Genomic DNA, 57,671 nt, shown 5'->3' with positions numbered 1-57,671 from the left:
TGGCGGCGGCCCGGCTGCGGGACGCGGGCCGGCCGTTCGCCAAGCAGGCCGCGATGGCGAAGCTGCACTGCACCGACACCGCGATGAAGGTGACCACCGACGCCGTCCAGATCCTCGGCGGCTACGGCTACACCGCCGACTTCCCGGTCGAGCGCTATATGCGCGAGGCCAAGGTCCTGCAGATCGTCGAGGGCACCAACCAGATCCAGCGGATGGTCATCGCCCGTCACGTGGCGGGACCGGAAAGTCGCTGAACTGCCCGCGGGAGACCGTCGGGGCCGCCAGCCTGACCCACTCCGGGTCATGGCGGCCCGGCAGGGTGCGGCCCCGGTCGGCCCAGGTCCGCATCAGATCGCGGTAGATGGGCGGATCCTGCGGCGCGGGAGGCGGAGCCGATGCCGCGGGCGGGGGCACGAAGATACGGCGCTGACGGCCGAGGGCGGTGTAGGTGGTCGTCATGCCCGGCCAACGCGGGGGCGGCCGTCCTGGTCACCGATACCCCGAATCGTGCGTGAGTTCGTGGACGTCCACTCCCGGATCTGGCCTCCGCCTGTTTTCTGACGTACCGTCAGCCGGACCGTCTCCAGCCCCCGGGGAGGAGTTCCGCGTCGACCCGGCCGGCTGGACCGGCACCCGGGACCGCAGCTGGGGCGTCCGCCCGATGCCGGGGGAGGAGGGCGGGCGGCTCGCCCAGGAGAACCCGACCGAAGGCTTCCACTGGATCTGGTGCCCGGTCCGCTTCGAGGACCGCTTCCTGATGGTCATCATCCAGGAGGACGCCGACGGCTACCGCACCCTGAACGACGCCACGCTGGTCCGGCCGGCCACCGCGACCGCCAACTCGGCTGGCCACGGGCCGAGATCGGCTACCGCTCCGGCACCCGCCACCCGGAGCACGCCGTCGTCCACCTCGGCGACGCGCGGGGACCCCAGGAACTGGAGGTGGAGATCCTCGCCTCCTCGCCGCTCGCGATCGGCGCCGGCTACCCGCCGGCGGACGACTGGCAGCACGGCACCTGGCAGGGCCGCGGCTGGACGGACCGCCGTACCTACGACATGACCGCACCGCACCCCCGCGCGGCCTACGGCGTCACCGACCACTCCGCCCGCTTCCGGCTGGACGGCCGGGTCGGCCACGGCATCTTCGAGCACGGCTCGCTCGGCAGACACGATCCGAGCGGCTTCACCGGCTCCGACTCGGTGGCGCCCTGAAGGAGGAGTCCGGGATGACGACGAAACCGCGCCCGCGCACCACGACACTCCCCCCACGCTCGGCTTCGCTCGCGCGGGGGGACCCCCATCCCCCAGTACCTCACCCGCCGGTTGACCGCCTGGCTGGACGCCCGGCTCCCCGGCGCCAAGGCCGTCGGCGTCACCGTCCCCGCCTCCAATGGCATGTCCAGCGAGACCCTGCTGTTCGAGATCGAGCACCCGCACCCGCCGCTGCGCGGCTGCGCGTTGAGACTGGCGGCCGACCCCGCGGCATACGCGGTCTTCCCCTCGTACGACCTCACCCGCCAGTACCGCACCATGCGGCTGGTCGCCGAACACACGGATGTGCCGGTGCCCCGCGTCCTGTGGCTGGAGGAGGACCCCGGACCGCTGGGCGCGCCCTTCTTCGTCATGGAACGGGCCGAGGGCCGTGTCCCACCCGACGTCATGCCCTATACGTACGAGGGGAATTGGCTGCACTCGGCGAGCGATACCGATCGCGAACGACTCGAAGCGGCGTCCGTGGGGCTGTTGGCCCGACTGCACGACCAGGTACCCCTCAACGAGGCGGAGTTCCTCGCCCTCCCCGGGAACGGCGACGCCCTGCACCGGCATGTCGATTCCCAACGCGCCTACTACGACTGGGTGGTGGACGGACTCGCCCGTTCACCCCTGATCGAGGCCGCGTTCGACCGGCTTGCGGACCTGTGGTCGGACGAGCCCGGGACACCGGTCCTCAACTGGGGCGACGCGCGTATCGGGAACGTCGTCTACGACGGCTTCGACCCCGTCGCAGTCCTGGACTGGGAGATGGCGGCACCGGCCCCGCGCGAGGTGGACCTCGGCTGGACCGTCTATCTGCACCGCTTCTTCCAGGACCTCACGGCCGCCTCCGGACAGCCGGGACTGCCCGGGTTCCTGCGCCGCGACCACGTCGAGGCCCGCTACGCCCGGCTGACCGGCCACACCCCGCGCGACATGGACTTCTACACCCGGTACGCCGCCCTGCGGCACGCGATCGTCATGCTGCGCATCGCCTATCGGCAGGTGTACTTCGGTGAGGTCGCCGTCCCGGCGGATCCGGACACACTGATCCTGCACCACGGCAGTCTGCGCGCCATGGTGCAGGGCAGCTACTGGGATGCGGTGCGGTGACTCAGGCGGCCTGACGGCCGAGGGCACTGCCGCCGAGGCGCATCGCCGGTACGCGCATCGGGCGCGAGCCCGGGCCGCCGACGTGCGAGAAGGGCTGCGTCCGCCAGTCCAGACCCTGCGGGAGGGTGAGCAGGAGGGCGGTGTCCTGCTCCTGCGGCTCGACCGACTCGTCCGCGGACGGGGCCTCGGCCGCCGCACGGCCCGTGCCGGCACAGACCGTGAGACCGAACGGGTTCCACGGCGAGGCGCACAGCGCGTGCTCCGGCAGGAACTCCTCGTCCGCCAGCAGGGCGATCGGCTGCGCACAGTCCGGGCAGACCACCCGGTACATCTCGAAGGTGTCGTACGCGTCCAGTTCCTCGGCCTCGTAGAGGTCGGGTTCGACGCCCTCCGGCTCGGGCTCGACGACCAGTTGCGGGCGCTTGGACGTGGTACGACCAGGGCGCTTGAGACTCTGCATGGGTAACTCCCCCTCGGGCTGGGCCGTGACGGCGCTGCGGCCTCGACCACAGCAAGCACTTCCCGTCCGGTCTTGGCCGTAATCACGAGAACTTCACGAGGCCTGTTCGGGAGCTGTGGTGTTCGTCACATGCCGCCCGCAGGTGCCCGGTGCGGTGGATTTGTCCCTCAGCAGGCTCACAACCTGCTCTCCGTGACATCACGAACCGGCCATGACCTGGGGCGCCGAGGTATCCCGGGAGATCAGGCGCACTGTAGTTTTTGCGCCATGGAGGAGCTGGACCGTCAAATCGTGCAGCTGCTCGTCAAGGACGGGCGGATGAGCTACACCGACCTGGGCAAGGCCACGGGCCTTTCCACGTCGGCCGTGCACCAGCGGGTGCGCCGGCTGGAACAGCGCGGCGTCATCCGCGGCTATGCCGCGGTCGTCGACCCGGAGGCCATCGGGCTGCCCATGACGGCGTTCATCTCGGTGAAACCGTTCGATCCCAGTGCCCCCGACGACATCGCGGACCGGCTGGCCGGCGTCCCCGAGATCGAGGCGTGCCACAGCGTGGCCGGGGACGAGAACTACATCCTCAAGGTGCGGGTGGCGACCCCGCACGAGCTGGAGGAGCTGCTGGCCAGGCTGCGCGGCCTGGCGGGGGTGTCGACGCGGACGACGGTGGTGCTGTCCACGCCGTACGAGGCGCGGCCGCCGCGGATCTGAGCGCAGCGGACGGTGCGCCGTGGGGGCTGTCGGTGCTGTGTCGGCTGCGGGTTATTTGCGGCTCCGCCCCGCCCACGCGGCGGAGCCGCACATCGGATACCGCCCCGCGCCCCTTTGGACGTCTTGGGGCGCCCCTCGTTCAAAGTGATCGCGGTGAGGCGGGAGACTGGTCCCCATGAATGAGCACGCCCCCGAGCCCAAGACCGTCCTCCTGCGCCGAGGCGAGGTGCACAGTCCCGCCGATCCGTTCGCGACCGCGATGGTCGTGGAGCGTGGACAGGTCGCCTGGGTCGGGTCCGAAGGGGCCGCCGACGCCTTCGCGGACGGGGTCGACGAGGTCGTGGACCTGGACGGGGCTCTGGTCACCCCCGCCTTCACCGACGCCCATGTCCACACCACCTCGACGGGTCTCGCCCTGACCGGGCTCGACCTGTCCGGGGCCGGTTCCCTGGACGCGGCGCTCGCGCTGGTACGGGACTTCGCCGCCGGCCGCCCGGACGACCGGGTCCTGCTCGGGCACGGCTGGGACGCCTCCCGCTGGTCCGACGGCCGCCCGCCGACCCGCGCCGAGCTGGACGCGGCCACCGGTGGACGCCCGCTCTACCTGTCCCGGATCGACGTCCACTCGGCGGTCGTCAGCACGGCCCTGCTGGACCTGGTCCCCGGTGCGGTCTCCCGCGAGGACGCCCCGCTCGTCAGCGACGCCCACCACGCCGTACGCGCCGCCGCGTTCGCGGCCGTGACGCCCGCACAGCGTGCCGAGGCCCAGCGCACCGCCCTCGCGCACGCGGCCTCCCTCGGCATCGGCACCCTCCACGAGTGCGGCGGGCCGAAGATCTCCTCCGAGGACGACTTCACCGGCCTCCTGCGACTCGCCGCCGAGGCACCCGGACCCCGGGTCGTCGGCTACTGGGCCGAGGAGGATGTCGACAAGGCACGCGAACTGGGCGCGCTCGGTGCCGCCGGAGACCTCTTCGTCGACGGGGCCCTCGGCTCGCACACCGCCTGCCTGCACGAGCCCTACAGCGACGCAGGCCACACCAGCGGAGCCGCCTACCTGGACGCGGCCGCCGTCGCCGCCCATGTCACCGCCTGCACCGAGGCGGGTCTCCAGGCGGGCTTCCACGCCATCGGGGACGCCGCCGTGAGCGCCGTGGTGGAGGGCGTGCGCGCCGCCGCCGAGAAGGTCGGCCCGGCCCGCGTCCGCGCCGCCCGGCACCGCGTCGAGCACGCCGAGATGCTCACCGCCGAGCACATCGCCGCCTTCGCCGAGTTCGGTCTGATCGCCTCCGTGCAACCCGCCTTCGACGCGCTCTGGGGCGGCGCCGACGGCATGTACGCCCAGCGGCTCGGCGCCGAGCGGGCCCGCACCCTCAACCCCTACGCGGCGCTCCTCAAGGCCGGGGTCCCGCTCGCGTTCGGGTCCGACAGCCCGGTCACCCCGCTCGACCCCTGGGGGACCGTCCGAGCCGCCGCCTTCCATCACACGCCGGAGCACCGGGTCTCCGTACGCGCCGCGTTCACCGCGCACACGCGGGGCGGCTGGCGGGCGATCGGCCGGGACGACGCGGGCGTCCTGGTGCCGGGCGCGCCCGCCGACTACGCGGTCTGGCGCACCGAGGAACTGGTGGTGCAGGCCCCGGACGACCGGGTCGCCCGGTGGTCCACCGACCCGCGCTCCGGCACCCCCGGCCTGCCCGACCTGACCCCCGGCCGCGCGCTGCCGGTCTGTCTGCGCACCGTGGTGGGCGGCCGGACGGTGTTCGTACGACCGGGCGAGTGACCCGGCCGCATTCGTACGGCCGGGCGAGTGATCTCCCGGGGTGGCGCGGCCGTGATCGACGGCCGCCGCTCCGTCGCGCGACCTGCGCATCCTCCGCGCTGACCAGGGGTTTGATGCCGTTTGCGCAGGTCAAACGGCTGTTGACAGCCAGCGGCAGCGGGCCGGTAGGTTCGGCCGAGTCCACCACCGGACGCCCGACCGGGGAGCAGTTCGCGCACTCGTCGCAGCGCCGCTGGGTCAGGGACGGGGCCCCGCACCGGGGCAGCGTCACTGGGAGCCAGGCTCAGCGCCCGCGCCGACGAGGAACGTTCGTTCCGGCCGGTCGGGAGGTGTGACCCGGGTGGGGCCCGGACGCTCAGTAGACAACGGCTTTCGGTCGACCCGCAGCCAGCGGGTCCCAGGTCGGCCCGAAGGGCGCCGGGCCCCCATCCGTAGTCGAACGGGCTGGCGAAATCACGGATGAATGGCGCCCGAAACGGGCATCCTTACCCCGTTCTTTCGGAATCGACACCACCACACGAACGAGCTGTCACGTCAGTGCAGGCCGTGGCCACTATGGTGGTCCTCTGCGTACGACATGAAGGGGCAGCAGTGAACGACGGCGACGGGACCCTCGCGGCACAGGCCCAGGAGAGGCGGTTCGGCCCGCTCGGCACGGCCTTGGTGATCATCCCCACGTACAACGAGGCGGAGAACATCAAGTCCATCGTCGGCCGGGTACGCCAGGCCGTCCCCGAGGCGCACGTCCTGGTGGCGGACGACAACAGCCCCGACGGCACCGGCAAGCTCGCCGACGAACTGGCCGCCGAGGACGCCCATGTCCAGGTGCTGCACCGCAAGGGCAAGGAAGGCCTGGGGGCCGCCTATCTCGCGGGCTTCCGCTGGGGCATGGACCACGGCTACGGCGTGCTCATCGAGATGGACGCCGACGGTTCCCACCAGCCGGAGGAGCTGCCCCGCCTGCTGACCGCGCTGAAGAGCGCCGACCTGGTGCTCGGCTCCCGCTGGGTGCCCGGCGGCCGGGTGGTGAACTGGCCCAAGTCCCGGGAGTTCATCTCCCGGGGCGGTTCTCTCTACTCCCGCCTCGCGCTCGACCTCCCGCTGCGGGACATCACCGGCGGCTATCGCGCCTTCCGCCGCGAGACCCTGGAGGGCCTGGGGCTCGACCAGGTCGCGTCGCAGGGCTACTGCTTCCAGGTCGACCTGGCCCGCCGGGCGATCAAAGCCGGCTTCCATGTCGTCGAGGTGCCCATCACCTTCGTCGAGCGGGAGTTGGGCGACTCCAAGATGAGCCGCGACATCATGGTGGAGGCCCTGTGGCGGGTCACGTCGTGGGGTGTCACCGAGCGGCTGGGCAAGATCACCGGTAAGGGCAGGCGGTCCTAGCCGGTACAGCGGGCGTCGCTGCCACGGCGGGGGCCCGGAAACCGCACGGTTCCGGTTGATCATCCCCTTATCCCGCACTGAGCCGGGCCCAGGCACACTGGGAGCATGACGACTGGCGCGCAGATCCCTCCGCAGACCACCCGGCCCCGGCGTTCCCGGCTCGGCAGATATCTGCCGCTGGGTCTCGCCGCGTGGCTGGTGCTGGAGATCTGGCTGCTGACGGTGGTCGCGGGCGCGGCGGGCGGTGTGACCGTGTTCCTGCTGCTGGTGGCGGGCTTCGTCGCCGGCGCCGTGGTCATCAAGCGAGCCGGGCGCCGTGCCTTCCAGAACCTCAACGAGGCGATCCGGCGCGGCGGCTCACCCGAGCGCGGCGGTGGCAACGGCCTGATGATGCTGGGCGGCCTGCTCCTCATGATCCCCGGCCTGGTCTCCGACGCCCTCGGCCTGCTGCTCCTGCTGCCGCCGGTCCAGAAGGCGGTCTCCCGCCTCACCGAACGCACCCTCGACCGAAAGCTCCGCGCGTCCGCTCCCGGCACCCTGGGTGACGCCTTCCAGCAGGCCCGCATCCGCCGTCCCGACGGCAAGGTGGTCCAGGGCGAGGTGATCGTCCGGAACGACGGTCCGGGGCCGGGCGACGAGCCGACGGGGGAGCGGCCGCCGCTGACGCGGTGACGCGGTGACGCGCTGACGCTGACGCGCTCACGCGGTCGAGGCGCCGGTCGTCCCGGCCGAGACCGCGGAGCCAAAACCGAGGGCGCCGCACGTTCGGTGAACGTGCGGCGCCCTCGGTCTGTTGTGTCGCTATGCAGACTTACGGCTGTCCCTCGGATGAATCGCGATGTTCATCGCGCCGGAGCGCAGAACCGCCAGACGCTCCTCGAGGACCTCTTCGAGTTCCTCACGGGTGCGTCGCTCCATCAGCATGTCCCAGTGGGTACGCGCGGGCTTGGCCTTCTTCTCTTCAGGGCCGTCGCCGTCCACGAGGAGTGCCTGGGCCCCGCAGACCTTGCACTCCCACTCCGGCGGGATCTCCGCCTCGACCGAGAAGGGCATCTCGAACCGGTGCCCCTTCTCGCATGCGTACTCCACGGCCTGGCGCGGGGCCAGGTCGATACCGCGGTCCGTCTCGTAGCTGGTCACTACGAGGCGCGTACCGCGAAGAGCTCGCTCACTCATGAATCGTGCCTCCCGGGCTTGTCGCCCACAGGACAGGTGTCGCTGTCGTCGTCATCCGGTCAACGTCCGGTCGGCGGTAAAGATTCCCGTTCCGGGTCATGCGTCGCCGTCGTAGCCGCCCCTTGTTGTACCCACCAGCGCCCGGTTTGTCACATCTGCTAACAGATGTCACCCAGCGTTTCTGCATCTTTGACGCGCAGTAACGGTACGCCTGGCAGGCCAAACGCGTACACTACCGCTCTTCCGCGTTGAACGCTAAATCTTCCTGCTGGATCTTCCGCTAGACCTTCTGCGGAACCGGGTTGCCGGCCTCACCGATCGCCTGCCGCACCGGAACCCGCGCGAGCAGCGCGAACCCGATGACGAAGAAGACCACCAGCGAGATGATCGCCGAGCGGTAGCTTCCGGTGAGCTGGAAGGTGATCCCGAACAACAGAGGTCCCAGCCAGCTCATCCCCCGATCGCTCATCTCGTACGCCGCGAAGTACTCGGCTTCTTTGCCGGGCGGCACGAGATGCGAGAACAGGGAGCGGGACAGGGCCTGGCTGCCGCCGAGGACGAGACCTATGCCGGCCGCGAGGACGAAGAACCACACCGGCGCCCCGGCCGGCAGGAAGTACCCGGCCGCCAGCGTCACCGTCCACGCCACGAGCGAGCCGAGGATCGTGCGCTTGGCCCCGTACCGCCTCGCGAGCCGCCCCATCGTCAGGGCGCCGGCCACCGCCAGCACCTGGACCAGCAGGACGGCCCCGATGAGCGTCGACTGGCCGAGCCCGAGCTCCTCGGAGCCGTAGACGGACGCCTGGGAGATCACGGTCTGGATGCCGTCGTTGTAGACGAGGTACGCCAGCAGGAAGGAGAGCGTCAGCGGATGGCGGCGCATGTCCCGGACGGTCGCCCTGAGTTGACGCAGCCCGGGCGCCGTCGCCTCGGCCGCCCGGCCGGCCCGGTCGCGCAGCCGCCGTAGCGGTACGAGGGTGAAGACGCCCCACCACAGACCCGCCGCGGCCAGGCAGATGCGGACCGCCTCCGTCTCCGAGAGACCGAAGGAGTCGTGCGCGGAGTACAGGACCAGGTTGGCTATCAGCACCAGGGAACCGGCCGCGTAGCCGAAGGCCCAGCCCCGGGAGGAGATCGTGTCGCGTTCCTCGGGCGGGGCGATCTGCGGGAGATAGGAGTTGTAGAGCATCAGGGCGACGGACTGGGCCGCGTTCGCCACGATCAGCAGCAGCCCGCCGAGCAGATAGCGGTCGCCGTCGAGGAAGAACATGCCCGTGGTCGCCACGGCCCCGGTGTACGCGGCCGCGCCGAGCAGCCGCTTCTTGCGGCCCGTGCGGTCGGCCACGCTGCCCACCAGGGGCATCAGGACGACCGCCAGGATCACCGACAGGGAGACCGAGTAGGCGAAGAAGGAGCCCGAGCGGACCGGGATGCCGAGCGGGTGCACATAGCCGTCCGCGTCGGCCGCGTGGTCGGCGACCGACGTGAGGTACGGGCCGAGGAACACGGTGAGCACGCTCGTCGAGTAGACCGAACACGCCCAGTCGTAGAAGTACCAGCCGCGCTGTTCGCGCCGCAGCCCGGCGACCTCGTCCGAGGCCCCCGTCCGCACGGTTTCGGTGCCCACCCGTGCCCTCGCCTTTCCCGCAGCAGTGCCGTCGCGCGTCTCAGACCCAGACGCCGCGGTCCTGCATGACCTCACGCAACGTGTCGATGTGATCGGTCATGATGCCATCGACTCCCAGGTCCAGGAGCCGGTGCATCCGCTCGGGTTCGTTGATGGTCCACACGTGGACGTGCAATCCGCGCGCGTGGGCGGCGCGGACGAAGCGGCGGTCGACGACCGGCACACCCGACTGCGACTCGGGTACCTGCGCGGCGACCGCCGACCGGCGCACCGAGGCGGGCAGCCCCCAGGAGCGCAGCCGCAGCCCGACCACACCGCGGGTGCCGAACGAGGTGGCCAGCCGCGGCCCGGCGATGCGCTGCGCCCGCAGCACCCGCGCCTCCGAGAACGAGCCGACGCACACCCGGTCGTAGGAGTCCGTCCGGTCGATCAGGTCCAGCAGCGGACGCAGCGCCGGCTCCGCCTTGGCGTCCACGTTCCAGCGGACGCCGGGGAATTCCTCGAGGAGTTCCTCGAAGAGGGGGAGCGGCTCGCGGCCCGCCACGCGCGCGTGCCGTACGTCCTCCCACGGCAGGTCGCCGATCCGGCCCGCCCCGTCGGTGACCCGGTCCAGGGTGTCGTCGTGGAAGGCGACGAGCCTGCCGTCCGCCGTGGCGTGCACATCGGTCTCGATGTACCGGTAGCCGAGCTCCACGGCGCGCCGGAACTGCGCCACGGTGTTCTCCAGGCCGTCCGCGGCCCCGCCACGGTGGGCGAAGGCGATGGGGCCTGGGTGGTCCAGGTACGGGTGGCGTATCAGCGTGCTCACGGGCGAAGTATGGCCTGCTCCGATGACCCCTTGGCAACGACCGTGCTGCCTGCGGATGCCACCGGAACGGCGAACACCTTCAGGAACAGCTGGGCGAGGGGCCCGATGCACACGGCGTAGAGCAGGGTCCCGACGCCGATGGTCCCGCCGAGCACGAAACCCGTGACGACCACCGCGACCTCGATCGCCGTCCGGATCAGCCGGATCGAACGTCCGGTACGGCGGTGCAGCCCCGTCATCAGACCGTCCCGGGGACCCGGCCCGAAGCTCGCCGCGATGTACAGCCCGGTCGCCGCGCCATTGAGTACGATCCCCGCCGCCATCAGCGGAATCCGCACGGTGAACGCGTGCGCGCCGGGGACGACGGCGAGCGTGGCGTTCATGGCGAGGCCGATGACGAACACGTTGGAGACCGTGCCGAGGCCCGGGCGCTGGCGCAGGGGGATCCACAGGAGCAGCACGGCCGCGCCCACGATGATCGACACCGTGCCGATGCTCAGCCCGATGTGCTCGGCGAGCCCCTGGTGGAGCACGCCCCAGGGCTCGAGTCCGAGGCCCGCCTCGACGAGAAGCCCGGAACTCACGCCGTACAGGGTGAGCCCCGCATAGAGCTGGATCAGCCGTCGCCCGAGCCGGCCTCGCGTGGACAAGAGGTACCCCCTGCTGGTGATGGTGGACTGGTTCATGTCACTCTGTGGCTTGGGAGCAAAAGCCATCCATGGCCAATTCGGGGAAGGTGGACTGATTCTCATGGCGCAGTGGACCTCGGCGGTGGGCGCCGCACAGCTCGGCCGGCTGCTCAACTCGCAGCAGGACCGCCCGGCCGGCCCCGGCACCCGGCGCCCGCCCGCCTACCGCGCGCTCGCCGACGGCATCCGCCTGCTGGTCCTCGAAGGACGCGTCCCGGTCGCCGCCCGGCTGCCCGCCGAACGCGAACTGGCCCTCGCCCTGTCCGTCAGCCGTACGACCGTGGCGGCGGCGTACGAGGCGCTGCGCGCGGAGGGATTCCTGGAGTCCCGGCGGGGCGCCGGCAGCTGGACCGCCGTTCCGGCGGGCAACCCGCTGCCCGCCCGCGGGCTCGAACCACTGCCGCCCGAGGCGCTCGGCTCGCTGATCGACCTGGGCTGCGCCGCCCTGCCGGCACCGGAACCCTGGCTGACCCGCGCGGTCCAGGGCGCTCTGGAGGAACTCCCGCCGTACGCCCATACGCACGGCGACTACCCGGCCGGGCTCCCGGTCCTCCGCGCGATGATCGCGGAGCGCTACACCGCGCGCGGGATCCCCACGATGCCCGAGCAGATCATGGTCACCACCGGTGCGATGGGCGCGATCGACGCGATCTGCCATCTCTTCGGCGGCCGCGGCGAGCGCATCGCCGTCGAGTCGCCCTCGTACGCCAACATCCTCCAGCTGATGCGGGAGGCCGGCGCCCGGCTGGTCCCCGTGGCGATGGCGGAGGGCCTCACGGGCTGGGACATGGACCGCTGGCGCCAGGTCCTGCGGGAGGCGGCGCCCCGGATCGCGTATGTCGTCGCCGACTTCCACAACCCCACCGGGGCGCTCGCCGACGAGGACCAGCGCCGCCGGCTGGTCGACGCGGCCCGCTCGGCGGGCACGGTGCTGGTCGCCGACGAGACGATGAGCGAGCTGTGGCTGGACGAGGGGGTCGAGATGCCCCGCCCGGTCTGCGGCTTCGACCCGGCCGGTTCGACCGTGGTCACCGTGGGATCCGCCAGCAAGGCGTTCTGGGCGGGCATGCGCATCGGATGGGTGCGGGCGGCTCCGGACGTCATCCGCAGCCTGGTCGCCGCGCGGGCCTACGCCGACCTGGGGACGCCGGTGCTGGAGCAGCTGGCGGTGAACTGGCTGTTCGGCACGGGGGGCTGGGAGCATGCGGTCGAGCTGCGCCGGGTCCAGGCCCGCCAGAACCGGGACGACCTGCTGACCGCGGTACGGCGGGAGCTGCCGAACTGGGAGTTCGAGGTCCCGCGGGGCGGGCTGACGTTGTGGGTCCGGGCGGGCGGGCTGTCCGGCTCGCGGCTGGCGGAGGCGGGGGAGCGGGTCGGGGTGCGGGTGCCGTCCGGGCCGCGGTTCGGGGTCGACGGTGCCTTCGAGGGCTATGTGCGGCTTCCGTTCACCGTGGGCGGAGCGGTGGCGGAGGAGGCGGCGGCCCGACTGGCCGCGGCGGCGCGGTTGGTGGAGGCCGGTGCCTCCGGCGGGGGCGAGGCGCCGAGGACGTTTGTGGCGTAGGGGTAGGCGTAGGCGTAGGCGTAGGCGGTAGTTCGGCAGCGGGTGGGTGGGGGCTGGTCGCGCCCATGCGGCGGTAGCCGTACATCCAATACAGCCCGCGCCCCTTGCGGGGGACCCGGCAAGCGCCGGCCCACCCCCTGCCTCAGCCCTCGGCGACCGCCGCCTCCATCGGTACCGGCACCTCCGTCGGCTCACTCCGCGGCGGCAACAGGTCCAGCACCGCCTGCCGGTCCGCGTCGCTCGTCGCATCGTCGTACGGGTCCGGCGTGGCCGGCACCTGGAGCCGCAGTACCGGACCGTGGCCCAGCCGGGCATAGCCCCGGCCCGGCGGCATGTGGGCCAACGGTGTCGTGTGCGGCGGTGCCCCCAGCGCCGCCTCCAGCTCGTCCGGCAGCGCCGGCCCGAGCACGACACGTGCGCGCGTGTGCTGTCGTAGCGCCTCGCTCACCGCATCCGTGCTGTCGAGGTGCTCGGCGACCACCACGGTGACGTTCGCCGCGCGGCCGTGCCGCAGGGGGGTCTGGAGCAGGGCCTGCGGGTCCTGGTGGCCGTTCGCCGAGGCCAGGTGGACGAAGGAGCCGGGGCGGTCCAGCAGGATCCACAGCGGGCGCCGGCAGTCGTCCGGCGGCGGATGGCCGGCCTGCCGTGCGCTGTTGAGGGCGATCAGGCGCCGTTCCGTCTCGTGGGCGGCCCATTCGAGGCTGGCCAGCGCCCCGGCGAGACCGCACTCCACGGCGAGGACCCCGTCCCGGCCGGAGAGGCACGCGTACTCGCCGGTGCCGCCGCCCTCGATGATCAGGACGTCGCCGTACTGGAGTGCCTGCAGGGCGACGGAGCGCAGCAGGGTCGAGGTGCCGCTGCCGGGGCGGCCCATGACCAGCAGATGGGGTTCGGTGGAGCGGGCGCCGGTGCGCCAGACGACCGGCGGGACGTCCCGCTGCTCCTCGCCGTAGGTGAGCGGGAGCGTGCGCTGTACCTCGCTGGGGTCGGTGAAGCCCAGGACCGTCTCGCCCGGCGCGGTGACGAACCGCTGGGCCGCGATGTCGGTGGGCAGCGGGGCCAGGGCGGTCACCGTGAGCCGGTTGCCCTCCTCGTCCCACGCGAAGTGGTACTCACGGCCGCGCCCGGACTTCGCGGTGAGCAGGTACTCGATCCGGGCCCGGGCGTCGGGCTCGCCGTCCGGGAAGTACGCGGGGTAGCGGATCAGCAGCTGGCCGATCCGGTCGGCGTCGTCGAACTCGTGGGAGAGGAAGGCCTTCTCCCACTCCCCGCCGTGCGCGTACAGCGGCGCCGGGTCCTCGGCGGCCGAGAAGTACGGCACCAGGGCCTCGTACAGGGACTGGAGCCGCTGGGTCTGCGACTCGTCGGGGCCCTCCGGCGGGGGTGGGGTGCGGTCGCGGCCGTGCCAGGCGCTCGCCGCCATCAGGGTGATGACGGCGAGCAGGGGTCCGTACGGCACCAGGGCCACGACCAGGACGACCGAGGCCACCAGGAACAGCAGCGGGCCGCGCTTGTCCTTGGGTGTCTCCGCCCACCTGTGCCGTCCGGCCGAGGCCAGCCGGCCCAGTCCGCGCGTGACGGTGATGAGCGGATGGAGGACGTCGGTGGCGTTGTCGGCGGCCGTCCGGGCCAGCTCCCTGCTCCGGGCGAGCTGCGCGGTGCCGTTGCTCAGAATGCGGGGGAGAGGGCGCCGGGCCACTGCTGTCTCCTGAAGGTGCGTAGGGACGGGAGGGGCGTCGTCAGAACTTGATGCCGCCGAGCAGGCTCGCAAGGCTCTCGCCGCCTGCCTTGATGCTCGGTGCGATGGCCGTGCTGGCGAGGTAGAACCCGAAGAGCGCCGAGACCGTGGCGTGCGACGGCTTCAGTCCGTCCTTGCGGAAGAAGAGGAAGACGACGATGCCGAGCACGATGACGCCTGAGATGGAGAGGATCATTTGAGATCTCCTGGTGTCGAAGGGGGACAGTCACCATGAGTTCTTCCAGGATCACAGCAGGTATCCATACGATTAAAGGTGCAAATGAGTGAATTCCGGTAGATTTCACTCGGTCGGCGGATCATTCCTGGCCCGAGCCGGGCAGGTCGGACGCCTTCCGGGTGGGGTCCGGGTGATCGTCCGGCGGAACTGCGGTGATCTTTACCTTGGGCGGTTCCGGTCATGTGCACCCTGAAGCCAGTACGCTGACGATTCACTCGTACGGCCGCGCGGCCCGCCCGTTGCCGTACGCTCCACCCGTCCACGGAAGTCCCCGCAGCACACAGGAGAGGCGGTCCGTTCGATGAGCGAAGCCCCCGACCCCGAGGTCGTGGAGCTGGCGACCAAGATCTTCGATCTGGCCCGGCAGGGGCGGACCGAGGCGCTCGTGGCGTACCTCGACGCGGGCGTTCCGGCCAACCTCACCAACGACCGCGGCGACTCCCTCGTGATGCTCGCCGCCTACCACGGGCACGCCGACGCGGTGCGCGAGCTGCTCGCCCGCGGCGCCGAGGCGGACCGGATCAACGACAGAGGTCAGACCCCGCTCGCCGGAGCGGTCTTCAAAGGCGAGACAGAGGTCATCAAGGCGCTCATGGAGGCCGGCGCGGACCCCGCGGCGGGCACTCCGTCAGCCGTCGACACCGCGCGGATGTTCGGCAAGGCAGAACTTCTCGAATTGTTCGGCATCCACTGAACCACCCTTCCGACCAGCGAAAACACACAAAACGGGGGAGGCGGTACAGGGCCGCCGAAATTTCGGTCGCGGCAGGTCGAAGTGCCGAGTCATCATGACGTCGTGATTTACGGACGCGATGGCTGGGCAGGTGTTGCCGCACCGCGCGGGCCGTGATGCGGCCCGCATGGGCCACTGACGAGAGGCAGAGAGAGATGGTCTACAGCAAGCAAGAGACGGCGGGCGCTCCGACGTTGTGTCACGCGGCCAGGTAGTGCGTGTTCTCCGGTTGCGTCGACGCTTGATGTGAGGCTGTTTCCCATGTTCGATCCGGTCATAGCGCCCAGCGGTACGCTGCTCGGCCTGCTCCAGCGGGGCCGTGGCGACGGCACGCTGCACGCGCTCACCGCCCCGCGCGCCGAAGCGCTCGCGGCCCTGAACCACTGCGTGCTCCGCGACCCCCGCCACGACTGGCAGGTGGAGAACCGCTCCCTTTACTACGCCCGCCTCTATCTCGACCTGAACGGCGAGCTGGACGCCATCGAGGCGCATCTCTTCGACCCCGACGACGTCCTCGACACCGAGGAGTCCCGCACCGGCCTCGCGCTGGCCGTGCTCGGGCACCTCGCCTCCTACGGCAGGCGGGACGCGCTCGCACTGCTGCGCAGGTACGCCGCCACCGGCACCAACTGGGCCTGGGCCCTGGACGAGCTGGCGCTGCGCGACGACGACGCGGGCCTGTGTGCCCTGGCCGCGCCGGTGCTCGCGCGCTTCACCACGGACGCCGAGGGCGAGGCCGAGCTGGCCGCCGCCGTGCGGGACGCCTTCGAGCCACGGCCCTGGCGGCTGTGGGCCGACGATCCCCGCGAATCGATCGCCACGCGTGTGCGTGCCGCACAGGAAACCGGCTGTTTCGACCGCTGGCAGCGCCAGATGCGACCTACCGGGCCCCGTCCGGGGTGGAGCGTGCGCGCGGTCTTCGAATGGGCCCAGCAGGGCGTCGAGCGGGGTGCGGCCCTCCATGTGCCGGCCGCCCGCTGCCTGGTCGCCGTGGCCGGTCCCGAGGACCGGCCGGAGATCCTCCAGGCCGCCAAGGACGGCACCGACGGCGCCCGCTGCACCGCGTTGCGCTACCTCGCCGACAGCAACGACTCCGACGCCCTGGGCCTGATCGAGGCCGCGGTGATCGACGGCACCGCCGCCGTCGTGGAGGCCGCCGTCGACGCCTTCGAACGCATGCGCAGTATCGCCGCCGTCGACCGCGCCCGCGGCTGGGCCCGCCGGCCCGACGCCCTCGGCGCCGCCGCCGGGCGGATGCTCGCCTGCCGGGGCGGCGCCCAGGACAGCGAACTGGTCCTCGCGGCCCTGCGGGAAGCCGTCCGCGGCGAAGGCCCGGACGCGCCGACCCTGTGGACCCTCGTCGACGGCACCGGACGCCTCGGCATCGCCTGCGCCGCGCCCGTCCTGCGCCACATCTACCGCGAGACCGCCTCGTCCCATCTCCGCGGCCGCGCCGCCCGCGCCCTGGCCGCCACCGATCCCTCCTTCGCCGCCGGCTTCGCCGTCGAATGCCTCTGGGACTGCGAGGAGACCACCCGCGAGATCGCCGCCCGGCACGCCGAGACCGGTGACGCCCGGGTCGTCGAACAACTCCGCCGGCTCGCCGCCGACCCCGCCGAGGAGGACGAGGTCCAGACGGCCGTCCGCAGCCGTATCGGACCGGACACGCCCGCCGTGTGAGACATCGCCACGGGGGACCACGGCTTCAACTCGGGAACCACGGGGGATCCCGCATACGTTCCATTCGCGGCAGACTGCCCGCCAAGTGAACGACCGGTGACCGGCGGACCAGTCGGATGTGGACGCGGTCTGGCCCGCTCGGGCGTGCAGGGCAACGCTCATGGGACGTTTAACCATCGGAAAGATCCACTTTGACGCGGCCACGTCCAGCGCGGCGACAACACCGGTATGCGTGTCGTCATCGTGACCGAATCCTTTCCCCCCGATGTGAACGGCGTGGCCCACTGCGCGCTTCAGACCGCCCGACACCTCGTCGATCGCGGTCACGCTCCCCTCGTCGTCGCTCCGGCTCCCGCCCCCGGAAACAGGCTCGCCGCGGCCGCCGCGCCGTGCCCTGTCGTCCACGTCCCCTCCCTTCCGCTCCCGGGCTATCCCCAGGTCCGCGTGGCTCTCCCCAGCCGCAAGCTCGCCGCGGCGCTGATCGAGCACCGCACGGACGTCGTCCACCTGGCCAGCCCCTTCATCCTCGGCGTCCGCGGCATGGCCGCCGCCGCCCGGCTCGGCATTCCCGCCGTCGCCGTCTACCAGACCGACCTGGCCGGATACGCCCGGACCTATGTGGGCGCCGGCGAGGCGGCCGCCTGGCGGCGGATACGGTCCGTCCACGGCGCCGCCGACCGCACCCTCGCTCCGTCCACCGCCTCGATCGGCGACCTGGAGTCGCACGGGGTTCCCCGGATCCAGCTGTGGCAGCGCGGCGTGGACACCGTCCGCTTCCGCCCCGAGTTCCGCGACGAGGCGCTGCGCCGCGAGATCGCCCCGAACGGCGAGGTCATCGTCGGCTACGTCGGCCGCCTCGCCCCCGAGAAGCAGGTGGAACTCCTCGCCGGGGTCTGCGGACTGGAAGGCGTCAAGGTCGTGATCGTGGGCGACGGGCCCAGCCAGGCCCACCTCACCGAGGCGCTGCCCGGCGCGGTCTTCCTCGGCCGCCGCACCGGCCACGACCTCGCGCGGATCTTCGCCTCGTTCGACGTCTTCGCGCACACCGGCCCCTTCGAGACGTTCTGCCAGACCGTCCAGGAGGCCATGGCCAGCGGTGTCCCGGTCGTCGCGCCCGCCGCCGGCGGCCCGATCGACCTGGTCGACCACGGCCGCACCGGCTTCCTGGTCCCGCCGCGCGACGCGGGGGCCGTCCGCGAGGCCGTGGCCGCCCTGGTGGCCGACCCCGCGATGCGGGCCGGCTTCGGCGCCGCCGCCCGCGCGACCGTCGAGGGCCGCACCTGGGCCGCGGTCGGCGACCAGCTGATCCAGCACTACGAGGACGTGCTCGCGGCACGCCGACCGGTGGTGGCGGCATGAGCGTCTCGTCGTCGGCACCCCTGCGCATCGTCCGGCTGGCCAACTTCGTCGCCCCGTCTTCCGGCGGCCTGCGCACCGCCCTGCGCGAACTCGGGAAGGGCTTCGTGGCCGCCGGTCACGAATCGGTCCTGATCGTCCCCGGCGAGCGCTACTCGGACCGGGTCGAGGAGCAGGGCCGGGTCATCACCCTGCCCGGCCCGGTGCTGCCCGGTACCGGCGGCTACCGCGTCCTCGTCGACAAGACCCGCGTGCAGACCCTCCTGGAGCACCTCGCCCCGGACCGCCTGGAGGTGTCCGACCGCACCACCCTGCGCTGGACCGGCCGCTGGGCCAGGCGCGCCCGGATCCCCGCCGTGATGGTGTCCCACGAGACCGCCGACGGCGTCCTGCGCACCTGGGGCCTGTCCGAGAACATGTCCCGGCGAACCGCCGACGCCCTCAACATCCGCACGGCGCACACGTACGCGCGCGTGGTGTGCACCACCGAGTTCGCCGAGCGCGAGTTCATCCGCATCGGCGCGCGCAACGTCGTACGCGCCCCCCTGGGTGTCGACCTGACGGGCCGCCACCCCTCGATGCGCGACCTCGACCTGCGGGCGCGGTACGCGAGTCAGGACGAGGCACTGCTCGTCATGTGCTCACGGCTGTCCGTGGAGAAGCGGCCCGGCACCGCCCTGGACGCCGTGGAGGCGCTGGTCCGGCGCGGCCGCCGGGTCGTCCTGGTCGTCGCCGGCGACGGGCCGCTGCGGGCGCGTCTGGAACAGCGCGCGCGGGAGCGCAGGCTGCCGGTGACCTTCCTCGGGCACGTCTCCGACCGGGACACCCTGGGCGCGCTGCAGGCGTCCGCCGACGTGGCCATGGCGCCCGGCCCGGCCGAGACCTTCGGGCTCGCCGCCCTGGAGGCCATGGCTTGCGGGACGCCCGTGGTGGCCAGCGCCTCCTCCGCGCTGCCCGAGGTGATCGGGTCCGCGGGGGCGACCGCGGCCGACCGCGGTGACGCCTTCGCCGACGCGGTGGAGACGCTCCTGGAGCGGCCCGGCCCCGAGCGCCGGGAAGTGGCACGCGCGCGAGCGGAGTGCTTCGGCTGGGGAACGGCCGTGGAGGCCTTCCTCGCCGCGCACGACGCACCGGTGCTCTGCCGTCGCGACGAGAACGGAACGACGGCACCGGTCCGTCGTGTCGTGCCGGAGGGCGTGGCATGAGAACGGTTCGGTTCGTGGCGCTCGGGGACTCGCTGACCGAGGGCGTGGGCGACCCCGCCGGCGACGGGTGGCGCGGCTGGGCCGCGCTGCTGTCCGGCGGACTCGCCGCGAAGGACGTGGACTTCACCAACCTCGCGGTCAGCGGGGCGCAGACCCGGGACGTGCTGGAACGTCAGACCCCGGCCGCACTGGACCTGCGCCCCGACATCGTCGCCGTCGTCATCGGCGTCAACGACACCCTGCGCTGCACCTTCGACATCCACGCGGTGGCCGCCCGGCTCGACAAGGTCTACGCGGCCTTCACCGCATCGGGCGCGACGCTGCTCACGGCATGTCTGCCCGACCCCGGCTCGATGCTCGGGCTCCCGGGCGCCCTGGCCCGCCCGCTGGCCCGTCGGCAGCGTGCGGTCAACACGGTGGTGCACGCGTTGTCCGAGCGGTACGGGGCCGTCCATCTGCACGCGGCGGAGGGCGCCTGGCTGACTGACCGCGCGATGTGGAGCGCGGACCGGCTGCACCCGTGCGAGCGCGGGCACCGGCAGCTCGCCGCCCGCTTCCACGCCCTGCTCGCCCCGATGGGCAAGGCGACGGGGACGGCGCCGTCCCCCGAGCCCGAGTTCCCGGCGCCGACCAAGAAGGCGAGCCTGTTCTGGCTGGCCACGGCCGGCACCGCCTGGGTGATCAGGCGCTGCCGCGACCTGCTGCCCCAGCTGCTGCGGCTGGCTCTCGATGAGATGCGGCACCGCCGCAAGGGCACCAGCGCACGCCTGGACCTGAGCGCGTCGGCAGCCGTGTCCGCCGCACTGGCCGCCCTCCAGCCGCCGGAGCGGCCCGCCGACGCCGCGTGAGGACGATGACGTCGCACGCGGCCGAGCGCGCCGGACGCGGCGCGTGCCGCACGACGCCGGACGCGGCGCGTGGCGCGTGGCGCGTGGCGCGTGGCGTGTGGCGCACGACGCTGGGCGCGACGCGTGGAGGACGGTGCCGGATGCGGTGCGTGGGGTGCGTGGGGCGTGTGGGCGCGGTGTCGGATGCGGTGCGTGGGCGACGGTGCCGGAGGTGGGGCGTGGCGGGCGGTGCCGGAAGTGGCGCCGCGGTGCCGGATGAGACCGCCACGGCGGCTCAGCGACGGCGTACCGCCACGAAGCGGACCGGGATGCCCGGGACCGCCTGGGCCGCGGCCGGGAGGTCGGCGGCGCGGACCACCGCGATCACCGGATAGCCGCCGGTGGTCGGATGGTCGGCCAGGAACACCACCGGACAGCCGTCCGGCGGCACCTGGACGGCGCCGAGGACCATGCCCTCGCTGGGGAGTTCACCGGGACGGGCCCGCTCCAGGGCGGGCCCTTCCGTGCGCAGCCCGATGCGGTTGCTCGCCGACGACACGCGGTACGCGCGCGAGGTGAACGCCCGGACGGCCGTGGGCGTGAACCAGCCGGCGCGCGGACCGAGCGTCACCCGCAGCACGAGCTCCGTGGGCGGGGACGGCTGCGGTACGACGTCCACGCGCGCGTGCGGAAATGCCGGAGGGCCCAGCGGGAGCACCGTGCCGTCCGCCAGCGGAGCCGGCCCGAGCCCGGAGAGCAGATCCGTGGCCCGGCTGCCCAGCACCGGCTCGACCGCGATGCCACCGGAGACGGCCACATAACTCCGTACGCCGGACCGGGCCGTTCCCACCTCCAGCAGTTCCCCGGCCGGAACCACCACGGGCGCGCCCCACGCGGCCGGGCGCCCGCCCACCGTGACCGGACCCGGCGCACCCCCGACCGCGACCACCACCGTCGAACGCGGTCGTACGGCACACCCGTTGAGGGTCGTCTCCAGAACGGCCGCATCCGGGGAGTTGCCGACCAGCCGGTTGACGAGCGCCGCGGCGGGCGCGTCCAGAGCCCCCGAGCGCGGCACCCCGAGATGCGCGTACCCAGGGCGTCCGCGGTCCTGCACGGTGGTCAGCGCCCCGGCCCGTACGACGACGAGCGCACGGTCGGTCATGCGCCCCCCACCGGCACGAACCGCACCCGCGTACCCGGAGCCAGCAGCGCGGCCGGCACACGCGCGTGGTCCCACAGCACCGCCTCCGCCGTTCCGATCAACTGCCAGCCGCCCGGTGATGCGCGCGGGTACACGCCCGTGTACGGCCCGGCCAGTGCCACCGCTCCCGCGGGCACCGCCGTGCGCGGGGTGGCACGGCGCGGCACGTCGTAGCGCACGGGGAGTCCGGTGAGGTAGCCGAAGCCGGGCGCGAAGCCGCAGAAGGCGACCGTGAACTCGGTTCCCGCGTGGATGCGGGCCACCTCCCGTACGGGCACCCGCCAGTGGGCGGCGACCTCGGCCAGGTCCGGGCCGTCGTAGCGCACGGGCACTTCGACGGCCGCACGCGCGGGTGGCGGAGCGGACGGGATCTCGGTGGCGGCCAGTTCGGCGGCCCAGCGCGCCGGGTCGTCGAGGCCGTCGAGCAGGACCGTGCGGGCGGCCGGCACGATCTCGCGGACCCTCAGCGAGCCCTCCGCACGCCGGCGCGAGAGCTCGGCGTGCAGCGCTTGGGCCTCCACGCCGGAGCCGACCTCGACCAGGAGGGCGTCGTCACCGACGAGGTGGGTTGTCATGGGCGTGGCGGCCTCGGAATTCGGGCTCGGGACGAGGCCCGGGCCCGCGTTCCTGCCGGGATCCATGGCCGTGTTTCTGCCGGGATCCATGCCCGCGTTCCTGTCGGGGTTCATGTCCGTGTTCCTGTCCGTGTTCATGCTCATGCGAAGGCCGTTACGGTCACGCCCGCCTCCGTGAGCCGCGTGCGCACCCTGCGCGCCAGCTCCACGGCGCCCGGGGTGTCGCCATGCAGGCAGAGTGAGCGGGCGCGCACGGCGATGCGCGCGCCGGAGTGCGCGGTGACCGAGCCGGAGCGCGCCAGCTCCACCGAGCGCTCCACGACGGCCTCCGCGTCGCTCACCACCGCACCCTCGCGCCCGCGCGGGACGAGCGTCCCCTCGTCGGTGTACGCGCGGTCCGCGAACGCCTCGGTGACGGTGGGCAGTCCCGCCTTCCCGGCCAGCTCCAGCAGCCGTGAACCGGGCAGCCCGAGGACGGGCAGTGAAGCGCTCGCGAGGAGCACGCCGTCCACCACCGCGGCGGCCTGCTCCCCGTCGTGCACGACCCGGTTGTAGAGCGCGCCGTGCGGCTTCATGTACGCCACCCGCGCGCCGGCCGCGCGTGCGAAGACCTCGAGCGCACCGATCTGATAGGCCACCTCGGCCGCCAGCTCGGCGGGCGGCACGTCCATCGCGCGCCGCCCGAACCCCGCCAGGTCCCGGTAGGACACCTGGGCGCCGATCGTCACCCCGCGCGCGGCCGCCAACTCGCACACCCGCCGCATGGTGGCCGCGTCCCCCGCGTGGAAGCCGCAGGCCACGTTGGCGCTGGTGACGACGGACAGCAACTGCTCGTCGTCGGTGAGCCGCCAGCGGCCGAAGCCCTCGCCGAGGTCGGCGTTCAGGTCGATCGAGGTCATGGATGAGCCGTCTCTCGTGTCAGGCGACGCGGTACTGCTCGTCGCGGGCGTCGCTGATGAACATCTGGCCCGGTGCGTGTGTGATGGCGAACGGCGGCCGGGAGGCCATCACCGCCGCCTGCGGGGTCACCCCGCAGGCCCAGAACACCGGGATGTCGTCGGGGTCGGCGTCCACCGGGTCGCCGAAGTCGGGCCGGCCGAGATCGTGGATGCCGAGCGCCGAGGGATCGCCGCAGTGCACGGGGCCGCCGTGCACCGCCGGGAGCCGACTGCTCTCCCGGATCGCCGCCGACAGACGCTCCGGCGGGACCGGGCGCATCGACACCACCATCGGCCCGCTCAGCCGCCCCGCCGGCCGGCACGGACGGCTGGTCACGTACATCGGCACGTTCCGGCCCTGCTCGACATGGCGGATCGGCACGCCCGCCTCGGCCAGCGCCCACTCGAAGGTGAAACTGCATCCGATCAGGAACGACACCAGATCGTCCCGCCAGTAGGCTCTCGCGTCCGTCGGCTCGTCCACCAACTCGCCGTCCCGCCACACCCGGTAGCGCGGCAGGTCGGTGCGCAGGTCCGCGCCGTCCGCGAGCACGGTGGCCGTGGCGCCGGCGTCGGTGACGTCGAGCACCGGGCAGGGCTTGGGGTTGCGCTGGCAGAACAGCAGCATCTCGTACGCCCAGTCGGCGGGCACCGAGATCAGGTTGGCCTGGGTGTGCCCGGCCGCGACCCCGGCCGTGGCGCCCGTGAGGCCCTCCCGGAAGCGGGCCCGGGCGTTTCGCGGGCTCCACGCGCGCGCGTGCTCGTCGACGAGCGTGACCGGACGGTCTTCCCCGACGAGGGTGACAGGACGGTCTTCCGTACGGTTCACGTGAGTTCCTTCCCGCGCGTCTCCGGCAGTCCGAACAGGGCCAGGGCGGCGAGCCCGTACCCGGCCGCGCCGAAGACCAGCGCGCCGCCCACGCCCCAGCTGTCGGCCAGGAAGCCCACCAGGGTCGGGAAGACCGCGCCCACCGCGCGGCCCGCGTTGTACGTGAAGCCCTGCCCGGTGCCGCGCACCGCCGTGGGGTACAGCTCGCTCAGGTAGGAACCGAAGCCGCTGAAGATCGCCGACATACAGAAGCCGAGCGGGAAACCGAGCACCAGGAGCGTGGTGTTGGCGCTGTCCGGGATGTTCGCGTACGCCAGCACACACACCGCCGACAGCAGTGCGAACAGCCAGATGTTGCGGCGCCGGCCCAGCCGGTCGGTGAGGTAACCGCCGGTCAGATAGCCGAGGAAGGCTCCCGAGATCAGGAAGGTCAGATACCCGCCGGTACCGACGACCGACAGACCGCGCTCGGTCTTGAGATACGTCGGGACCCAGGTCGCCAGCGTGTAGTACCCACCTTGGACACCCGTGGAGAGCAGGCCCGCGAAGACGGTGGTGCGCAGCAGACCCGGTGTCTCGGCGGTGCCCGGACGGAAGATCGCGGCGAACGAGCCGCGCTTGGGGCTCTGTTCACGGATGGCGACCGCCTGCGGGGCGTCGTGCACGCGGCGGCGCAGCCACACCACGAGCAGCGCGGGCAGCGCGCCGGTCCAGAACATGACTCGCCAGGCCATGTCGTCGCCGACGAACGAGAAGACCAGCGTGTAGACGATCACGGCGAGAGCCCAGCCGACGGCCCACGAGCTCTGGATCGCGCCGAGCGTGCGGCCGCGGTGCCGGGCGCTCGCGTACTCGGCGACCAGGATCGCGCCGACCGCCCACTCGCCGCCGAAGCCGAGCCCCTGGAGGGCCCGGAACACCAGCAGCGTCTCGTAGTTGGGCGCGAAGCCGCAGGCCACCGTGAAGACGGCGTAGGTGATGACCGTGATCATCAGGGCGCGGACCCGGCCGACCCGGTCCGCGACCACGCCCGCCGCGGCGCCGCCGACCGCGGAGACCACCAGGGTGACGGTGGTGAACAGGCCGGTCTGGCCGCTGTCCAGGCCGAAGTACGCCGCGAGCGCGACCATGCTCAGCGGCAGGGTGAAGTAGTCGTACGAATCCAGGGCATATCCGCCGAAAGCACCGGCGAATGCCTGCCGGCCTCGCGGACCGAGGGCGTGCAGCCAGCCGAACGCGCCGTCCTCGGCGGTGCGTTCGCCCTTGCCCGGCTGCGCGTCGGAGGTCAGGGCCTGCGGTGGAGGAGTCGTGCTCATGGGCACCTCGCTGAAGAGGGGACGAAGGGTGCGGGGACTGAGCCGTGCGGTGCCGTGCCAAGGTGAGCGTGCTGAGCACCGTAGAGGATCGTTCAACGATCCTTCAATACCCGCGTTGTTTCGTTCCTGTGTCTGCGGTTGAATTCCGGGCATGGCAGAGCAGCTGACGGGACTGGCCGACGACCGCGCCCTCCTCGGGCGTACCAGCACCGCCGAACGGGTCTCCGACATCCTCAGGAGCCGTATCGCGGACGGTTTCTTCCCACCGGGCACCCGCCTGTCGGAGGACGGCATCGGTGGTGCGCTGGGTGTCTCCCGCAACACCCTGCGCGAGGCGTTCCGGCTGCTCACCCATGAACGCCTGCTGGTCCACGAACTCAACCGGGGCGTCTTCGTCCGGGTCCTGACCGTCGAGGACGTCGAGGACATCTACCGCACCCGGTCCCTGGTCGAGTGCGCCGTCGTACGCGGCCTCGGCGAGCCTCCGTACGCCCTGGACGCGCTCTCGGCGGCGGTCACGGAGGGCCGGCAGGCGGCGGCCGGAAATGACTGGAAAGCAGTGGGTACGGCCAATATCCACTTCCACCGGGAACTGGTCGCCCTGGCCGGCAGCGAACGCACCGACGAACTGATGCGCAGCGTCTTCGCCGAACTCCGCCTCGCGTTCCACATCGTCGACGACCCGCACGCCCTGCACGAGCCGTACCTGGCCCGGAACCGAGAGATCCTCCAGGCCCTGGAGACAGGCGACAGGCGCGGTGCGGAGCGGCTGCTGGAGACGTACCTCACTGATTCACTGGAGCGAGTGGTGGAGGTCTACCGCCGCAGGGTCGGTGAGGACTCCACTCCGTAGAGGGCAGCGCCCCCACAGGGGCGCGGGAACTGCGCGATCAACCCTCACGGACCGGCCCCCGGAGAACCGGCCTCAGGACATCCGGCCCCACCGGCGGAGCCACCCGCGTCGTTTGGGTCGTTGTCAGACCAAGGACCTAGTCTGTGCACCGTGACTTCGCCTGCGACCACGGACAGCGTTCCGCCCCAGCTCAGCGCGGGGCCGCGCCCCGCGCCAGGGCCGGCCGCCGACGAGGGGCTGGCGCGGCGGCTGCGCGCGCTCGCCTGCACCGCGCCGCTGCACGACCTGGACACGCGCAAGGCGAACCTGGCGGGCGAGTACTCGGTGTACGGCATGGCCGAGGTCGCCCTCGCCGCCATCGACCTGGTCACCCTGAACATGGACTTCGACACCGGCGCCGACCACGAGCAGATCGTCGCCCGGCTGATCCCGCGCATCTCCGCGCAGACCCCGCGGCGTCCCGTCGCCGAGCACGAGCGCGTGGCCCGCTGGGTCCTGGAGAACCTGATCAACGTCGGCAGCGTCGACCGCGGCTTCCGCGCGGTGTACGGCACCTTCGCGCCCGACGGGTCGTATGTCCGCCGGGACTACGACTTCAAGCTGATCGAGGAGGTGCCGGGCCCCGGCGGCACGGTGTACCTCCGCACGACCGACGAGGCGGTCAACGTGCTGGTCGGCGCCCTCGACACGGACGTCACCAGCGCCCAGATCGCCGCCGAGGTCAAGCTGGAGGTGCTGATCAACCGCGGCCGCCTCGCCGACGCCCAGCTCGCCGCCGAGCAGGCCCGCTACCGGACCGTGCAGTACTCGGAGACCCTGCGCCGCGCCCTGGACGCCACCCGGCGCAATGTCCGCGCCGTGGACTGGCTCAACGCCGTCCCCGACATGATCGCCGAGGCCCTGGACCACGTCGCCGACCGCTACCGGCACGAGAACGCGATCCTCACCAACATCCGCAAGGCCCGCGACGAGACCGAGGACCCGGAGAACAAGCGGCGCGCCGCCGAACTCGTCGACATCGTCAAGGACTGCATCCGACGCCACACGCAGTTGCAGTCCCGTCTGCTGGAGGCCGGGCCGCTGTTCCGCGCGGAGCAGGACCGCCAGGCGTTCGCGACGCCGATGACGACGTCCGGAACCGACCTGTACGGGCACCTGCTCGCGCCGCTGCTGCCATTGCCGCTGGAGCAGGCGAGCCGGGTCACCGGGGCGTTCTTCGCACGCGGGACCGGCCTGCGGACACCGGTGTCGGTACGGGTGGGCGACCTTGTCGACATACTGCTGACGCCGCCCGTGGAGCGGGAGCACCTGGGGGCGGAGATGCCGGAGCCGGACCTGATCGCCACGCCTGACGACAGCCGGTTCAGCGAGGAGCAACTGGCGGACGCCATGCGGTTGCTGGACCTTCCGGCCGACGCGCCTCGGCGGTTGTCGGGGTTGCTGGCTGAGGCGCGCGAGCTGGACGCCGAGCTGCCCTACCTGGTCGCTCTGCTGGCGGTGCACGCCGCCAGTCCGGCTGTCGGTACGGCGTATCGGCAGGGTGAGGAGAAGCTGCTGTTCGCCGTGGACGACGGGACGGAGCTGGACGATCCCGAGTTCGGCGGCGCCGATCTGATCGTCGGGACCGCCCTGCTGGACGCGGTGGGGATGGCTGCGGATCGGACCGAGGCCGCGTGATGTCGTACGACAGGTGCAGTTTGTCCGCGGCCGGTCGCGCTCACGCGGCGGCAGCCGCACATTCGACACAGCCCGGCGCCCCTGACGGGGCGGTTGCGGCGACCCCTGTTTTCAAGCTCGAGGAGTTGTCGTCGTGAGCGAGTACGTCGAGGCCGAGGTGTCTGCCGGGTCGGCGCACGCTGCCGTCACCCCGGCCGACGCCGCGGACGCGGCTCGGCTCGTCGCCTTCGGGCTGCAGCCCAAGCTGCAGCCCGCGCGTGATCAGGAGTACACCGAGCTGCTGCGGCGCTACCGGGAGGACCCGCCGTTCGCGCGGCTCGCGGACGCGGTGGCAGCGGGGCTCGGGCTGGTGGTGCTGGAGGTGTCGCCCCGCGCCGGGATGGCCGTGACCGCCGCCGAGGACTCGGTGTTCGCCGTGCGCATGGGCGACTACGCGCGTCGTACGTCCGCGGACGGCAGCGACCGGTTCCTGCACGGGCTCGCGCATCTCGCCGTCGCCGCGCTGGCGTTCCCGCGCCCCGAGGACCTGGCCGACGACGGCTACATCGGGCGGATCACGGTCAACGGCGTCGACGCCTTCGTCCGGCAGGCCTGCCGCCGCCTGGAGGAGCGCGCCGACGAGCTGGGGGAGAACACCGACCCCGCCACCGACGCGCCAGGCCTGGAGGCCGCCTGGCGGATCTGGGCCAGACGCAGTGCGACCGGCGCCACCAAGGACGCCCGCCGGCTGGCCGGTTCCACCACCGGCATCATCGGCAAGGCGGTCGTCTTCCTCACCGACTCGGGGTTCCTCCAGCGCACCGGCGACGACCAGGGCGGCACCTACCGCACGACGGCCCGCTACCAGCTCCAGGTACGGGACATGGCCGGCAGCGCCGCCATGGCCGAACTGCTGGAACTCGGCGTCGTCCCGGTCACCGACGGCACGGCCAGCCTGCTGCCCGCCGACGACAGTGACGACCTGGTCGCCGACGCCGGGCTGCCGTTCCACTCCTGACCGTCCAGAACCACCGCACCTTTCCCCAGACTTACGAGAGTCCGCCATGTACGAGCTGTCCCGGATCCGCCTCTACTCCATCGGGCCCGCCGGTGCGCGCTACGCCGACACCGTGCTGGACCTGCGGGGCGTCGGCCGGCCCGTACCCGACCCGGCCCCCACCCAGGCGGAGTTCTTCGAGGAGGAGCCGGTCGGCCCGCCGCGCCGCCCGGCGCCCGCCGGCGTCCTCTTCCTGGAGAACGGCGGCGGCAAGTCGGTGCTGCTCAAGCTGATCTTCTCGGTGATGCTGCCGGGCCACCGCAACACCCTCGGCGGCGCCAGCTCGGGCGTGCTGCGCAAGTTCCTGCTCGCCGACGACTGCGGGCACGTCGCCCTGGAGTGGCAGCACACGCTCACCGGTGAGTGCGTGGTCGTGGGCAAGGTGAGCGAATGGCGAGGACGGCAGGTCTCCAACGACCCGCGGAAGTTCGCCGAGGCCTGGTACTCGTTCCGGCCCGGGCCCGGGCTCTCCCTGGACAATCTGCCGGTCGCCGAGTCCACCGCCGTACGGCCGCCCGTGGAGGGCGCCTCCGGGGCCCAGGGGCGGCGGCGCACCATGAAGGGCTTTAGGGACGCCATCACCGAGGCGGGCAAGGCGTACCCGCATCTGGAGGTGCACTGGGAGGAGATCCACGACCGCTGGATCGAGCACCTCGGCGACCTCGGCCTCGACCCCGAACTCTTCCGCTACCAGCGGGAGATGAACGCCGACGAGGGCGAGGCCGCCGGCCTCTTCGCGGTCAAGAAGGACTCCGACTTCACCGACCTGCTGCTGCGGGCCGTGACCGACACCCGGGACACCGACGGGCTCGCCGACCTGGTCGGCGGCTTCGGCAACAAGCTGGGCCGGCGCGCCGAGCTGATCGCCGAACGGGACTTCACCGCCGGGTCGGTGGATCTGCTGGGGCGGATCGTCGAAGCGGCCGAGGCGCGGGCACGCGCGCGTGACATCCACGCCGGCGCCGAGCGCCGTACCCGCACGCTCGCGCGCCGGTTGTCCGTGCGGGGCGCGCAGGAGCGGATGCGCGCCGCGGACCTTGCCCAGGGCGTCACGGCCGCGGCGTACGCCGTCACGCACTCCGAGGGCGCCCGCGAGCGCAGCGCGCTGATCGCCGCCGAACTCGCCTACCGGCACGCCTCGCTGGCACTGGCCGCCGGGGAGAAGTCCGCCGCCGCGCAGAAGCGCGAGCTGGCCGAGGCCCGCACCCTGCACTCGGCCTGGCAGGCCGCCGAGGCCGTGCTGCGCCACCGCGCCGCCGTCGACCGCGTCGCGCGCGTGTCCGCCGCCATCCAGGAGGCCGAGCGGGACGCGGCCCCCGCACTGGCCGCCCGCGCCAAGGCGGCCGTCGAACTCGTCCGGGCCCTGCACGCGGCCGCCGGGAGCGCGGAGCAGCTCGCCAACGAGGAGGAGGAGCGGTCCGCCGCCCTTCAGGAGGTCAGCGACTGCGCCTACCGCGACTCGACCTCCGCCGCCACCGAGGCGCAGCGCGCCCGCAGCGAGGTCGGGCATCTGCGCCAGCGCCTCGGCGAGGTCGAGCAGGAGACCGCCGAGGCCGTCCGCGCGGGCTGGCTCGACGACAGCGCCCCGGACGCCGACCCGGCCCGCGCCGCCCTCGCGGCCAGCGACGCCGAGAAGACCGCCGTGGCCGCCTGGGACACCGCGCGCGAGGCCTCCCGCAAGGCATCCGAGCACGCACGAGAGGCGGCCTCCGCCGAGTCCCGCGCCGAACTCACGGCCGCCCGCGCGGCAGACGCCGCGACCGCCGCCGAGCGGACCTACGACGCCGAGAAACGCCTGGCGGAGGCCCTGGCGGCGGAGGAACGGCTCACCGAGCTGCTGGGCCTCACCGGTTCCCGTACGACCATTCCCCGGCCCCGGGGCGACGGCGCCGACGATGCCCTCGGCGCCGAGGAACTCGACCGGTTCGCCGACGAGTTGCGCGAGCTGCTCGACGACGCCGTCAGCTCCGCCGAACGGCACCTTTTCGAACTGCGCACCGCGGCCGCCGACGACTCCCGGATCCTCGGCGCCCTCGGTGACGGGGGGCTGCTGCCGCCCGGCCCCGACGTGCTGGCCACCGTCGAGTACCTCGGCGAGCACGGCATCCCGGCGCTGCCCGGCTGGCGCTATCTCGCCCAGGCCGTCGACCCGACGGACCACGCGCGCGTGCTCGCCGCCCGCCCCGAACTCGTCGACGGCGTCATCATCACCGACCCGGACACCCACGCGCGGGCCCGCGAGGCGCTCGGCGAGGCCGCCCTGCTGCCGCGCTCCGCCGTCGCCGTCGGTACAGCCGCCGCCCTGCTCGCGCCGGCCCCGGCCGCCGACGCCACCCCGGGCGACGTGTTCCTCGTACCGCCGAACCCGGCCATGCACGACGAACACGCCGCCGACGAGGAGCGGCAGGCGCTGCGCGCCCGGGCCACCGAGCGGGACGAGGAGATCCGCGGCCTCGCCGCCCGGCTCGGCAAGGACCGCGAGCTGGCCGCGCGGCTCGCCTCCTGGCGCACCGGCTGCCCGGCCGGGCGGCTCGGGGAACTGGCCCGGGCCGCGCGAGAGGCCCGCGCGTTCGCCGAGGAGTCCGAGGCCGAACTGGCCGAGGCGCGGACCGTGCGGGCCGAGACCGAGGAGGCGGCCGTCGAGACCGCCCAGGTGCGCGACGAACGGCAGGAGGCCGCGCAGAAGGCCCGGCGCGCCGCCGACGCCCTCGCCGGCCTCGCGTTCCGGCTGCGCGAACGGGCAGGCTGGCAGGTCAAGCTGCGGGAACTCGCCGACGAGGCCACCGAGTCGGAGGCCCGCGCCCAGTCCTGCCTGGAGCGCGCCCGCGTCGCCGACGAGGACCGGCGCGGCGCTCAGCGCGCCGCCGACGACGCCCGCCGCACCGCCCGCGCGCTGCGCGCGGAGCGGGCCGAGATCGCCGGTGCCCCCGACGACGTACCGGAAGCCGACGAGGACGCGCCCAAGTCCTCGCTGCCCGCCCTCCGGGAGGCCTACCGGGCCGCCTCACAGGTGTACGAGAAGGTCGGCGTCGGCGCCGACCTCCGTGCCGAGCAGGCCCGTTCGGAGAGCGACGAGAGCGCCGCGCTCACGGAGCTGGAACGGCTGACCAACAAGGTCCGCACCCGCGCGGAGCAGCTGCTGCAGTCGCCCGACGGCTCCGACGGGCCGTCCCGGCAGGCCGCCGCCGCCCGCGCGGAGGAGCTGGTGCAGCTCCTGGAGACCCGGATGTCCACCGCGAGCGAGCAGCTCGGACGGCTGCGCGGCGAGGCGGAACGGCACGCCCCCGAGGACGGTGAGGCGCACACCGAGCTGCCCGAGGAGCTCCAGCCGCGCGACGCCGAGCACGCACAGGCCCTGCTGCGTACCGCGACCGCCGAACTCGCCACCCGCACCGAGGCCCTGACCCAGGCCCGCGAGGCACACGCCGAACTGCTGGACGCCCACCGTGCGGCCGAGGACGCGGCCGGCGGCATCGACGAGATCGCCGCCATGCTCCGCGACCTGCTGCGCGAACACCCCACCGACGAGGAGCAGGAGGAGCCCGAGCCCTACCCCGGCACCCTGGAGGAGGCCCGGCAGTCCGCCGCCGAGGCCCGCCGGTCGCTGCGCGGCTGCGCCGGCGATCTCTCCGCCGCCGAATCCGCCGTGCGCGAGGCGAGCGATGTGCTCGTACGGCACGCCAACTCCACGCGGTACGAAGCGGTCCGGACGCCCGCACGGCAGCAGATCCGTGAACTGCCCGCCTCCGCGCTGCCCGAGCACGCCCAGAAGTGGGCGGACGCCTTCGCACCCCGACTGCGGGTGCTGACCGACGAGTTGGCCCAGCTGGAGCGCAACCGCGATTCCATCGTGGACCGGCTGCGCGGGCTCGTCGAGTCGGCCCTCGCGACCCTCCGGTCCGCCCAGCGGCTGTCCCGGCTGCCCGAGGGACTCGGCGAGTGGTCCGGGCAGGAGTTCCTCCGGATCCGCTTCGAGGAGCCCGACCAGGCCACGCTCACCGAGCGGCTCGGCGAGGTCGTCGACGAGGCGACCCGCGCCGCCGTGAAGAAGAACTCCGACCTGCGGCGGGACGGAATGTCCCTGCTGCTGAGGGGGGTCGGGGCGGCCCTGCAGCCGAAGGGGGTCGCCGTCGAGATCCTCAAGCCGGACGCCGTGCTGCGCGCCGAGCGGGTGCCGGTGGGGCAGATGGGGGACGTGTTCTCCGGTGGGCAGCTGCTCACCGCGGCCATCGCCCTGTACTGCACCATGGCCGCGCTCAGGTCCAACGACCGCGGGCGCGACAAGCACCGGCACGCCGGCACGCTGTTCCTCGACAACCCCATCGGGCGGGCCAACGCGACCTATCTGCTGGAGCTGCAGCGGGCCGTCTCGGACGCGTTGGGCGTGCAGCTGCTCTATACGACCGGACTGTTCGACACCACCGCGCTGGCCGAGTTCCCGCTGGTCATCCGGTTGCGGAACGACGCCGACCTCAGGGCCGGGCTGAAGTACATCAGCGTGGAGGAGCACCTGCGCCCCGGGTTGCCGCAGCAGCCGCAGGCGGGAGAGGCCGGGCACAGCGAGATCACGGCGACCCGCATGTTCAAGAGGCCGTCCGCCTGAAGCGTTCAGGAGACCGTCAACCTGAAGCCCCGTCCTTTGACGGCGGTGCCGGTCTCAGGGGTGGGACAGCTGCCCGGCTTTGCCGCCGCGCCGCCGTGTCCGCTCCTGTTCGCGCTCGGCGGCCCGCTGGCGCCGCCGGGCCGCCCGTCGCTCGCGGCGGAGCGAGCGTGCCGTGCTGCTCGGCTCCGAGACCACGCCGTAGCGCTGGTTCCACACCTGACGGGTCACCAGGACGTCCACCGCGCCCCAGGTGGCCACCACCGTGCTCGCCACGCTGCTGATCACCATCGGGAACGCCAGCCAGGACTCCGCCATCGTGCAGAAGAACGCCACCATGGCCTGGATCAGCGTGACGGCGATGATGATCAGGGCCCGCACCGCCGACGTACGCACCGGATCCGGCATCCGATACCGCTTGGCCGGCTCCTCGACCCACAACGGCCGGTACTGTGCCTGCTGTTGCGTGCGCGACCACGCCGCGGAGCGCTCCTCGACGCCGCCGCGTGGCGAAAGGCCACCGTCCGGCGCCTCGGGCACCGGACGCACCGCCGAGCGTGCCGCCGTGCCGTCCTCGGGCGCCAAGCGCCGCTGAGCCGTCCCCATCAAGGTGTCACTCCCCACCGCCGACAGACCCCCTCGCGCCGGTGTCCGACGACCCCGACTCCCCTGTGGCTGCCCGGCTTGCGCTGTTTTACGCTGCCCGGATGCGAGATACAGCTCCTGTGGCCGATTTCGCACCCATCGCCCATCAACGAGGACGAACGAACTCGCCCGATGATTCCCAACCAGTGAAAATTTCCGGCCAACTGATCCTTCGTGTCGTTCCCGCCCTGACACGCGCGAAGTCGGCGCGATCGCGGTGGCAATCTCCCGCAATGCCCGGACATCTCTCCCTGTCCGTTCCCCATGTCCCGGCGCCGAGGCGGAAGTTCGTCGTCCGGACGCGTCTTCGAGTTATCCATGCGGCGGTAGTAGGCTCGCGCCGTTTGTTGACGTACATGTGTACCCCCGGCCGGCGGGGGTCGAGCTGGGGGAGGCCATGCGCTTTCGCGGGAAGTCGATCCGCCGGAAGATCGTGGCGCTGCTTCTCGTGCCGCTGGTGTCCCTGACGGCCGTCTGGGGCTTCGCGGCCGTGCTCACGGGGCGCGAGGTCACCCAGCTGTTCCAGGTGTCGAGCATCGTCGAGGACATCGGCTACCCCACCGAGGACACCGCCCGGGTCCTCCAGCAGGAACGCCGGCAGACCCTCGTCTATCTCGCCGACCCGCGCGCCGCCGACGCGCTCGCCGCCCTGCACCGCACCCGCGCCGCCACCGACAGCGCCGTCGCCGATCTGCGGAAGAACGCCGGGAAGCAGAGCGCCCGCGACGGTATGAGCGCCGACGACGCCGAACGCCTCACCGCCGTGCTCGACGCGTTCGAGGGCATCGACGCCCTGCGGCACAGCGTCGAACAGGGCACCGTCAGCCGCGCCCAGGCCCTCGACCTCTACAACCGTGTGGTCGACCCCTGTTACACGCTGCTCGCCTCCCTCGGCGGGATCGACGACGTCGAGATGGACAAGCAGGCCCGCGCGCTCGTCAACATCACCCGTGCCCGCGAACTCCTCTCCCGCGAGGACGCCCTGCTCGGCTCCGCCCTCGTGGTCGGGAAGATCTCCCGCGCCGAGACCCGGGAGATCTCCGACCTCGTCGCCCAGCGCACCCTCCTGTACGACATCAGCCTGCCGCTGCTGCCGTCGTCGGAACGCGACCGCTTCGACCGCTTCTGGAAGAACGCCACGACCGCCCCGCTGCGGACCGCGGAACAGTCCGTGATCGACGCCGGATCCGGTGTGCCGAACGACGTCGGCGCCAGGAGCTGGGACACCGCCGCCGGCAATGTGCTCGACGAACTGCGCACCCTCGACGACCAGGTCGGTGACCGCTACCAGGACCGCATCCGGCCGGTCGCCGTCAGCGTGATCGTCCAGGCGGCCGTCGTCGGTGTCCTCGGCCTGGTCGCCGTGCTCTTCTCGCTGGTCGTGTCGGTCCGGGTCGGCCGAAGCCTCGTCCGCGACCTGCGGCTGCTGCGCCAGGAGGCGCACGAGGCCTCCGGGGTCCGGCTGCCCAGCGTGATGCGCCGGCTGTCCGCGGGCGAACAGGTCGACGTGGAGACCGAGGTCCCGCGCCTGGAGTACGACAAGAACGAGATCGGCGACGTGGGCCAGGCCCTCAACACCCTGCAGCGCGCCGCCGTGGAAGCCGCAGTCAAACAGGCCGAACTGCGCTCCGGCGTCTCCGAGGTCTTCGTCAACCTCGCCCGCCGCAGCCAGGTACTGCTGCACAAGCAGCTCACCCTGCTCGACACCATGGAGCGCAGGACCGAGGACACCGACGAACTCGCCGACCTCTTCCGCCTCGACCACCTCACCACCCGCATGCGCCGGCACGCCGAGGGCCTGGTGATCCTCTCCGGCGCCGCCCCCTCGCGGCAGTGGCGCCGCCCCGTCCAGCTGATGGACGTGGTGCGTGCCGCCGTGGCCGAGGTCGAGGACTACGAGCGCATCGAGGTCCGCCGGCTGCCCCGGGTCGCCGTCACCGGCCCCGCCGTCGCCGACCTCACCCACCTCGTGGCCGAACTCCTCGAGAACTCCACGGTGTTCTCGCCGCCGCACACCGCCGTCCAGGTCCTCGGCGAGCGGGTCGCCAACGGCTTCACCCTGGAGATCCACGACCGAGGTCTCGGCATGGCGGCCGAGGCGCTCCTCGACGCCAACCTGCGGCTCGCCGAGACCCCCGAGTTCGAGCTCTCCGACACCGACCGGCTCGGCCTGTTCGTGGTCAGCCGCCTCGCCCAGCGTCAGAACGTCCGCGTCTCCCTCCAGCCGTCCCCCTACGGAGGCACCACCGCCGTCGTCTTCATCCCCGACGTACTGCTGACCGACGACATCCCCGACACCAACGGGGTCGGCTTCCGCCTCGACCGCCCCCGGACCGCCTCGGAGACCGGATCCGAGGAGAGCCACGCCACCACCCTCACCCAGGTGTCGGGGCAGCGCCCCGGGCTGCCGACCGCGCTCCTGGGCGGACCGGTCGAGCTGGAGGCCCCCGTCGACCTGGACGCGCTGGACGACTTCCCGGGCGCCCTCAACGAGGAGGACAGTGAGCGCGGCGGTCTGTTCCGCCCCCGCCGCTCCCTCGCCCGCGCCGACGACGACACCGCGCCCGTCGTCAGCGAGCTGCATCAGCCCGCCCCGGACACCGCGGACGGCTTCCGCGACGAGCGGCCCGGCGGCCCGGTGCCGCTGCCCCGACGGAGTACGCCCAAGCTGGTCAGCTCGCACGGCAGGCCCGTCACCGAGCAGCGCTCCCGCCGCGCCGGACCGGATGACCGGGACCCGGCGGACGCGGGCCGGCCCGAACCGGGCGGACTCGCCCCGCTGCCCTCCCGCCGCCGCACCGAGCCGCCTGCGCAGCGCACCGGCGGCCCGGCCGACCGCGACGAGCCACGCACGGCGCCCGAGGCGGCCGGCCCGGCGGAACCCTCCGGGCCCCCCGCGCTGCCCAGGCGAACCCGCCGCTCCGCGATCACCTCCGGCAGCGGCACCGACGACTCCGTCCCGCCCCTTGGCAGCACACCCCCGGAGGCCGCACCCGGCACCCGGCCGCTGCCCCGGCGGGTACGGCAGGCCAACCTGGCCCCACAGCTGCGACAGGAACCCGCCCGACCCGCCGGGCACGAGCCGGAACCCGTCGAGCGTGACGCCGACGAGGTCCGCAGCCGCATGGCCTCGCTCCAGCGCGGCTGGCAGCGCGGCCGGGCGGAGAACACCGCGGGCGACGGGTCCGAGCACGGCACAGCACAAGGAACGACTAAGGGGGACGGTCGATGACCGATCCGAAGGCGACCGGCCACACGGCGACGAACAAGGGCGAGCTGAACTGGCTCCTGGACGACCTGGTCGACCGGGTCGCCAGCATCCGTAAGGCCGTCGTGCTCTCCGGCGACGGCCTGGCCACCGGTGTCTCCAAGGACCTCACCAGAGAGGACGGCGAGCACCTGGCGGCGGTGGCCTCCGGCTTCCACAGCCTCGCCAAGGGCGTGGGCCGCCACTTCGAGGCGGGCAGTGTCCGGCAGACCGTCGTCGAGCTCGACGACGCCTTCCTGTTCGTCACGGCGGCCGGCGACGGCAGCTGCCTGGCCGTCCTCTCCGACGCCGACTCCGACGTCGGCCAGGTCGCTTACGAGATGACACTCCTGGTCAAGCGGGTCGGTGCACATCTGGTGGCCGTTCCGCGCACCGATCTGCCCTCGGGCGGGTAGTGGGATGACATGAGCGGAGACGGTCAGGGAAGAAGTCGCTGGTTCGACGACGAGGCCGGACCGGTCGTCCGTCCGTACGCCATGACGCGGGGCCGCACCACCAGTGCGGCCCAGCACCGCCTCGATCTGATCGCGGTGGTCGTCACGGAGGCCCACGCGGACGACCCGGAGGACGACCGGATGCTGTCCCCGGAGCACGTGGACATCGTCGAGCTGTGCCGTGACACCCCGCAGTCGGTCGCCGAGCTGGCCTCCGGACTCGATCTGCCCGTCGGAGTGGTCCGGGTCCTCGTCGGTGACCTCGTCGACGGTGAACTCGTCCATGTCAACCGCCCGGTCCCACCGGCCGAGCTGGTGGACGAGAGTATTCTGCGCGACGTGATCAACGGCCTCCGGGCGCTGTGACCGGCGCGGATGCGGAGTAGTGACGTGACAGGCTGGCAGTTCTGGGTCGACCGGGGCGGTACGTTCACCGACGTCGTCGCGCGGCGCCCGGACGGCCGGCTGCTCACCCACAAACTGCTCTCCGACAACCCCGCGCGGTACGCCGACGCCGCGGTGGCAGGCGTGCGCGAGCTGCTCGAAGGCTCCGGCGACCAGGTCGACGCCGTCCGTATGGGCACCACGGTCGCCACCAACGCGCTGCTGGAACGCAAGGGCGAGCGCACCCTGCTCGTCATCACGCGCGGCTTCCGCGACGCCCTGCGCATCGCCTACCAGAACCGCCCGCTCATCTTCGCCCGCCGCATCGACCTGCCCGAGCTGCTGTACGAACGGGTCGTCGAGGCCGACGAGCGCATCGCGGCCGACGGCACCGTCCTGCGCACACCCGACCTGGACGCCCTGGCGGGCCCGCTCCAGGAGGCGTACGACGAGGGGATCCGCGCCGTCGCCGTCGTCTGCATGCACAGCCATCTCCACCCGGCCCACGAGCAGGCGATCGGCGAGCTGGCCGCCCGTACCGGCTTCCCGCAGATCTCGCTGTCCAGCGAGGTCAGCCCGCTGATGAAGCTCGTCCCGCGCGGCGACACCGCCGTCGTCGACGCCTACCTGTCGCCCGTACTGCGCCGTTACGTCCGCCGGGTCGCCGACGACCTCGAAGGCGTCCGGCTGATGTTCATGCAGTCCAACGGCGGCCTCGCCGAGGCCGGGCAGTTCCGCGGCAAGGACGCCATCCTGTCCGGGCCGGCCGGAGGGATCGTCGGCATGGCCCGGATGTCGCAGCTCGCCGGCTTCGACCGGGTCATCGGCTTCGACATGGGGGGAACCTCCACCGACGTCTCGCACTTCGCGGGCGAGTACGAGCGGGTCTTCACCACCCAGATCGCGGGCGTGCGGCTGCGCGCCCCCATGCTGGACATCCACACCGTCGCCGCGGGCGGCGGCTCGGTGCTGCACTTCGACGGCTCCCGCTACCGCGTCGGCCCCGACTCGGCCGGCGCCGACCCCGGTCCGGCCTGCTACCGGGGCGGCGGCCCGCTCACGGTGACCGACGCCAACGTCATGCTCGGCCGGATCCAGCCCGCCCACTTCCCCCTCGTGTTCGGACCCGACGGCGACCAGCCCCTCGACGCCGGCCTCGTCCGCGACCGCTTCACCGGCCTCGCGCGCGAGATCCGCGAACAGACCGGCGACGACCGGACCCCGGAACAGGTCGCCGAGGGCTACCTGAGCATCGCCGTGGCCAACATCGCCAACGCCGTGAAGCGGATCTCCGTCCAGAAGGGCCACGACGTCACCCGCTACGCCCTCACCACCTTCGGCGGGGCCGGCGGCCAGCACGCGTGCATGGTCGCCGACTCGCTCGGCATCCGCACCGTCCTGGTGCCGCCCATGGCGGGTCTTCTGTCCGCGCTCGGCATCGGCCTCGCCGACACCACCGCCATGCGCGAACAGTCCGTCGAGGCTCCCCTCGAGCCCGCCGCCATGTCCGGCGTCCTCAAGACCGCCGACGACCTGGAGGCCACGGCCCGCTCCGAACTCCTCGCCGAGGACGTCCCGGAGGACCGCATCGAAGTCACCCGCCGCGCCCAGCTCCGCTACGACGGCACCGACACCACCCTCACCGTCGAGCTCACCGAGCCCGACACGATGAAACACGCCTTCGAAGAACGTCATCGCGCCACGTACTCCTTCACGCTCGACCGCCCGGTCGTCATCGAAGCCCTCTCCGTGGAAGCCACCGGCATCACCCGCCCCCCCGATCTCTCCGTCCTCGCCCCGTACGAAGGCCGTCCCGCCGCCCCGGAAACCGTCCGCCTCCACACCGGCGGCGCCTGGCGCGACGTACCCCTCCACCGCCGTGAGGCCCTTCCCCCCGGCGAATCCGTCACCGGCCCGGCGATCATCACCGAAGCCGGCGCCACGACCGTCGTCGACGACGGCTGGCGGGCCGCGGCGGCCGACGACGGGCATCTGGTCATGGAACGCGCGGCGGTCACGCAGAGTTCCGATCTCGACACAGAAGCGGATCCGGTGCTGCTCGAGGTCTTCAACAACCTGTTCATGTCGATCGCCGAACAGATGGGCGCCCGGCTGGAGTCGACGGCCCAGTCCGTCAACATCAAGGAGCGCCTGGACTTCTCCTGCGCCCTGTTCGACCCGGACGGGAACCTGGTGGCCAACGCCCCGCACATCCCGGTCCACCTGGGCTCCATGGGGACCAGCGTGAAAGAGGTCATCAGCCGCCGAGGCGCCTCGATGCGTCCCGGCGACACCTACGCCGTCAACGACCCGTACCACGGCGGAACGCATCTCCCCGACGTCACCGTGATCACCCCGGTCTTCGGCACCGAGGGCCTCGGCGTCGGCGCTAACTCCGGCACGGCGGACACGGAGGGTGACCCCGGCAGTGCCCCGGAGATCCTCTTCTACGTGGCCTCCCGCGGCCACCACGCCGAGATCGGCGGCATCGCCCCCGGCTCGATGCCCGCCGACAGCCGCACCATCGACGAAGAGGGCGTCCTCTTCGACAACTGGCTGCTCGCCGAGAACGGCAGGTTCCGCGAGGCCGAGACCCGCCGGCTGCTCGCCGAGGCCCGCTACCCCTCCCGCAACATCCGCACCAACCTCGCCGACCTGCGCGCCCAGATCGCCGCCAACCGCAAGGGCGTCGACGAAGTCGGCCGCATGATCGAGGAGTTCGGCCTCGACGTCGTCCAGGCCTATATGCGGCACGTCCAGGACAACGCGGAGGAAGCGGTCCGCCGCGTCATCGACGCCCTGGACGACGGCGCGTACGCCTACGAGACCGACTCCGGCGCCGTGATCCGGGTACGCGTGCGCGTGGACCGCGACAACCGGCGCGCGACTGTCGACTTCACCGGCACCTCGGCGCAGCTGGACACCAACTTCAACGCCCCGTTCGCCGTCGTCAACGCGGCCGTGCTGTACGTCTTCCGTACCCTGGTCGCCGACGACATCCCGCTCAACGACGGCTGCCTGCGCCCACTGGACATCGTCGTACCGCCCGGATCGATGCTCGCCCCGGAGCCGCCGGCCGCCGTGGTCGCGGGCAACGTCGAGACCTCCCAGGCCATCACCGGCGCCCTCTACGCGGCGCTCGGCGTCCAGGCCGAGGGCTCCGGCACGATGAACAACGTCACCTTCGGCAACGAGCGCCACCAGTACTACGAGACCGTCGCCTCCGGATCCGGGGCCGGCGACGGCTTCCCCGGCGCGAGCGTCGTACAGACCCACATGACCAACTCCCGGCTCACCGACCCGGAAGTCCTGGAGTGGCGACTGCCGGTCCGCCTCGACGAGTTCGCCGTACGGCGGGGTAGCGGCGGCGCGGGCCGCTGGCAAGGCGGGGACGGCGCGGTGCGCCGCATCCGCTTCCTCGAGCCCATGACCGTCTCCACCCTGTCCCAGCACCGGCGCGTCCCGCCGTACGGCATGGCGGGCGGCGCGCCCGGCGCGCTCGGCGCCAACCGGGTGGAGCGGGCCGACGGCACGGTCACCGAGCTCGGCGGCAGTGACAGCGCGGACGTCGGCGCGGACGACGTACTGGTCATCGAAACCCCGGGTGGCGGCGGATACGGAAGCCCGTCACCCGACCCCATCAAGCGACCCTCATCAAGCAGGAGAAGAGATCGATGATCTTCGGGCGATCTGAGCGCGGCAAGCCCCCGGTCGAGCCCGTCACGCTCAAGATCCTCGTGGCCGGCGGCTTCGGCGTGGGCAAGACGACCCTGGTCGGCGCGGTGAGCGAGATCAGGCCGCTGCGCACCGAGGAGGTGCTCACCGAGGCCGGGCGGCCGGTGGACGACACCAACGGCGTCGAGGGCAAGCACACCACCACCGTCGCCATGGACTTCGGCCGCATCACCCTGCGCGAGGACCTGGTGCTGTACCTGTTCGGCACGCCCGGGCAGGAGCGGTTCTGGTTCATGTGGGACGAGCTGTCCGAGGGCGCGCTGGGCGCTGTCGTGCTCGCCGACACGCGCCGTCTGGAGGACTGCTTCGCCGCCGTCGACTACTTCGAGCGGCGCTCCATACCGTTCCTGGTCGGCGTCAACTGTTTCGAGGGCGCGGACCGCTACCCGGCCGAGGACATCCGCAAGGCCCTCGACCTCGACGCGGACGTGCCGGTCCTGCTGTGCGACGCCCGGGACCGCGAGTCGGTCAAGCAGGTGCTCATCGGCGTGGTCCAGCACGCGATGGCGTACGCGGCGGCCCAACGCCAGACCGTCACCACCTGAGGCGCCGGCACGGCCCGTACCCCCGCCGACCGGGGTACGGGCCGTGGTCCCGGGGCGGGCGGCTACTCGCCGTCCTCCAGCCAGCCGAAGCTCTTCTCCACGGCCTTGCGCCAGTTCGCGTACTCCCTGTCGCGCACCGGCGCCTCCATGGCCGGCGTCCACTCGACGTCCTTCTGCCAGTGCGACTTGAGCTCGTCGAGGTCGTTCCACACGCCCGTCGCGAGGCCGGCCGCGTAGGCGGCGCCCAGGCAGGTCGTCTCGGAGACCCGGGGCCGGATCACCGGCACCCCGAGGACGTCGGCCTGGTGCTGCATCAGGAGGTTGTTCTTCGTCATGCCGCCGTCCACCTTCAGGGTCGTGATCTGCACCCCGGAGTCCTGGTACATGGCGTCCACGACCTCCCGCGTCTGCCAGCTGGTCGCCTCCAGGACCGCGCGGGCGAGATGCGCCTTCGTGACGTACCGGGTGAGGCCGGTGACGACCCCGCGCGCGTCCGAGCGCCAATAGGGCGCGTACAGGCCGGAGAAGGCGGGCACGATGTAGGCGCCGCCGTTGTCGTCGACGCTCGCGGCCAGGGTCTCGATCTCGTCGGCGGTACGGATGATGCCGAGCTGGTCCCGGAACCACTGGACGAGCGCCCCCGTGATGGCGATCGACCCCTCCAGGCAGTACACCGGCGCCTCGTCGCCGATCTTGTAGCCCATGGTCGTCAGCAGCCCGTTCTTGGACGGCACCGGCCGGTCACCGGTGTTGAGCAGCAGGAAGCTGCCCGTCCCGTAGGTGTTCTTCGCCGTGCCGACGTCGTAGCAGGCCTGCCCGAAGACGGCCGCCTGCTGATCGCCCAGCGCGGACGCCACCGGCACCCCGGCGAGCTGGCCGACGGCGGTGCCGTACACCTCGGCGGAGGACCTGATCTCGGGCAGGACCCCGTCGGGGACGTTCATCGCGGACAGGATGGAGGCGTCCCACTGGAGGGTCTCCAGGTTCATCAGCATGGTCCGCCCGGCGTTGGTCACGTCGGTGACGTGCCGGCCGCCGTCGATGCCGCCGGTGAGGTTCCAGATCAACCAGGAGTCGATGGTCCCGAAGGCGATCTCCCCGCGCTCGGCCCGGTCCCGGAGCCCGGGCACGTTGTCCAGCAGCCAGGCCGCCTTGGGACCGGAGAAGTAGCTGGCCAGGGGCAGTCCGGTCTGGTCGCGGAACCGGTCCTGGCCGTCGCTGCCGCCGAGTTCGCCGCACAGGGCGGCGGTGCGGGTGTCCTGCCAGACGATCGCGTTGTGCACGGGCTTGCCGGTGGCGCGGTCCCACAGGACCGTCGTCTCGCGCTGGTTGGTGATGCCGAGCGCGCTCAGCTGGTCGGCGCGCAGTCCCGCGTTGGCGAGCGCCCCGGCGACCACGGCCTGCACCTTGGACCAGATCTCGGTGGCGTCGTGCTCCACCCAGCCCGGCTTGGGAAAGATCTGGCGGTGCTCGCGCTGGTCGACGGAGACGATCGCGCCACCGTGGTCGAAGATGATGCAGCGGCTCGACGTGGTGCCCTGGTCGATTGCGGCGACGTACCTATCGGCGGTGTCCGTCATGGCTACCCCTTGGTCGCTGGGTCGGAAGGCTGCGTGGGATCGGAAGGCCGCGTTTGAGGAGGCGGGGTGTCAGAAGGCCGCGTTGTAGATGAGGCCCGCGAGCGCCCCGCCCACCAGGGGGCCGACGACCGGGATCCAGGCATAACTCCAGTCGGAGGTGCCCTTGTTGGGGATCGGCAGGAAGGTGTGGACGATCCGGGGGCCGAGGTCGCGCGTCGGGTTGATGGCATAGCCCGTGGGCCCGCCCAGGGACAGCCCGATGCCGACGACGAGCAGCGAGACGATCAGCACGGTGGTGCCGGACTCGCCGAGCCCCTTGGTCAGCCCGAACGCGAGGATCGGCAGGACCAGCGCGACCGTCGCGATGATCTCGGTGATGAGGTTGGCGACCGGGTTCCGGATCTCCGGGATGGTGGAGAAGATGCCGAGCGTCGGCGTCGGCTCCTCCCCGGTGTCCTCGTCGGCCACGTTGGCCTGGAACTGGGCCAGGTAGACGAGGTACGTCAGTACGGCGCCGAGGATCGCGCCGACGAACTGACCGAGGAGATAGACCCAGACCTTGCCCCACTCACCGGTGTCCACGGCGATGCCGATGGTGACGGCGGGGTTGAGCTGGCCGCCGGAGAGGGGAGCGGCGGTGTAGGCGCCGGCCAGGACGCCGAATCCCCAGCCGAACGCGATCACCACCCAGCCCGCCGCTCTCGCCTTGGAGTGTCTGAGGGTGACGGCGGCGCAGACGCCCGCGCCGAACAGGATCAGGATGGCGGTGCCGATGACTTCGCCGACGAATATGTCTCCGTTGCTCATGGCGGCTCCTAGGGCGCTGGCCGGAGGATCGACCCCGGCGCATTGAGCAGGAACGGTTCCCTTGGCGACGTCAGCCGAAGGCAGGGAAGGTCCCGCGCCCCGCCCGGCGTCAGTGACGAGCGTGCCGTAACAGCCGAATCGCCCATGGGGGAGCGGGCCTCAGGACAGGAGCGCCCCATGGCGCGGTGCCTGATTACGCGGAGAATGTACGGCGATGTCGACCGACACCGGAAGTTTTCACCGGCACTCAGGGAGCGTCAAGGTCGCCGACGGCAACGATGACAGGCAACTCGCCCGGAGCCGGCTTTCACGGCTCCACCGTCGCGTAGCCGGCCTGGGCCGGATAAGCGCCCGAGCCGCGCCGGATCTCGTGCCCGGGCAGTCCCGCCCGCCCCAGCACCCAACTCGCCCCGGGCAGCGCCTTGGCGGCCTTCTTGAGCGGCGTGAGACACGCGGCCGCCTCCCGGTGGTCGGCCACGCTGCCCGGCCCGCACACGACGGTGGCCAGGGAAAGCGTGACGGGACGGCCGCCGGCGGACCAGGGCGCGTCGAGCACGCCGGTCACCAGCCGGTCCAGCCCTTCCTCGTCGGCGAGCACCAGGAAGTCGTCCCCGCCGATGTGCCCCACGCGCGCGTGCCCGGTCACGGCCTGCTGCAGTGTCTGTCCCACCGCACGGATCAGCTCGTCCCCCGCGGCGAACCCGGCGCCGTCGTTCACCTGTTTGAAGTGGTCGATGTCCAGCCAGCTCAGGGCGAAGACCCGGCCCTCCGCGATCCACCGGTCCGCCTCGCCCGTGATCGCGTCCGAACCGGGCAGCCGGGTCAGCGGATTGAGCCCGGCCGCCTCCTCGACGCGGTTCTCGGCGAGGGCGCGTACCAGGTCGGCGAGGCGTACGACGCCCACGCAGCGCCCGAGTCGGTCGACCACCGCCACGTCGTCCGACGTGCGGTCCCGGTCGCCGACGGCGACCACGTCCAGGACCTCCCAGGCGGTCGCGTCGACGCCGACCGTGCGCGGTGCGTCGCCGAGCTTGAAGGCCGGGCGGTCGGCGTACAGGGCGTGTCCGTAGCGGCCGGACATCGACAGCAGGAAGCGGGAGCGGTGCACCGAGCGGACCGGGGCGCCCGTCTGGTCCACCAGGAGGACGCCGGAGACGTCCGGGGAGCCGGTCAGCAGGGCTCGCACCTGCAGCGCGGACGCGGCGACCGGCAGCAGGGCGGCGGGCCGGATGAACTCCCGCACCGACGGCCCGGAGCGCGGCGGCGGCGCGGCGGCGGCCGAACGCGGCGGAACGTACACGTCCGCCACCGGGATCCGGGCCGGCGGCGCGAACAGCTCGCCCTGGGCCAGCTGGGCCCCGGCCGACAGCGCGGCCGTGTACTGGAGTTCGGTCTCCACCCCTTCGACGGCCAGCAGGGCGCCCAGTTCCTCGCACAGGGTCCGCATCGCCCGCACCGCGGCCGGTCGGCCGAGCAGTGAGGCGTCCAGCTTGACCAGGTCGGGGGAGAGGTCGGTGAGCAGCCGCAGGGGTACGTCCCCGTCGCCGATGCCGTCCGCGCTGATCCGGAAGCCCTGGCCGCGCAGCGTCGCCACGGACTCCAGCAGGGCCCGGTGCGGCACGTGTGTGTACGGCGGCACGATGTCCAGGGTCACCTCCCAGGGCATCCGTCCGGCTTCGCGGATGGCCCCGGGCAGCGGGCCGATGCCGCCCAGGTCGGCGAGCGTGGCCGCGAACACGTTGATGTGCAGCGGCAGCAGCGTCTCCTGGCGGGCCGCCGAACGGAGGGCCAACACGGCCAGCCTGCCGTCGAGTTCGGGGTTGCGGCGGGCTTCGGCGAGGATGTCACCGGTCTCGGGGCGGGCGAGGATCTCCAGTGCGGTGATCCCGCCGGTCGTCAGATTGACCACCGGCTGGAAGGCGAAACGGAGAGCATCCGTCCAGGAGCGCACGGGAGCATGATGACGCCATCGGCCGACGCCCAGGGGCAGTTCATAAGACGTTCACGCACCATTTCGAGGTGATCACACACGGTGTGCGACCCCTGCTGTCACATCTGTCCCGTCAGCGCACCGCTATCACGGACGAGCCGTGTCCGAACAGCCCCTGATTGGCCGTGATCCCCACGCGCGCGTGCGCCACCTGGCGGTCGCCCGCAGCGCCCCTCAACTGCCAGGTCAGCTCACAGACCTGGGCGATCGCCTGGGCCGGTACCGCCTCCCCGAAGGAGGCGAGCCCGCCACTGGCGTTGACGGGTATCCGGCCGCCCAGGGCCGTCGCCCCCTCGCGCAGCAGCTTGGCCGCTTCGCCCTCGGCGCACAGGCCCAGATCCTCGTACCACTGCAATTCCAGTGCGGTGGACAGGTCGTACACCTCCGCCAGGGAGAGCTCCTCGGGGCCGATGCCCGCCTCCTCGTAGGCGGCCCGCGCGATCGACGCACGGAAGGGCTCCACCGGGGGCTCGACCGCGGCCGCGGAGTCGGTGGCGATGTCCGGGAGGTCCAGCACCGTGTTCGGATAGCGCGGTGTGACCGTGGACACCGCGCGGATCCGCACCGGCCGGGCCGCACCGTGCCGGTGCGCGAACTCCAGGCTGGACAGCACCAGCGCGGCCCCGCCGTCGGAGGTCGCGCAGATGTCCAGCAGCCGCAGCGGATCGGCGACCACCTGGGAGGCGGCGACCTGCTCGGCGGTGACCCGATCGCGGTACCGGGCGTACGGATTGAGCGCGCCCAGGGCCGCGTTCTTCACCTTGACCAGCGCGAAGTCCTCCGGGGTGTCCCCGAACAGCGCCATCCGCCGACGAGCGTACAGCCCGAAGTACGTGGGATTGGTGGCGCCCAGCAGTCGGAAGCGCAGCCAGTCGGGATCGTCGGGGCGGTCTCCTCCGGCGGGCCGGAAGAAACCCTTGGGCGCCGCGTCCGCGCCCACCACGAGCACCACGTCAGCGAGCCCCGCCAGGATCTGCGCCCGCGCCGCGGCGACCGCCTGCGCCCCGGACGCGCACGCCGCGTACACGCTCGCGACACGCGCCCCCTGCCAGCCCAGCGCCTTGGCGAAGGTCGCGCCCGCGACATAGCCGGGATACCCGCCACGCACCGTGTCCGCGCCCACGACCGAGCCGATGTCCCGCCACCGGAGTCCCGCGTCCGCGAGGGCCGCGCGGGCCGCCGCCGTCCCGTACTCGACGAAGCCGCGCCCCCACTTGCCCCAGGGGTGCATGCCCACGCCGAGCACCGCCACGTCCGCCGTCATGCCGTCACCCCCGTCGGCCTCCAGTGCCAGGTCGTCCATGTCGTCGCCGGGTCCTCGCCCAGCACTCCGGGGACGACCTCGACCTCCATGCCCACCGCCAGATCGGTGACGGTGATCCCGGGAACCGCCTGTCCCAGCACCACGATCCGCTCGGACTCCAGCTCCACAGCGATCAACGCGTACGGTTCCCACGGAAGTTCCGGATCGCTCACATAGGGTGACGGCGGTCGGTACCGGCTGTCGGTGTACGACCAGATCCGCCCGCGGCGGGAGAGCGCGACCTCCGCCAGGTCGCCGCCCGCGCACCCGGGATTACGGCAGTGGGCGTCCTCGCGCGGGAAGAAGACCGAGGCGCAGGCCGCGCAACGGGTACCCAGGAGCCGGAACCCGTCCCCCTCGCCCGTGAACCAGCCCTTGACCGCAGGCGTGCGTGTACGCGACAAAGCTCCTCCAGGGCAAGGGATCTGACGGAACGTCAGAAGTGTGTCACGAGTCGCCGCGATTGGGCAGGGCGTACCCCCGGGTCGCATTCCATCGCCCGGTCTCCGCCGTCGACGTCGGTGCACTTCCGGAACGAGGCGTTCCTCTGACCGTAAGACGTCGCTCTCGTGATCGGATAAAGTCCGCGCGTGTCCGAAAATCAGCACCCAATTGCCAACTCCGCTCCGGGCTCGCACTGTTCGAGCTGCGGAGCGTCCTACGGAGCGGGAGTCTCCGGCTGGCCGCGCACCTGCCCGGCCTGCGGCCACGTCGCCTACCGCAACCCGCTGCCGGTGGCGATCGCCCTCCAGCCCGTGTACGACACGAAGGGCACCGCCCTGGTCGTCATCACCCGGACGATCGCCCCCGCCCGCGGAGGCACGGCGCTGCCCGGCGGCTACGTCGACTACCGCGAGGACTGGCGGCACGCCGTCGTGCGTGAACTCAAGGAGGAGACCGGCATCGACGTGGCCGCGCGGGACGTACGGCTCGTCGACGCCATGAGCTCACCCGACGGGCACCTGCTGCTGTTCGGACTCCTCCCGGAACGCCCGGCCGAAGGGCTCCCGACGTCCGGCGCGACGGACGAGACGGAGGGATGGCACCTGCTGCGCAGGCCCGAGGAACTCGCCTTCCCGCTGCACAGCGTGGCCGTACGCGCGTGGTTCGAGGGCCGCTACTGAGCCCTCCGGCTCACCCCAGCCCCCGGACGCGCACCGGATACGGCGGTTCGCCCACGCCGTCGTCCCCCTCCCGTCTCACCACCACCCGCCGGCCCTCCCAGCGGGCGACGTAACGCTCGATCTCCGGCTCGTCCCAGCCGTCGCCCGCGTCCGGCACGAACAGCCCGCCCCCGGTCCGTCCCCGGGCGGGCGCCCACACCTCCAGCCGCACACCGCCGTCCTCGTCCCGCACGGGAAGGACGGCACCCGCGCGCGCGAGCACCGGGATCCGCGACAGCGGAGCGTCCACGAGCACCTGCCCCGGCCCCTCGTACGCCTGCTCCGTCAGCGTGTCGTACCAGCGTCCCCGGGGCAGCTGCACCGCCCGCCGGTCGGCGCCCGGATCCAGCACCGGAGCCACCAGCAGACCGTCGCCCAGCAGGAACGCGTCCTCGCAGTCACGCAGCGCCCGGTCCTCCGGCGCACCCCACCACAGCGGCCGCACATAGGGCGCGCCGGTCCGCCGGGCCAGGTGGGCCAGCGTCACGAAGTACGGCAGCAGGCGCCGCCGTTCCAGGAGCGCCACGCGCGCGTGCTCCAGCACCTCGGCCCCGAACTCCCACGGCTCCCTGCGCCCCGCCCGCATGCTCGCGTGCGTACGGAACAGCGGCAGGTAGGCGCCCAGCTGGAACCAGCGCAGAAACAGCTCCGGCGACGGGCTCCCGTCGAAACCGCCCACGTCCGGGCCGGAGTACGGCACCCCGCACAGCCCGAGCCCCAGGACCAGCGACAGGGAGGCGCGCAGTCCAGGCCAGCCGGTGGCGACGTCACCGGAGCAGGTGCCCCCGTAACGCTGCATGCCGGCCCAGCCGGCCCGGGAGAACAGGAACGGCCGCTCCTTGGGCGCCAGTTCGCGCAACCCCTCGTAGGCCGCCCGCGCCATGCAGAGCGCATAGACGTTGTGCGCCTCCCGGTGGTCGCCGCCGCGTCCCTCCAGGGCGTGGCGTGACGAGCGTGGCAGCGTGGACTCCCCGAAGGCGTTGAAGGACGTCGGCTCGTTCATGTCGTGCCAGAACCCGGCGAAGCCCTGCGCGAGCCGCTCCTCGTACAGTCCGCCCCACCACTTGCGCACGCGCGCGTGCGTGAAGTCGGGATAGACCGCCTCGCCGGGCCACACCACGCCCTCCACCAACCGCCCCGACGGATCCCGCACAAAGGCGTCGATCCCCGTCCCGCTGTCATGGACCGCGTTGCCCGACGCGGCCTTCACCGCCGGGTCGATGATCGACACCAGCCGGATCCCGTCCCGCCGCAGCTCCTCCGCCAGCGTCGGCAGCTTCGGGAAGTGCTCGTGGTTGACGGTGAAAACCTGATGGGCGTCGTAGTGGTCGATGTCCAGATGGACGGCGTCCAGTGGCAGACCCCGCTCCTGGTAACCGCCGACGATCCGCCGGACCTCCTGCTCGCTGCCGAAACCCCAGCGCGCGTGGTGATGGCCCAGCGCCCAGGCCGGCGGCAGCGCGGGCGCGCCGGTGAGCGAGGCCCAGGTGTGCAGCACGCGCGCGGGCGTGCCCGCCATCACCCAGCAGCGCAGCGGACCGCCGTCCATCCGCAGCTCGCTCCGCCCGGTCCTGTCATGGCCGGATCCGGCACCCTCCTCGCCCTCCCGGAGGGTCACCGTGCCGTCCCAGGAGGTGTCGTGGAACACCAGGTGCGCGGCCGCGTCCGCCACCACCAGCTGCACCGGCATGGTGACGTACAGCGGATCGGTACCGGGCCCGAAGGCACGGCCGGGGTCGGTGTTCCACAGCCGGTACGTGCCGTCGCGCAGCCGTGGCCCCGAGGCACGCCCGCCCAGACCGAAGAACCGCGCGTCCGCGGCGACCTCGGACCGCTGCACCCAGCGTGCCGGGCCGCCGTCCACCGGCTCCCACCAACGGGGCGGCAGATCCCGCCGCAGCATCACGCCACCTGGCGTGCACACCTCCACCGCGCCGTGCCGCGAGACGCTGACCTTCACCCGCTCCGCCACGACCCGCCAGCCGCCGTCCGTGTCCGGTTCGAGGACCGCCCGCGGGTCAGGCTCGGGACAGCGCCCCGCGAGCGCGTACGACGGCTCCGGACCGGCCCCGTCCCAGCCCCAGAAGACCGCCCCGTTCACGGCGACCGTGATCCGCAGCTCGGACCGGCTGAAGCGGATCACCCCGCCGCCCGGCCCCGGCACCGCCTCCTGCACCGGCCCCGGCACCCGGGCGCGCTCGGCCCCCCGCGCGGGCAGCCCGGCGGCGTCGATCCGCCTCCTGCGCCATGCCGCCCGTACGGTACGCAACCCCTGAGCCGCCTTCCTCGAACCGACCACTCTCACCGAACGCACCAGGTCACGACCGTCCATACTGCTCACCCTGCCACTCGCCGCTCCACACCCGCGTGCCGTTCAACTTCCGTTCACCCGTGCCGGGACCACATCTTCACGACACGGACTATGTGGAGCGCACCCTGGTGTAGAAGTCGATCACATGGCATCGTCCCTGTCAGCCGCGTACGCGCACACCCCAGCTCGTGCGCGTACGACGCACACCAGCGCAGAAGTCCGGGAGCCGCCCCATGCCGACCGCGAACCCCCAGCCGCTCTGGCAACCCGATCCGCAACGGATCGCCCAGGCGCACATCACCAGGTTCCAGTCCTGGGCGGCGGAACACCACGGCGCCCCGGCCGAGGGCGGGTACCGGGCCCTGCACCGCTGGTCCGTCGACCGTCTGGACACGTTCTGGAAGGCCGTCACGGAGTGGTTCGACGTCCGGTTCTCGACGCCCTACGCGCGCGTGCTCGGCGACCGCGCGATGCCCGGCGCCGAGTGGTTCCCCGGCGCGACGCTGAACTACGCCGAGCACGCCCTGCGCGCCGCCGCCACCCGCGCGGACGAACCCGCGCTCCTGTATGTCGACGAGACCCACGAACCGCTTCCGGTCACCTGGTCCGAACTGCGCCGCCAGTTGGGCTCCCTGGCCGCCGAGCTCCGCACTCTCGGCGTCCGCCCGGGAGACCGCGTCAGCGGCTACCTCCCGAACATCCCCCAGGCCGTGGCCGCCCTTCTGGCCACCGCCGCCGTGGGCGCCGTCTGGACCTCCTGCGCCCCGGACTTCGGCGCCCGCAGCGTCCTGGACCGCTTCCAGCAGGTAGAACCCGTCGTCCTGTTCACCGTCGACGGCTACCGCTACGGGGGCAAGGAACACGACCGCCGCGAGACCGTCGCCGAACTCCGGCGCGAACTGCCCACCCTGCGCGCCGTCGTCCACATCCCACTGCTCGGTACGGCCGCCCCCGAAGGCGCCCTGGAGTGGTCGGCCCTGACCGCCGCCGACACCGAGCCCGCATTCGAACAGGTCCCGTTCGGCCACCCCCTCTGGGTGCTCTACTCCTCCGGCACAACCGGCCTGCCCAAGGCCATCGTCCAGTCCCAGGGCGGCATCCTGGTCGAACACCTCAAGCAGCTCGGCCTGCACTGCGACCTGGGGCCCGAAGACCGCTTCTTCTGGTACACCTCGACCGGCTGGATGATGTGGAACTTCCTCGTCTCCGGCCTCCTCACGGGCACCACGATCGTCCTGTACGACGGCAGCCCCGGCTTCCCCGACACCGGCGCCCAGTGGCGGGTCGCCGAACGCACCGGAGCCACCCTCTACGGCACCTCCGCCGCCTATGTGATGGCCTGCCGCAAGGCCGGTGTGCACCCCGCCCGCGACTTCGACCTCTCCAAGGTGGGGTGCGTCGCCACCACCGGCTCGCCACTGCCCCCCGACGGCTTCCGCTGGCTGCACGACGAGGTCCGCGACGACCTCTGGATCGCCTCCGTCAGCGGCGGCACCGACGTGTGCTCCTGCTTCGCCGGCGCCGTCCCCACCCTCCCGGTTTATACCGGCGAACTCCAGGCACCCGGCCTCGGAACCGATCTCCAGGCCTGGGACCCCAGCGGGAACCCCGTCATCGACGAGGTCGGTGAGCTCGTCGTCACCAACCCCATGCCCTCGATGCCGATCCACTTCTGGAACGACCCCGACGGCAGCCGCTACCACGACAGCTACTTCGACATGTATCCCGGCGTCTGGCGGCACGGCGACTGGATCACCGTCACCTCCCGTGGCTCGGTGATCATCCACGGCCGCTCCGACTCCACGCTCAACCGCCAGGGCGTACGGATGGGCTCGGCCGACATCTACGAGGTCGTCGAGCGACTGCCCGAGATCAGGGAATCCCTCGTCATCGGCGTCGAACAGCCCGATGGCGGCTACTGGATGCCCCTGTTCGTCCACCTGGCCCCGGGCGCCGTCCTCGACGAAGCCCTCCTGAACCGCGTCAAGCAGGCCATCCGCGAACAGCTCTCGCCGCGCCACGTCCCCGACGAGATCATCGAGGTCCCCGGCGTCCCGCACACCCTCACCGGCAAGCGCATCGAGGTCCCGGTCAAGCGCCTCCTCCAGGGTGCGCCCCTGGATAAGGCCGTCAACCCCGGCTCCATCGACAACCTCGACCTGCTGAGCTTCTACGAGGACCTGGCCCGCAAGCGCGCCTGATCCTCCCAGCGGGAGTGCTCACCCGCCGTAGGTGGCCTCGGACTCGCCCAGCACGGCGGCGAAGTCCGAGGCCGGCCGCACCGCGTCGGCCGGCTCCAGCCCGGCGGTCGAGATCCGCACCTCGGAGTCCACGGGCTCGCGCAGGCCGCCCAGCACAGCATCGGCCCACTCGCCGTCACCGCCGCCATCGCCACCGGTCCGCTCGGCTGGACAGCATCGGCGCCTCCATCGCCCTGACCTGCGGAATTCAGCATTACCTCGTCCGTGACCGGCTTCCGCGACCAGCATTGTCAGTGGTGTTGGTTACGGTGAGTGAGCAATGATCGCCTGCTCACAGGGGGAAACATGGCGCACACCGACCACCGGGCCATGCGACGCGTCCTGCGCCGCGAGATCGCAGGCACCATCGGCCTGCTGACCGACGAACACGACTTCCGCGCCATGCGGCGCTACCGCACCTTCCCCTTCCACGACCATCCCACCTACCTAAACCAGATCGAAGCCCTCCTCAGGACCCGCGCGGCCGAAGGCACCCACACCACGCTCGCCCTCTTCGACCCCGAGGAATACGCCGAGTTCTGCACGGACACCGGACTCGACCCCGACAACCCCGCGACCCGCACCCGCTTCACCGCGGAACTCGCGGCCACCGGCGCCACCGTCCCCTACGACGGCCGACCCCTCACCGACCTCGTCCCCGCCCTCGTCGACGAAGCGGTACGCCAGGCCACCTGGGAGTACGCCAGCACCCTCCTGGCCCGCCTCGGCCCCTGCCCCACCTGCGGCGAGGACATCGGGCGCGCCGCCTTCGCCCGCGCCTCCCACCTCCTCACCCGCATCCTCGACGCCGCCCCACCGGGCGACCGGCACCTCGTGTGCAGCGTCTCCGGACCACCCGAAACGCTGGTCACCGTCCTCCACGTCGAGCAGGACAGCGAGGGCACCACCCGCCTCGACGAAGCCGAAGCCCTCGAATTCACCAGCGTCCTCGCCCTCGGCCTCGCCACCCGCAGCCCCGGCGGACTCGTCATGCGCACCAGCGCCCCCGGCACCGCCGACCGCGTATGCGGCTGGCGCCTGCGCGGCGACCGCCTCGCACCCCTCACCGCGGCCGAGGTCTTCGACGCCTACTGCACCGACGTCGAATCCGGCGACCTCATCTCCCCGGAATCCGACGTCGACTACTGCGCACCACCGGACCTCGGCGACCAGGAGACGACACCGGGCCACCACCACTGAGACGCAGCGGGGGCGGCCCACCCGCAGGTGGGGCGCCCCCGGAAGGACAGCCGATCAGGGCTCGCGCCCGGCTACTCGCCGGACAGCACCGCCTGAGCCGCCGCGCGGGCCTCATCCGCGCTGTCGGCGGCACGCGCGGCCAAGGCGGCCCGCTCGCACTGGGCCAGTGTGTACTTGGCCAGCGTCGCCCGGACGTAGGGAATCGACGCCGCACCCATGGAGAGGGAGGTGACACCCAGACCGGTCAGGACACACGCCAGCAGCGGATCGGAGGCGGCCTCGCCGCAGACACCACAGCTCTTGCCCTCGGCCGTCGCCGCCTCGGCGGACAGCGCGACCAGGTCGAGCAGCGCGGGCTGCCACGGGTCCTGCAGCCGGGACACCGCACCGACCTGACGGTCCGCGGCGAACGTGTACTGCGCCAGGTCGTTCGTGCCCAGGGACAGGAACTCGACCTCCTGGAGGATCGAACGCGCCCGCAGCGCGGCCGACGGAATCTCCACCATGGCGCCGAACTTGGCCCGCAGCCCCGCCGCACGGCAGGCGTCCGCGAACGCCTTGGCGTCGGTACGATCCGCCACCATGGGCGCCATGACCTCAAGGTAGACGGGCAGTCCCTCGGCCGCCTTCGCCAGCGCGGTCAGCTGGGTGCGCAGCACGTCGGGGTGGTCGAGCAGCGTCCGCAGACCGCGCACGCCCAGCGCCGGGTTCGGCTCGTCCGCCGGAGTCAGGAAGTCCAGAGGCTTGTCCGCACCCGCGTCCAGCACCCGCACGACGACCCGGCCCTCCGGGAACGCCTCGAGCACCTGACGGTAGGCCTCGACCTGCTTCTCCTCGGACGGCGCGTTCTTGCTGTCGTCGAGGAACAGGAACTCGGTACGGAACAGACCCACACCCTCGGCACCGGCCGCCACGGCCGCCGGGACATCCGCCGGTCCGCCCACGTTGGCCAGCAGCGGCACCTTGTGCCCGTCCGCGGTGACACCCGGACCGGTCGAGGCGGTCAGCGCGGCCTTGCGTTCGGCCGCCGCGGCCTCCAACTCGGCCTTCTTCTCCGCGCTCGGGTTCACGAAGATGTCGCCGGTGCTGCCGTCGACGGCGATGACTGTGCCCTCGACGAGCTCACCGGCGCCCGGCAGCGCGACCACGGCCGGCACCCCCAGCGCCCGCGCCAGGATCGCGCTGTGACTCGTCGGCCCGCCCTCCTCGGTCACGAAACCGAGCACCAGGGTCGGGTCCAGAAGAGCGGTGTCCGCGGGCGCCAGATCCCGCGCGACCAGCACGTACGGCTCGTCGCTGTCCGGGACACCCGGCATCGGAACCCCCAGCAGGCGGGCGACGATACGATTCCGCACGTCGTCCAGGTCGGCCACGCGGCCGGCCAGGTACTCGCCGGCTCCGGCCAGCAGCTCGCGGTACGCGGCGAACGCGTCGTACACGGCACGCTCGGCGGTGCTGCCGACGGCGATCCGGCGCTCCACGTCGGCCATGAGTTCCGGGTCCTGGGCCATCATGGCCTGCGCCTCGAGCACCGCCTGGGCCTCACCGCCGGCCAGGTTGCCCCGCGCCATCAGGTCGGCGGCGACGGCCTCCACGGCCTGCCGGGCACGCCCCGGCTCCCGCTCCGCCTCTTCCGCCGGGATCTGCTTGGCAGGCGGCTCCAGCACCGCCGTTCCCATGTGCCGAACCTCGCCGATCGCCACACCGTGGCTCACGCCGACGCCTCGCAGCGTTGTCTCCATCTCACCCGTCTCCGATAGTGCGGCGGGTCCCGCCGCCGCGGTGGTTGTCGTGGTCGCCGTCCTCTCCGCCATACGACGGGACGGCGTCGGGGTCGTCAGTTCCAGACGAAGAGGCTGTCCCCGGCCTTCACGTCACCGTCGTCACGGACCTCGGACAGGGAGTCGGCCGTGGCCTCCAGGGCCACGACAGGGCACACCGGAGACTTGCCGGCGGCCTCGACCTCGGCCGGGTTCCAGCGGATGACGCCCTGGCCGCGGGTCACGGTGTCGCCCTTGTTGACGAGAAGCTCGAAGCCCTGGCCGTTGAGCTGCACCGTGTCGATACCGAGATGGGTGAGCACCCCGTGGCCGCTCTCGTCGACGACGACGAACGCGTGCGGGTGCAGGGAGACGATGACGCCGTCAACGGGCGCCACGACCTCGGAAGGCTCGCGCGCGGGGTCGATAGCTGTGCCCGGGCCGACCATGGCCCCGGAGAAGACCGGATCCGGCACGGCGGCCAGTCCAATAGCGCGTCCTGCCAGAGGGGACGTCACGGTGGTCATGGGAAGCCTCCCGGAGATGGAGCTGCTTACGGGCCGTCACTGCCTGTTCCGGACGGCACTGAGCAGCAGCGTATGTCATATGAAGTGGCGGTTCCGCATGGAAGCTACCAGGTAGTGGTCTAGACCACCAGCCTAATGGATTTGCACGGGCTCCGAGGCTCCGTGTACAGTCGTACTCCTGCTTGAGGCCGAGCGGCGCTAAAAGGCGTCCTCACTCAGCGGCACCCAAATTTGTCAGATCCTAACTCGGGATCATCTTCCGCATGTCTGCGGGAAGGTGGTCAGAGGGCCGGAAAAACACTGATAGAGTTTGGAACACCGAAGGGAAGCCCGGAGGAAAGCCCGAGAGGGTGAGTACAAAGGAAGCGACCGTTCCTTGAGAACTCAACAGCGTGCCAAAAGTCAACGC

General features: G+C 72.3%; 44 protein-coding genes and 2 pseudogenes (1 of these 46 running past the window's edge). 25 read left to right on the top strand and 21 right to left on the bottom strand.

Annotated elements, in window-relative coordinates:
- The 3 genes and pseudogenes from ACZ4N4_RS43165 to ACZ4N4_RS43155 form a co-directional block, all read left to right on the top strand.
- Positions 1-254: the end of an acyl-CoA dehydrogenase gene (locus tag ACZ4N4_RS43165; RefSeq protein ID WP_467599567.1), read on the top strand. Its footprint begins 919 nt before the window's first position; only the last 254 of its 1,173 coding nucleotides appear in the window; the start codon falls outside the window, past its left edge; its stop codon occupies positions 252-254.
- A 332-nt stretch (positions 255-586) separates the two neighbouring features.
- A pseudogene (locus ACZ4N4_RS43160) lies at positions 587-1,212 on the top strand (Rv3169 family protein); the annotation flags it as partial.
- A gap of 87 nt (positions 1,213-1,299) precedes the next feature.
- Entirely contained in the window at positions 1,300-2,367 is a 1,068-nt protein-coding gene (locus tag ACZ4N4_RS43155; protein ID WP_467599686.1) for a phosphotransferase family protein, read from the top strand.
- A 1-nt stretch (position 2,368) separates the two neighbouring features.
- Here the strand turns inward: ACZ4N4_RS43155 and ACZ4N4_RS43150 are convergent, their stop codons facing one another.
- Complete coding sequence (locus ACZ4N4_RS43150) at positions 2,369-2,827, bottom strand: uroporphyrinogen-III synthase (protein ID WP_453576550.1); 459 nt, start codon at positions 2,825-2,827, stop codon at positions 2,369-2,371.
- Positions 2,828-3,094: 267 nt separating this feature from the next.
- Between ACZ4N4_RS43150 and ACZ4N4_RS43145 the strand changes: the two genes are divergently transcribed.
- The 4 genes from ACZ4N4_RS43145 (at position 3,095) to fxsA (ending at position 7,376) form a co-directional block, all read left to right on the top strand.
- Positions 3,095-3,535 (top strand): Lrp/AsnC family transcriptional regulator, encoded by a 441-nt coding sequence (locus ACZ4N4_RS43145; RefSeq protein ID WP_450759203.1) that lies wholly within the window; start codon positions 3,095-3,097, stop codon positions 3,533-3,535.
- Positions 3,536-3,710: 175 nt separating this feature from the next.
- Complete coding sequence (locus tag ACZ4N4_RS43140) at positions 3,711-5,318, top strand: amidohydrolase (protein WP_467599563.1); 1,608 nt, start codon at positions 3,711-3,713, stop codon at positions 5,316-5,318.
- 591 nt (positions 5,319-5,909) lie between these two features.
- Entirely contained in the window at positions 5,910-6,704 is a 795-nt protein-coding gene (locus ACZ4N4_RS43135) for a polyprenol monophosphomannose synthase (RefSeq protein ID WP_467599560.1), read from the top strand.
- Positions 6,705-6,809: 105 nt separating this feature from the next.
- A complete protein-coding gene (gene fxsA, locus ACZ4N4_RS43130; protein ID WP_467599557.1) occupies positions 6,810-7,376 on the top strand; it encodes an FxsA family membrane protein in 567 nt (188 codons plus the stop codon).
- A 129-nt stretch (positions 7,377-7,505) separates the two neighbouring features.
- Here the strand turns inward: fxsA and ACZ4N4_RS43125 are convergent, their stop codons facing one another.
- From ACZ4N4_RS43125 to yczE, 4 genes are all read right to left on the bottom strand, one after another.
- Entirely contained in the window at positions 7,506-7,880 is a 375-nt protein-coding gene (locus tag ACZ4N4_RS43125) for an RNA polymerase-binding protein RbpA (RefSeq protein WP_010046329.1), read from the bottom strand.
- Positions 7,881-8,160: 280 nt separating this feature from the next.
- A complete protein-coding gene (locus ACZ4N4_RS43120) occupies positions 8,161-9,507 on the bottom strand; it encodes an MFS transporter (protein WP_467599554.1) in 1,347 nt (448 codons plus the stop codon).
- Between the two features lie 40 nt (positions 9,508-9,547).
- Positions 9,548-10,315: a glycerophosphodiester phosphodiesterase family protein gene (locus ACZ4N4_RS43115; protein ID WP_450759212.1), complete on the bottom strand. Its 768-nt coding sequence runs from the start codon at positions 10,313-10,315 to the stop codon at positions 9,548-9,550.
- Positions 10,312-11,001: a membrane protein YczE gene (gene yczE / locus ACZ4N4_RS43110; RefSeq protein ID WP_453576560.1), complete on the bottom strand. Its 690-nt coding sequence runs from the start codon at positions 10,999-11,001 to the stop codon at positions 10,312-10,314. Before yczE ends, ACZ4N4_RS43115 begins: the two co-directional genes overlap by 4 nt.
- Before the next feature lie 64 nt (positions 11,002-11,065).
- Here yczE and ACZ4N4_RS43105 point away from each other — a divergent pair, with 64 nt between their 5' ends.
- Positions 11,066-12,565, top strand: a complete 1,500-nt coding sequence (locus ACZ4N4_RS43105; protein ID WP_453576561.1) for an SCO1417 family PLP biosynthesis transcription factor — start codon at positions 11,066-11,068, stop codon at positions 12,563-12,565.
- A gap of 142 nt (positions 12,566-12,707) precedes the next feature.
- Here the strand turns inward: ACZ4N4_RS43105 and ACZ4N4_RS43100 are convergent, their stop codons facing one another.
- Together ACZ4N4_RS43100 and ACZ4N4_RS43095 are read right to left on the bottom strand one after the other, a co-directional pair.
- Complete coding sequence (locus ACZ4N4_RS43100) at positions 12,708-14,264, bottom strand: ATP-binding cassette domain-containing protein (RefSeq protein ID WP_467599551.1); 1,557 nt, start codon at positions 14,262-14,264, stop codon at positions 12,708-12,710.
- Positions 14,265-14,304: 40 nt separating this feature from the next.
- The gene (locus ACZ4N4_RS43095; RefSeq protein WP_189268091.1) at positions 14,305-14,499 is read right to left on the bottom strand and encodes a hypothetical protein; all 195 of its coding nucleotides are present in this window, start codon (positions 14,497-14,499) and stop codon (positions 14,305-14,307) included.
- Positions 14,500-14,842: 343 nt separating this feature from the next.
- Here ACZ4N4_RS43095 and ACZ4N4_RS43090 point away from each other — a divergent pair, with 343 nt between their 5' ends.
- The 5 genes from ACZ4N4_RS43090 to ACZ4N4_RS43070 all read left to right on the top strand — a co-directional run bounded on the left by ACZ4N4_RS43090 (position 14,843) and on the right by ACZ4N4_RS43070 (position 20,363).
- The gene (locus ACZ4N4_RS43090; protein WP_360496802.1) at positions 14,843-15,235 is read left to right on the top strand and encodes an ankyrin repeat domain-containing protein; all 393 of its coding nucleotides are present in this window, start codon (positions 14,843-14,845) and stop codon (positions 15,233-15,235) included.
- 300 nt (positions 15,236-15,535) lie between these two features.
- The gene (locus tag ACZ4N4_RS43085) at positions 15,536-16,954 is read left to right on the top strand and encodes a HEAT repeat domain-containing protein (RefSeq protein ID WP_467599548.1); all 1,419 of its coding nucleotides are present in this window, start codon (positions 15,536-15,538) and stop codon (positions 16,952-16,954) included.
- Positions 16,955-17,182: 228 nt separating this feature from the next.
- Positions 17,183-18,313, top strand: coding sequence for a glycosyltransferase family 4 protein (locus ACZ4N4_RS43080; RefSeq protein ID WP_450759224.1), 1,131 nt, complete (start codon positions 17,183-17,185; stop codon positions 18,311-18,313).
- A complete protein-coding gene (locus ACZ4N4_RS43075) occupies positions 18,310-19,515 on the top strand; it encodes a glycosyltransferase (protein ID WP_467599545.1) in 1,206 nt (401 codons plus the stop codon). The genes ACZ4N4_RS43080 and ACZ4N4_RS43075 overlap by 4 nt, the downstream gene beginning before the upstream one ends.
- Entirely contained in the window at positions 19,512-20,363 is an 852-nt protein-coding gene (locus ACZ4N4_RS43070) for an SGNH/GDSL hydrolase family protein (RefSeq protein ID WP_453576575.1), read from the top strand. Before ACZ4N4_RS43075 ends, ACZ4N4_RS43070 begins: the two co-directional genes overlap by 4 nt.
- A gap of 274 nt (positions 20,364-20,637) precedes the next feature.
- On the opposite strand, the gene ACZ4N4_RS43065 is transcribed toward ACZ4N4_RS43070, so the two are convergent.
- The 5 genes from ACZ4N4_RS43065 to ACZ4N4_RS43045 all read right to left on the bottom strand — a co-directional run bounded on the left by ACZ4N4_RS43065 (position 20,638) and on the right by ACZ4N4_RS43045 (position 25,204).
- Entirely contained in the window at positions 20,638-21,507 is an 870-nt protein-coding gene (locus ACZ4N4_RS43065) for a 5-oxoprolinase subunit C family protein (RefSeq protein ID WP_467599541.1), read from the bottom strand.
- Entirely contained in the window at positions 21,504-22,121 is a 618-nt protein-coding gene (locus ACZ4N4_RS43060; RefSeq protein ID WP_467599683.1) for a 5-oxoprolinase subunit B family protein, read from the bottom strand. Before ACZ4N4_RS43060 ends, ACZ4N4_RS43065 begins: the two co-directional genes overlap by 4 nt.
- A 140-nt stretch (positions 22,122-22,261) precedes the next feature.
- Positions 22,262-23,020: a LamB/YcsF family protein gene (locus tag ACZ4N4_RS43055; protein ID WP_467599538.1), complete on the bottom strand. Its 759-nt coding sequence runs from the start codon at positions 23,018-23,020 to the stop codon at positions 22,262-22,264.
- 19 nt (positions 23,021-23,039) lie between these two features.
- Positions 23,040-23,888: a putative hydro-lyase gene (locus tag ACZ4N4_RS43050; RefSeq protein ID WP_467599535.1), complete on the bottom strand. Its 849-nt coding sequence runs from the start codon at positions 23,886-23,888 to the stop codon at positions 23,040-23,042.
- Positions 23,885-25,204 (bottom strand): MFS transporter, encoded by a 1,320-nt coding sequence (locus ACZ4N4_RS43045; RefSeq protein ID WP_467599532.1) that lies wholly within the window; start codon positions 25,202-25,204, stop codon positions 23,885-23,887. The genes ACZ4N4_RS43050 and ACZ4N4_RS43045 overlap by 4 nt, the downstream gene beginning before the upstream one ends.
- A gap of 151 nt (positions 25,205-25,355) precedes the next feature.
- Here ACZ4N4_RS43045 and ACZ4N4_RS43040 point away from each other — a divergent pair, with 151 nt between their 5' ends.
- From ACZ4N4_RS43040 to ACZ4N4_RS43025, 4 genes are all read left to right on the top strand, one after another.
- Complete coding sequence (locus ACZ4N4_RS43040) at positions 25,356-26,057, top strand: GntR family transcriptional regulator (RefSeq protein ID WP_467599529.1); 702 nt, start codon at positions 25,356-25,358, stop codon at positions 26,055-26,057.
- A 150-nt stretch (positions 26,058-26,207) separates the two neighbouring features.
- Positions 26,208-27,734, top strand: a complete 1,527-nt coding sequence (locus ACZ4N4_RS43035; RefSeq protein WP_453576588.1) for a hypothetical protein — start codon at positions 26,208-26,210, stop codon at positions 27,732-27,734.
- Positions 27,735-27,867: 133 nt separating this feature from the next.
- Positions 27,868-28,731, top strand: coding sequence for a hypothetical protein (locus ACZ4N4_RS43030; RefSeq protein WP_351735479.1), 864 nt, complete (start codon positions 27,868-27,870; stop codon positions 28,729-28,731).
- Between the two features lie 46 nt (positions 28,732-28,777).
- Positions 28,778-33,373: a coiled-coil domain-containing protein gene (locus tag ACZ4N4_RS43025; RefSeq protein ID WP_467599525.1), complete on the top strand. Its 4,596-nt coding sequence runs from the start codon at positions 28,778-28,780 to the stop codon at positions 33,371-33,373.
- Between the two features lie 54 nt (positions 33,374-33,427).
- Here ACZ4N4_RS43025 and ACZ4N4_RS43020 read toward each other — a convergent pair whose 3' ends face one another.
- A complete protein-coding gene (locus ACZ4N4_RS43020; protein WP_467599522.1) occupies positions 33,428-33,976 on the bottom strand; it encodes a hypothetical protein in 549 nt (182 codons plus the stop codon).
- A gap of 436 nt (positions 33,977-34,412) precedes the next feature.
- Here ACZ4N4_RS43020 and ACZ4N4_RS43015 point away from each other — a divergent pair, with 436 nt between their 5' ends.
- The 5 genes and pseudogenes from ACZ4N4_RS43015 to ACZ4N4_RS42995 all read left to right on the top strand — a co-directional run bounded on the left by ACZ4N4_RS43015 (position 34,413) and on the right by ACZ4N4_RS42995 (position 42,381).
- Positions 34,413-37,247, top strand: a complete 2,835-nt coding sequence (locus ACZ4N4_RS43015) for a sensor histidine kinase (protein WP_467599519.1) — start codon at positions 34,413-34,415, stop codon at positions 37,245-37,247.
- The gene (locus ACZ4N4_RS43010) at positions 37,244-37,678 is read left to right on the top strand and encodes a roadblock/LC7 domain-containing protein (protein ID WP_453576601.1); all 435 of its coding nucleotides are present in this window, start codon (positions 37,244-37,246) and stop codon (positions 37,676-37,678) included. Before ACZ4N4_RS43015 ends, ACZ4N4_RS43010 begins: the two co-directional genes overlap by 4 nt.
- A 9-nt stretch (positions 37,679-37,687) precedes the next feature.
- Positions 37,688-38,083: a DUF742 domain-containing protein gene (locus ACZ4N4_RS43005; protein WP_450759250.1), complete on the top strand. Its 396-nt coding sequence runs from the start codon at positions 37,688-37,690 to the stop codon at positions 38,081-38,083.
- 24 nt (positions 38,084-38,107) lie between these two features.
- Positions 38,108-41,795, top strand: a pseudogene (locus ACZ4N4_RS43000) (hydantoinase B/oxoprolinase family protein).
- On the top strand, positions 41,776-42,381 hold the full coding sequence (locus ACZ4N4_RS42995; RefSeq protein ID WP_467599516.1) for a GTP-binding protein: 606 nt from the start codon (positions 41,776-41,778) through the stop codon (positions 42,379-42,381). The pseudogene ACZ4N4_RS43000 and the gene ACZ4N4_RS42995 overlap by 20 nt, the downstream one beginning before the upstream one ends.
- Positions 42,382-42,443: 62 nt before the next feature.
- Here the strand turns inward: ACZ4N4_RS42995 and glpK are convergent, their stop codons facing one another.
- The 5 genes from glpK to ACZ4N4_RS42970 all read right to left on the bottom strand — a co-directional run bounded on the left by glpK (position 42,444) and on the right by ACZ4N4_RS42970 (position 48,465).
- Positions 42,444-43,961, bottom strand: a complete 1,518-nt coding sequence (glpK, locus tag ACZ4N4_RS42990) for a glycerol kinase GlpK (protein ID WP_467599513.1) — start codon at positions 43,959-43,961, stop codon at positions 42,444-42,446.
- A 69-nt stretch (positions 43,962-44,030) separates the two neighbouring features.
- The gene (locus ACZ4N4_RS42985) at positions 44,031-44,768 is read right to left on the bottom strand and encodes an MIP/aquaporin family protein (protein ID WP_453576609.1); all 738 of its coding nucleotides are present in this window, start codon (positions 44,766-44,768) and stop codon (positions 44,031-44,033) included.
- A 307-nt stretch (positions 44,769-45,075) separates the two neighbouring features.
- Positions 45,076-46,719, bottom strand: a complete 1,644-nt coding sequence (locus ACZ4N4_RS42980) for an EAL domain-containing protein (RefSeq protein WP_467599510.1) — start codon at positions 46,717-46,719, stop codon at positions 45,076-45,078.
- 112 nt (positions 46,720-46,831) lie between these two features.
- Positions 46,832-48,022, bottom strand: coding sequence for a lipid-transfer protein (locus ACZ4N4_RS42975; protein WP_467599680.1), 1,191 nt, complete (start codon positions 48,020-48,022; stop codon positions 46,832-46,834).
- Positions 48,019-48,465: a Zn-ribbon domain-containing OB-fold protein gene (locus tag ACZ4N4_RS42970; RefSeq protein WP_467599507.1), complete on the bottom strand. Its 447-nt coding sequence runs from the start codon at positions 48,463-48,465 to the stop codon at positions 48,019-48,021. Before ACZ4N4_RS42970 ends, ACZ4N4_RS42975 begins: the two co-directional genes overlap by 4 nt.
- A 186-nt stretch (positions 48,466-48,651) precedes the next feature.
- On the opposite strand from ACZ4N4_RS42970, the gene ACZ4N4_RS42965 reads away from it, so the two are divergent.
- Complete coding sequence (locus ACZ4N4_RS42965; RefSeq protein ID WP_453576616.1) at positions 48,652-49,185, top strand: NUDIX domain-containing protein; 534 nt, start codon at positions 48,652-48,654, stop codon at positions 49,183-49,185.
- A 10-nt stretch (positions 49,186-49,195) separates the two neighbouring features.
- Here ACZ4N4_RS42965 and ACZ4N4_RS42960 read toward each other — a convergent pair whose 3' ends face one another.
- Positions 49,196-51,556, bottom strand: a complete 2,361-nt coding sequence (locus ACZ4N4_RS42960) for a glycoside hydrolase family 31 protein (RefSeq protein ID WP_467599504.1) — start codon at positions 51,554-51,556, stop codon at positions 49,196-49,198.
- A 212-nt stretch (positions 51,557-51,768) separates the two neighbouring features.
- Between ACZ4N4_RS42960 and ACZ4N4_RS42955 the strand changes: the two genes are divergently transcribed.
- Complete coding sequence (locus tag ACZ4N4_RS42955; RefSeq protein WP_467599501.1) at positions 51,769-53,736, top strand: acetoacetate--CoA ligase; 1,968 nt, start codon at positions 51,769-51,771, stop codon at positions 53,734-53,736.
- A gap of 345 nt (positions 53,737-54,081) precedes the next feature.
- Positions 54,082-54,975 (top strand): hypothetical protein, encoded by an 894-nt coding sequence (locus ACZ4N4_RS42950; RefSeq protein ID WP_467599498.1) that lies wholly within the window; start codon positions 54,082-54,084, stop codon positions 54,973-54,975.
- Positions 54,976-55,046: 71 nt separating this feature from the next.
- Here the strand turns inward: ACZ4N4_RS42950 and ptsP are convergent, their stop codons facing one another.
- Both ptsP and ACZ4N4_RS42940 read right to left on the bottom strand, forming a co-directional pair.
- On the bottom strand, positions 55,047-56,717 hold the full coding sequence (ptsP, locus tag ACZ4N4_RS42945; protein ID WP_453576626.1) for a phosphoenolpyruvate--protein phosphotransferase: 1,671 nt from the start codon (positions 56,715-56,717) through the stop codon (positions 55,047-55,049).
- A 95-nt stretch (positions 56,718-56,812) separates the two neighbouring features.
- Complete coding sequence (locus tag ACZ4N4_RS42940; RefSeq protein ID WP_450759276.1) at positions 56,813-57,262, bottom strand: PTS sugar transporter subunit IIA; 450 nt, start codon at positions 57,260-57,262, stop codon at positions 56,813-56,815.
- Positions 57,263-57,671 lie beyond the last annotated feature (409 nt).

It is taken from the genome of Streptomyces sp. NPDC026538, assembly GCF_055567535.1.
Note: the sequence above shows the minus strand (reverse complement) of the source record. Positions and strands in the feature narration are given on the sequence as shown.

Bases quoted from the DNA above. Each gene is read 5' to 3' on its own strand.
- ACZ4N4_RS43020 (WP_467599522.1), bottom strand. From the start codon at position 33,976: ATGGGGACGGCTCAGCGGCGCTTGGCGCCCGAGGACGGCACGGCGGCA.
- ACZ4N4_RS42960 (WP_467599504.1), bottom strand. From the start codon at position 51,556: ATGGACGGTCGTGACCTGGTGCGTTCGGTGAGAGTGGTCGGTTCGAGG.
- ACZ4N4_RS43070 (WP_453576575.1), top strand. From the start codon at position 19,512: ATGAGAACGGTTCGGTTCGTGGCGCTCGGGGACTCGCTGACCGAGGGC.
- ACZ4N4_RS43085 (WP_467599548.1), top strand. From the start codon at position 15,536: ATGTTCGATCCGGTCATAGCGCCCAGCGGTACGCTGCTCGGCCTGCTC.
- ACZ4N4_RS43145 (WP_450759203.1), top strand. From the start codon at position 3,095: ATGGAGGAGCTGGACCGTCAAATCGTGCAGCTGCTCGTCAAGGACGGG.
- ACZ4N4_RS43080 (WP_450759224.1), top strand. From the start codon at position 17,183: ATGCGTGTCGTCATCGTGACCGAATCCTTTCCCCCCGATGTGAACGGC.
- ACZ4N4_RS43045 (WP_467599532.1), bottom strand. From the start codon at position 25,204: ATGAGCACGACTCCTCCACCGCAGGCCCTGACCTCCGACGCGCAGCCG.
- ACZ4N4_RS42940 (WP_450759276.1), bottom strand. From the start codon at position 57,262: ATGACCACCGTGACGTCCCCTCTGGCAGGACGCGCTATTGGACTGGCC.
- ACZ4N4_RS43105 (WP_453576561.1), top strand. From the start codon at position 11,066: ATGGCGCAGTGGACCTCGGCGGTGGGCGCCGCACAGCTCGGCCGGCTG.
- ACZ4N4_RS43140 (WP_467599563.1), top strand. From the start codon at position 3,711: ATGAATGAGCACGCCCCCGAGCCCAAGACCGTCCTCCTGCGCCGAGGC.
- ACZ4N4_RS43015 (WP_467599519.1), top strand. From the start codon at position 34,413: ATGCGCTTTCGCGGGAAGTCGATCCGCCGGAAGATCGTGGCGCTGCTT.
- ACZ4N4_RS43075 (WP_467599545.1), top strand. From the start codon at position 18,310: ATGAGCGTCTCGTCGTCGGCACCCCTGCGCATCGTCCGGCTGGCCAAC.
- ACZ4N4_RS43090 (WP_360496802.1), top strand. From the start codon at position 14,843: ATGAGCGAAGCCCCCGACCCCGAGGTCGTGGAGCTGGCGACCAAGATC.
- ACZ4N4_RS42975 (WP_467599680.1), bottom strand. From the start codon at position 48,022: ATGACGGCGGACGTGGCGGTGCTCGGCGTGGGCATGCACCCCTGGGGC.
- glpK (WP_467599513.1), bottom strand. From the start codon at position 43,961: ATGACGGACACCGCCGATAGGTACGTCGCCGCAATCGACCAGGGCACC.
- ACZ4N4_RS42955 (WP_467599501.1), top strand. From the start codon at position 51,769: ATGCCGACCGCGAACCCCCAGCCGCTCTGGCAACCCGATCCGCAACGG.
- ACZ4N4_RS42995 (WP_467599516.1), top strand. From the start codon at position 41,776: ATGATCTTCGGGCGATCTGAGCGCGGCAAGCCCCCGGTCGAGCCCGTC.
- ACZ4N4_RS43040 (WP_467599529.1), top strand. From the start codon at position 25,356: ATGGCAGAGCAGCTGACGGGACTGGCCGACGACCGCGCCCTCCTCGGG.
- ACZ4N4_RS43065 (WP_467599541.1), bottom strand. From the start codon at position 21,507: ATGACCGACCGTGCGCTCGTCGTCGTACGGGCCGGGGCGCTGACCACC.
- yczE (WP_453576560.1), bottom strand. From the start codon at position 11,001: ATGAACCAGTCCACCATCACCAGCAGGGGGTACCTCTTGTCCACGCGA.
- ACZ4N4_RS43025 (WP_467599525.1), top strand. From the start codon at position 28,778: ATGTACGAGCTGTCCCGGATCCGCCTCTACTCCATCGGGCCCGCCGGT.
- fxsA (WP_467599557.1), top strand. From the start codon at position 6,810: ATGACGACTGGCGCGCAGATCCCTCCGCAGACCACCCGGCCCCGGCGT.
- ACZ4N4_RS43095 (WP_189268091.1), bottom strand. From the start codon at position 14,499: ATGATCCTCTCCATCTCAGGCGTCATCGTGCTCGGCATCGTCGTCTTC.
- ACZ4N4_RS43150 (WP_453576550.1), bottom strand. From the start codon at position 2,827: ATGCAGAGTCTCAAGCGCCCTGGTCGTACCACGTCCAAGCGCCCGCAA.
- ACZ4N4_RS43060 (WP_467599683.1), bottom strand. From the start codon at position 22,121: ATGACAACCCACCTCGTCGGTGACGACGCCCTCCTGGTCGAGGTCGGC.
- ACZ4N4_RS43005 (WP_450759250.1), top strand. From the start codon at position 37,688: ATGAGCGGAGACGGTCAGGGAAGAAGTCGCTGGTTCGACGACGAGGCC.
- ACZ4N4_RS43055 (WP_467599538.1), bottom strand. From the start codon at position 23,020: ATGACCTCGATCGACCTGAACGCCGACCTCGGCGAGGGCTTCGGCCGC.
- ACZ4N4_RS42950 (WP_467599498.1), top strand. From the start codon at position 54,082: ATGGCGCACACCGACCACCGGGCCATGCGACGCGTCCTGCGCCGCGAG.
- ACZ4N4_RS43125 (WP_010046329.1), bottom strand. From the start codon at position 7,880: ATGAGTGAGCGAGCTCTTCGCGGTACGCGCCTCGTAGTGACCAGCTAC.
- ACZ4N4_RS42985 (WP_453576609.1), bottom strand. From the start codon at position 44,768: ATGAGCAACGGAGACATATTCGTCGGCGAAGTCATCGGCACCGCCATC.
- ACZ4N4_RS43010 (WP_453576601.1), top strand. From the start codon at position 37,244: ATGACCGATCCGAAGGCGACCGGCCACACGGCGACGAACAAGGGCGAG.
- ptsP (WP_453576626.1), bottom strand. From the start codon at position 56,717: ATGGAGACAACGCTGCGAGGCGTCGGCGTGAGCCACGGTGTGGCGATC.